We start from the raw sequence: 57,671 nt of genomic DNA on the forward strand, positions 1-57,671 counted from the left end.
AACATCGCGGTCTGGACTGGCGAGGTAGGGGATGCTGCTGGGGCGCTGCGGCTGTTCGAGCAGCTGCTGCCCGACCTGGTGCGGGTGCTCGGCCCCGACCACCCAGCCGTGCTGGGGACCCGCGACAACACCGCGCTGTACACCGGGCGGTCAGGTGACGAGCGCCAGGGCAACAGCTTCCACGGCCCTCGGGCAGCCGTGCCGCCGTCGTAGCCCGTGGTCATATCTGACGGCCGGCGTCTGCGTTGAAGCGGCCGGTGCGCGGGTTGACCCGCGGCTGCCGTCGCTCTCGGCGTAGGCCAGCGCCAGTCGAGTTGCCGGCGAGGGACCGATGCCGACGTAGAGCAGGGTGGCGTCGAGCCGGGCCCGCCCTGCGGCCAACGGGGTGCGGGCCAGCAGGGCGTTCTGCTCGGTGCCGGTGACCAGCGGCAGGGTGACCTCGTCGACGTACTGCTGCACCGGCTGGACGGCTAGCCGCTCGCTGCCGGCCTTGGTGGCTGCACGGCCAGATGCGCGGGCAGTGCTTCGCGCAGCGCGTCGACGTACGTCGAGGGCCAGCAGCTTGGCCGCGTCGGTGACGGGCACGGTGGCCAGCAGCCGCTCGACCCGCTGGGCGGCGCGGCTGGTGCGGGTCGATCCCGGCACCGACACGCACAACTGCCGTTGCAGTACTAGTGCTCCGTCGCGGTAGTCCTTGATGTGATCCGCGGGTCGAGTGACCATTTGTCATGGCCGCGCACGTGCGGGTGGTGGAGGTGCCTGACGCCGATCGGCGGGAGCTGCAGCGGCGGGTCCGGGACAAGGGGGCGCTCGCCCGGGTGGTTGAACGCGCCCGGATCGTGCTGCTGGCGGCCGAGCGCGTGCCGGGCAAGCAGATAGCCGCGATGGTCGGCTGCGCCGAGCCGACGGTGGTGACCTGGCGCGGCCGCTACGCCGAACGCGGCCTGGCCGGCCTGGAGGACCTGCCCCGGCCGGGCAAGCCGGCGCAGCTACCCGAGGAGCTGCGCGATCGGGTGCTGGAGCTGACGCTGACCGAGCCGCCGGAGCGATACGGCGCCACGCACTGGTCCTCGCGGCTGCTGGCCACGGCGCTGGCCGGTGAGGGCACACCGATCTCGCACGCCACCATCGCCCGGATCTGGCACCGCTTCGGCGTGCAGCCGTGGCGGGCGCAGACGTTCAAGTTCTCCACCGACCCCCCGCCTTCTCCGGCGGATGCAGCTGGAAGCCAAATTCGCGACATCGTCGGGCTGTGTGGTGCTCTGCGTCGATGAGAAACCGCAGATCCAGAGAGCGCACCGCTCCCACGCTGCCGGTGCGCCCCGGACATCCCGCAGCGGCGAGCTTTGACTACGTCCGGCACGGCACCACCACGCTGTTCGCGCACTCGAGGTGGCCACCGGCAAGGTCACCGAGGCCTGCACCGAGCGGCACCGGCACCAGGAGTTCCTGGCCTTCTTCAAGCAGGTCGCCGCCGCCTATCCGCACCGGCAGCTGCACGTCGTGGTCGACAACCTCTCCACGCACAAGCATCCGGCGGTGCGCGCCTGGCTCGAGCGCCATCCCCGGGTCCAATTGCACTTCACGCCGACCTCGGGGTCCTGGCTGAACCTGGTCGAGGCGTTCTTCTTAATCATCACCCGCCAGGCGCTGCGTCGCGGCAACTTCCCCACCGTAGCCGACCTCATCACCGCGATCGAGCGCTTCATCGCCGCCTGGAACGACCGCTGCCGGCCGTTCACCTGGACCAAGGACCCCGACACCGTCATCGCCAAGGCCACCGACCCGCGGCGCCGCAAGACACAAACAACGTCAAATACGGAGCACTAGTTGGCTCCTGCGTGGTCTCCTGGCCCGCACATAGGCCGAGAGGGCGAGGACACCGCCCGCCATTAAGCGTCTGGGCCGAAGCCCGGCATCGACCGGGCATGGACGCGAACTGAGCGTGCGAGGTCCATAGGCAGACTGCAATCTGCGCATGGCCATGGAACTGTGCGGGCTCGGGTGGATAAAATGCGGATTAGTTTGTGTCCCGCCACTTCCACATCAATGCGCGGCGGCTGGGCTGGCGCGTCAGGCCGCGGATGTTCGGTTTGGTGACAAGGACGCTGTTCAAGTTGCCCCCACGGGAGCTCCATGCACTAGTGTCTGGGTGCAGCGCCAGCTTGCCGAGGTCGAAGAGCCGGTGGTGGTTGCGGCACAGCGGCAGGCCGTTCCACCACTCATCGGCGGCGTAGCCCTCGTCGACGATGTGCGCGGCCTCGAGGACGTCTTCGTCGGCCACGGCGCAGGCGCTGCACGCGATCAGCCCACGGGCGTCGCGCTGGGCATGGAAGACCCTTGCCCGAAACATCGCGTTGCTTCCTCGTGTCTGCCGAAGACTGGTCCGCCGAGGACGTCGGGTGTCGTCGATGTCGAACACCTCGGGAGCTGGCTGGAAGCGTCCGCTAGGCGGTGCACCAAGCAGCGCCTCCAGCACGGCCTCGGCCGGCCCGAGGTCGTCGAGGAACTTCCCCCGGTAGTTGAAGCCCGGCTCGAATTGAGGGTCGAACTGACGCATCGCGTCGAGGTAAGGCCGAGGGGTGATCTCGTCGAAGGGCTCGAAGACCACGCTATGGCGAAAGCCGCCCGGCGGATTCTCGATCCACGGGCGGCCGTTGATGGCATAGGCGATCTTCGGGTCATCGGGGAAGACGGCCAGCACCCGGTAGAGCCGCCGAAGCACGGCGCCGGGTTCCACGCGCAGCGCCACGTCCCCTGGTCGCGGCTGGGACCTGCCGGTGAAGACGGTGCGGTCCTTGAAACCCCACACGTGCCCTCTGGCGTCGACCAGTTCCGCCGGCACGCGTTCCGCGAGAAGGCGATCGGCAACTGGCTCCAGCGAACGGCGGGCGTCGAGCGCGAACCGAGCGTTCTCGGTGGCCTCAGGCCCCTGGGTTGACATCTGGAACAAGCGCACCGGTCAGCCTCGCAATCTGTCGTGCTTCTCGGCCCTGCCCCGACTCAGCGTCTCCGGGTACCGCTCGGCGTTCCGGGCCAGCTTCCGGCGGACGGCAGACGCAAGGTCGACGTCCGTGACATCGGCAAGGCGCAGCGTGTAGATGACGACGTCGGCCAGCTCGTCCTCGAAGGCGGCCCGCCGGTCGCCGGCTGCGAGATGCGCATCGACGTCGGAGTCGGGGACCCACTGCAACTCGGCCGCGAGCTCACCCACTTCACCGACAAGGGCAAGAACCAGGTTGCGCGGCTGGTGGAACTGCTCCCAGTCCCGGGCTGCGCTGAAGTCGCGCGCTTCGTCGGCCAGTGTGCGGAGACTGTCATTGTGGTCCACGTGGTCTGTATAGGGCACGCCAGAGTCAGGTTCGTGTCGGCGCGACGCCTCGACCGTCACCACGGAAAGCACCTTGCGACTCCTGCCCGCCTATTTGCTCAGGCGTCTTCTCGGATGCTGCACCGCGCGCGGCAGTCGAAGCGGGTGGCGAATATTGCGCTCAGAGAGCAGTCGGGAGGCAAAGGTGTCGTCGTGATCGAGGAGGAACAGTAGTGCAGTCTTCGCGAAGGTTGTCCACGCGGGATCTGCCCAGAGGGCTCGAATGGCAGAGTGGCGCTCCCGGGCCACCTTATTCTTGTCGCCGTCGACCACGATTCCTCGGTACACGTCAAGCTTCAGATCAGTGCGTCGGGGTTGCCGACCTCCTGCACGGCCTGCACGTCGGGCTGGATGGTCGTGATGGTCGCGGCCAGGGCAGCGAGCTTGGCCTCGTAGCTGTGCTGGTTGCTGGTGCGGGACTACACCGCCTGGTATCGGCACATCACCCTGGCGATGCTCGCCCACGCCTACCTCAGTGCCACCCACGCCACCGCGGAAAAGGGGGCTCCGCAGCCGGAACCGAGCAGCTCATCGCGCTGACCGTGCCCGAACTCCGGCGCCTGCTCAACACCCTCATCCGCACACCATTACCCGACCTCGACCACACCGCGGACTGGTCCTGGTGGCGCCGACGACGCCAGACCCAGGCCCGCGCCGCCCACTACCGAGCCCGCGGACACGCACCGCCATAACTGCCGTTGCAGTACTAAGAGAGATGGCCGGTCATGGAAACGTCTGGTGGAGTAAACGAACGACCGGCGAGGGAGAAACGAAGACGAACACAATTCGCTAAACCTATCGCAAAGATCAGGCATGAACGCAAACATGCTGCAAGCACCTAGTTTCGGTTTTGGGTTCCGCCAGAGCGGCGCCGGCCCTGCTCACACTTCAACGAGGCAGCATCTCACGGATAATACGACTAGTGGGGTCGAAAGACCTTCACAAGCGCCACGAAAAGTACCACTGCCAGAGCAAGGACTACCGCCCCGCCGGCGAGGAGTGCGAGCCCCTTCGCAGACGTCACCTTTGCCTCATCCCCGCCCGCGGTGATGTACTCGAAGCCGGCTAGAGCAATGAAGGGTACGCCTGAGAAAGTAACACTAATGGCCGCGGCCACGGTGACCCCAATTACGGCGGAGGACCTACTCTCCACAAAGCCGACCGCAACCCCCGCTAGCCAAATTATGGAGGCCGCCACAAGGTTCGCTAGAACAGTTGTCCAAACGTCTGCAAGAAACCGTTTTTGATCCCGACGGCTCATCGAGAAGCTCCTTCTCTGCCCGGAGACAGGCCTCGGCGCCGGTGCTAGCTGACGTACTCTCGCCGCTTCTCATGTCGAGCGTTGTATCGCTCGACCAGGTCGCGGGTCTGGTCCTCGCCGTCATGGCCGTTGCGGTAGTCGTAGCAGGGGTTGCAGCGCCCGGCGATACCACGACCTGACGGGCCGGGGTTGGTCAGCGGTACACCGCAGTTTCGATTGACGCACACGGGCGTCTCGTTGATGCGGATGCCCTTGGACTCCTCAGGAAACATGACCTGGCCGCGGAGGGTATCAGCGCGATGCACCTCAGCGCTGACGCTGGCGATGACCTCGAAGAACTGGCGAATCTTGTCGCCGGTTGGGTCGAAGGCTGGGGGAGCGGTGGCCGTCCGCTCGGTCGGCCGGCTGATGTCTGAGCCGCCGCCGGAGCCACCCATGGAGCTGGAGGGATAGCCGTCGCGGGCGCGGTGCCTCGACTTGCGGAGCATCTGGCCTGCGTCTCTGCGCAGACGGGGGACGGCGTCCTCGATTCGATCGAGCTGCAGACCGACCTCTTCGGGGCGGGGGCGTGGCATCAGTCGGTAAAGGGATCCACCGTGAACTCGGCGGTGAAGAACTTGTCGCCGTCTTCGAGGTTTAACACATCTGTGTCCCGCCCAGCAACAAAGTGAATTTCGTCGTCCGCCATCTCGCCCATCTGCTGCTGCAGGACTACCAACTTCTTCATTTCCCAGTCCCCCTGCTTCGCCATCGGTCAGAGCGTAGCCTGCGAGAAAGATTGTTGCCGCCAAAAACGAGCCTGGGAAATGCCGCGGACGCGCGAGAGCTGGGCCGGTCTCTCCAAGCATGACTGGCTCAACTCTTGACCCTCTACCGCGTGGCACCTCGCTCGTCGCCGTGCCGACACGCTCAGTATTCAGTGCGTGGCGCACTGCAGTACCACGCCCGTCGGGCGTCTCGGCCTGTGCATCATGGCTTACAGAGGCGAACCAAGGCGTCAAACTGATCTGTGGCCATTGAGCCAGTCATCTGGGTCCTCATTGGACTCGTACTGATCACCGGGATTGTCCTGTTGGCGCCGGTGCCAGAGCGACTGAGCAGGCTCTTTGCTGGCGACAAGGTGAAGCAGCACTTGAGAACACTGAAAGACCGACATCGTGTGCTTCGCATCTATCTGTGGGTCGTCGCCGGCTTCGCTCTCGTGGCTGTCATAGTGCAGCTCGCGTCACCCCTAGGGCGTCTCATCGCCGACCTCACGACTCTCATGACCAATCGAAGCGAGGACTTCTACAGGGACGCACTATGGCCTGGCGTAGTTCTCATTCTGCTACTCGTCTTTGGCAAAGCCATGATACGGGTCCTGCGAGATGCGACTGTGGAGTCCATCACTGTCGGCACTTCTGGCGTCTCGATGAAGTTCGGCAGGGACGACTTGAGGCTCACACTCGATGAACTAACGAAGGAGCTTACGGACCCCGCCAACGGGCTGGACGAACCAGCAAAAAAGCTCTTCAAGGACATATATGCGTCAAACGGCAGGGATACGGTCGGGGTCCTCATTCCAGGCTTCAAACGGGAGAGCGAGGCGCACGAGCGCCTAAGGCATCTCCGCAGGTTGAACCTAATCATTCCGGCTGAGGGTAGGTCATGGGATAAGGACAAGCACCCTGTGGTTACTGGCTTCGGGCGCGCTGTTTACCCCCATATCGACCGCCTGCCAAGTGTGCCCCGTACAGAAGGGAAGTAGTGGGCGCAGGTCTGGAGGCTCACGGACTGAGCCATGGCGGTACCCCGCCCCTCAGCCGCTCGCTTGAGGGTGGCTCTTGTTGGTACTCGCGAAGCTTGTCCTCGATGACTCGGTCGATCTGTTCGTCGATCTGTTCGACAGTCGGCCGCGGCGCCGGTTGATAGACGTTCACTTCGACTTGTGTCGGCGCTGCGTCGGACCCCTGTTGCGCCACCCACCACGTTCCCAGAACACTGAGCAATGCACCGAGCACGCCCACCAGCACTACGAATAGTGCAGGGTTGTCTCGCTTCCATGCTTCCAACCCCGGGACCCACTGGGCGGCAGGGACCTCCTCGATTGGGGTCCCTCGACTGACGGCCTCCCGTAAGGACGCTATGAAGTCGGCCAGCTGCTCCGGCGCGAGGCCCGCCGCCAGGACCAGGTCAACGCCTTGGCGTACGGCTGTGTGGACGCTGTCGCTAATCCCGATCGGGTCATTGATCTCGCGGCGGATGTGCTTGCCCCCAGCGCTGTCGTTGCCCTCGGTGCCCATGGGGCACATGGTTCCGCATCGACATGAGCTAGCTGTACCCGGCCATCAGGTTGGTGCCAGGCGGCTGATCGGAGGGCGTCCACCGAGTGCGCTGTGGCGGCGTTGAGTGTTGTAGTGCTCGATCCACGGAGCAAGGGCGGCGGCGCGCTGGTCGTTGCTGCTGAAGGCCTGGCGATAGGCCCATTCGGTGGCCAGGGTGCGGTTGAGGCGTTCGACTTTGCCGTTCTGCGACGGGCAATGCGGTCGGATGAACTTCTGCCGGGCGCCGAGTGCGGTGATGACCCCGCGGAGTGACCAGCGATAGGCCCAGGCGTTGTCGGTCATGACCCGCTCGATGCGGTCGATGCCGTGGCCGGTGAAGTAGGCGGCGGCGCGGTCGAGGAAGGCTGCGCAGGTGGCGCCTTTCTCATCGGAGTGGATCTCGGAGTAGGCCAGCCGGGAGTGGTCATCGACGACGGAGTGGACGTAGTCGTAGCCCACCACGGTGTCGCGGCGGCGGCTGGTGCTGCCGGCGGCGCGGCCGTGTGCCCGCCAGCCACCGCCGTCGGGAATGCGGGCCAGCTTCTTGACGTCCATGTGCACCAGCTCGCCGGGCCGGGACCGCTCGTAGCGGACCGCGGTGTGCTTCGAGGCGCGGATCAGCTGCCCGGTCATCGGGTCCAGCGCGGCCAGCCGGGGGCTGCCCGCGGCGCACCAGCACCCGCGAGACGGTGCGGGCCGGCCCGCGGAGCTCGGCGCCGATGAAGAACGCGTCATGCAAGAACTCGACGCCATGATGGTCGATCTAGCCCGCGCACGCGAGGACGGGAACGTCGCTGAGGTGACTCGGTTGAAAGCCGAATATGAGACCTTGCGGTCGACCCAACCGAGTCGAACTCGAGTTGACGCGCTCCTAGGCGGTAAGGCCAGCCTGAAGCTGGCAGCACCCCTATTTCCGGGCGATGTGGCCGCAATATCCGAAGTTGACCAGCTCATCGACAGTCTCGATGACCGCCCGACTCGGGCCTGGGAGTTGCGTCCGAACAAGCCGGGTGACTACAAAATATCGCTGGTGTTGAGAATTCTGGACGCATCGACCGGGGAGCTGCTGATTCAGAACGAGCGCGTAGAAATCGCGGTACATGTTGAGGGCACATTTGAATTCTGGGCAGGCCGGGTCTGGACTAACATGCTGACCTTCCTATCGTCCCTCGAGGGACTCCTGGCCAGTGTCGTCGCGTTGGGTGGCAGTATCATCGGTATCCGTCAACTAGCTAAGCGATGTGGTAAGGACGAGCAGGTCAACACTCAATCGACTCAGGCGAAGTCGGCGAGCGACTCAGGGGCGGGACAAGAAGAGACCGGGAGCTGACTCCCGGTCTCGGCTAGTTGTACTGCCCGGAGGTCGGTCAAGCGGGTGATGGGTGGGCGATTTCCGATCGCGGTGTGGGCCGGTGATGGTTGTACTCGTGAATCCAGGCCGGGAGGGCCTTTCGGCGGGCTGATTTCGCCGTTCAGCTGACGTTGGCGCCGGGCACAGTCAGCTGGACAGGTGTCCGCCGGCATCCGGGTCTCTGTGGGGCGCTGACCGTCTCCTGCCCCCGGACCACCGGACAAGATCCCCACGATTGCGCCAATCGCGCTACCAGCTAACCCAGAGATTAAGTGGGGGATCTCGGTTCCATCTATCGTTAGCCACACGATGAGGTTGCCGCCCTTGGTCGGAGTGTGGATGCCGATGCCCGCGCCGTCGTACCCCTTGTCGGCCAGGGCGGTAGGCCCAGCAGGGCGGGCGCGGCGTGCAGGGCACCGAGGAAGCCGGTGGCCCGGGCGGCGGTGAGGTCGTGGGTCGAGTCGGGCTGTACGTCGGAGACGGCCACGGGAAAGGCGGCACGGACCCGGCCGTCGCTGACCGGGCGGCGAGCACGCCGCCGGGAGGGGTTCGCTACCACCGTCCGGCCTACGTCCCGACCGGTTTGAGCGCAAGGTCAGACGCCCGGACCGCCGTGACGCTCTGGTGACGGTCGGCGCCTAGCGTCTTCGTCGCCTTGCGCCGCCATCCGGCGCGACCGGTCGGGTGCGCGACCGCGGGGGACACGCAGGCAGGGGGCGAGGGTGCTGGAACCGCCGAGCGAACCCACGCCGACTGAGGACCGCGACCACCCCTCTGCCGGCTTCCGCGGCGCGGCGGCGGGTGGCGGCACCGCATCCGGGGCCGCAGCGGAGCCGGTACGGCGACGGCGACGGCGCAACCCGAGCACCGCAGCCGGTGAGGACGCGCCTGTTCCGGCCCGACGCGGCCCCAGATCGGAGGGCCGCCGCAGCGGAGCAGAGGTGCTCGGGCCGATCCTCGGAAAGCCGAAAGGAAGGCACACGGTCATGCGCTGTCACATGTGCTGTCGGGGCGTGCCCCGGACGCCGATGGGGCTGTGCGCCGTCGGCGAACCGCTGGGAACCTGCGCCAACTGCTCCGCGTTCGCGTGCGGCCACCACGGCGCCCGCCTCGTGCGCGGAACCTTCCTGTGCATCTTCTGCGAGCCACAGATCCAGGCGGCCGCCGCCGGAGCCCAGGGCCTGACCTTCCGGGAGTGGGTGGCCCAGCAGAAAGCCGCCCCCGGCGGCCTCGGCGATCCGGCGGTCACCGGCGTGGCCGTGCAACTGGTGCGGCTCGCCGAGCCCGACTTCGCCACCGTGGCGGGCCGGGCCGCGGGCGGAGCCGCAGCACCTCACCTGCCGATGACCCTGACAGAATGGGTTCGGGACCATCCCGACTACGGGCCGGCCTTCAAGACGTGGCTGGAGGCGCGGGCGGACAACCTGCACAAGCAAGTCGACGCGCGCGCGAAGGATCCCGCTGCGAGAGCGCATCCCGAGCACGGGCCCTACCTGAAGTTCTGGACCGCCGTGGGTCCCGAGGCTCAGCGTCTCCTCGCCGCTGCCCTCGCGCTGCTCGTGGGCACCGAGACGCCGGCGGAGGAGCTGCCCGACGTGCTGGGGGCGGTCGCCCGGGCGTACGGCGTGGCGCTCGCCACGTCGCGGCACGCCGGTGATGGCGACCCAGCAAGTCTTCGCGTGATCACATCCGCGTCCGGCGGTGCGGGATGAGCACGCCACCGACGACGTCCGCGACGCCTCCGCCGCCGGGGCAATCGTCACCACCACCGCCGCCCGTGGGGGAGAGATGGATGCCCGACGTCAACTGGAAGGCAAGAAGCAGCGACGAGGTGCACCCGCTGCTGCTGCAGATTTCCGGAGCGACGCGGGCTGAGAACAGCACGGGCCGACCGCCGTACGTGCGGGCGGTCGTAGCCGATCGTCGTGCCCCCCTTGTCGGGCGGCCCGTGGACACCAACCCGGGCGACAACGAGCATGAGGTCACCGTCGCGACGGAGCACCGCGTGGAACACGACGCTTCCGTGCAGCTCTTCGTCGCCTCCCGCGGGGAGTTCCTCCGGTGGCGGGCGCTGCACCACCGGGACGGCCGGTTGGAGCTGGCTGCGGGGCTGTGCAGCCTGGTGGCCGCGCTGCTGGCTGGGTCCCTGACCATCGGCCGGTACGCGGTGCTCATCCCGATGTCCGGCGATGCGCTGGCCGGCGTGCAGGCCGCTGCCGTGCTCTTCGCCGCCGCTGCGGCGGTGCTGCTGCTGGTCAAGTCGATGGGGGCGTCACCGCCCGGCAGCTGAGCGGAGGAACCCTGCGCCCGGCAGCGGCCGGCGGGGTCGCGTGCCAGGTCGGCGACGTCGTGCAGCGGGCTCCGGTCGGTGCGCGGGCGCCGCGGGCACCGACGCCCGCGCCCGCTTCATCGGTTCGTCATCTGGTCGCTGCTGAAACTGCGGCAGGAGGCTGTGCGACCGGCGGGTCCTCCCCGACCAGGCCGTCTACCGACTCGCGGATCAGGTCGGCGTGGCCGACGTGGCGCGCGTACTCCTCGATCAGGTCGATGAGCAGACGGCGCAGGCTGGCGACCTGACCATCGGGCCAGCCCGAGCCCAGCCGGTCCAGATCGCCGTCGGCCAGCGCCTCCGCGGCCACAGCCCGAGAGCGAGCTACCGCGTCCTGCCACAGCGCACGAAGTTGTTGGGGCGAGTCCTCAGCGGCTGTGTGCCAGACCCAGTCCGGGTCGGCGTCCCAGTCGGCGGTGTCCCAGGGAGCGCCCGGACTGCGGCCGAGGAACTTGGTGGAGAACGTCAGGGCCTCGACGAACGCCAGGTGCTTCAGCAGCCCGCCCAGGGTGAGCGACGACGCGCCGACCGTGGCGCGCAGGCCCGCCTAATCCAGGCCCCCGGTCTTCCATGCCAGCGTGGCGCGCTGGCGCTCCAGGGAGCCGAGCAGCGTCGCGGCCTCGTCGCCTGCCAGCGGGGGGCCCGCCTGTCCCTGCACGTCCGTGTCCGTCACGGCGGTGACAGTAAGCGGCACGGACGACAGGCAAGCCCCGCTCGGCGAGGATCGGCCTCCTGGGGGTGAAGCGGGTATCGGCCGGCTACGCCACGGTGCTGATCGTGCGTGGCGCGGGTGAACCGCCCCGGGATTGATGGAGGCACTGAACCCACGGAAGGGTGGAGCAGTGCCAGCACCGAAGAAGTACCCCGACGAGCTGCGTGAGCGGGCCGTGCGAATGGTGTTCGAGGTCCGCGAGGAGACCGGGCAGCGCAAGGGCGCACTCGTCCGGGTCGCCCAGCAACTGGGGATCAATCCCGAGACGCTGCGCAACTGGGTCAACCAGGCCGAGATCGACAGCGGGGTGCGGCCGGGGACCTCGACCGATGACCGGCAGCGGATCGCCGAGCTGGAACGGGAGAACAGGGAGCTGCGCCGGGCGAACGAGATCCTCAAGTCCGCGTCGGCTTTCTTCGCGGCGGAGCTCGACCGCCCACATCGGCGCTGATCGCATACATCGACCAGCACAGGGAGCAGTTCGGGGTCGAGCCGATCTGCCGCGCGCTCACTGCCGCCGGCGCGAAGATCGCCTTCGAGCACCTACTACGCCTCCCACGCTCGGCCGCCCTCGGCGCGGGCCGTCGGCGACGAGCGGCTCAAGGCCGAGATCACCCGGGTGCACGAGGCCAACCTGGGCGTCTACGGCGTCCGCAAGGTCTGGCATCAGCTGAACCGGGAAGGCATCCCGGTCGCCCGCTGCCGGGTCGAGCGGCTCATGCGCCAGCTGGGTCTGGCCGGGGCGGTGCGCGGGAAGGTCAAGCGCACCACGGTGCCGGCCGAGGTCGCCGCCCGCCCCGGTGATCTGGTCGACCGGAACTTCACCGCGCCCGCGCCCGATCGGCTGTGGGTGGCCGACCTGACCTACGTCGCCACCTGGTCGGGGTTCGTCTACGTCGCCTTCGTGATGGACAGGTTCTCCCGGCGGATCGTCGGCTGGCAGGCCTCCACCTCGCTGCGGGCGGACTTGGCCCTCGACGCCCTCGACGCCCTCGAGCAGGGCCTGTGGACCCGAGCCCGGGACGAGCGGGACGTCCGTGGCCTGGTGCACCACTCCTACCGCGGCGTGCAGGGCGGACTCGATCAGCCGTCGCAACACCGGACTGTTGCAGCGACATTAGGTGCTCGTGAGGGCTTCGGCGGGGGTCTTCCAGCTGAGGGTCTTGCGGGGCCGGTTGTTGAGCGCGGTGGCGACCGCGGTGAGATGGGTCAGCGGGTGGCCTCGAAGTACCAGCTCAACTGATCAAGCAGGGGGATAAGCACCGCCAGCACCATGACGATCTAGACGACTATGCCTAGGTCGGCAAGGATCCTTCGCCCCATCGAGGCTAATCGTCCAAGCAACTGACTGCTCGGGACGTAGACCGTCCTGCGCCGGACGGCGGGAAGGTGCTTGAGTGTCAGCCGACCGCTGCGAGGCTGGCGAACACGATGACGTTGGCCTGGTAGTCCCCCGCGTCTTCGTCGAAGGCTCCACCGCAGGTGATCAGCCGCAGCCCGGCGTGGTCGATGTCGCCGTAGACCTCCTCGGTCGGGAAGTCGTCCTTGGCGTGCTCCTCGACGCGGTCGACGCGGAAGGTCGCGACGGTGCCATCGGCGCGGTCGACGACGACGGTGTCCCCGGGGCGCAGCTCCCGGAGCCCGTAGAAGGCTCCCGGCTCGCCCTCCCAGTCGACATGGCCGGCGAGCACGGCGGGCCCGAGCTGGCCGGGTGTGGGGCTGCCGTCGTACCAACCCACCGGGTATGCGCCCGGCGGAACCTCCATCGAACCGTCCCGCTCCAAGCCAAGCTCCATGATCCGGGAAGTGGCTCCAAGGGCCGGTATCTGGACCCGAGTGGGAGTACTGGCCGGCAGTTGCCGTGCGCTGGCCGCCGGACTGACTGATTCGGCAGGAGGCGCGGACGGGGGCACAGTCGTAGTGACCGGCGGTGCTACCACGGCGAGGGGAACGTCGAGCCGGACAGCTCCACTCGTGTCCTGGGGCAGGACGACGACCGCGGCGATCCCCGCGGCGGCGAGCACCGCCGAGGTGCCCGCCCAGATTCGGGCGGCGGGTGGCCGGGCGCGCCGGACAGCGCGTCGACTGGGCTGTCCGTAGCGGGTGACCCGGGGCGGCCGGGTGAGCAGGGCCTCGAGCTCGGCGTCGGTGTCTGTCGCCCACGCTGAAGGGAGCGGCGGGGGGTACGCCCCGACGATGCGCACCGCGCCACCCGCCCCGGTCCCTGATGGGCCGGGCCGGGTGGTGCGTGCGCGGTGGTGCACGTCTGGACGGTTAGACGGTCGCGCGGGAGCTGCGCCGGGCAGCAATCGCAGCCCCACCGGCCGCGGTCAGGGCGACGCCGCCCAGGACGTAGGGAAGCGCGCTGGCCTCGTCGCTGGACGAGCTTCCGTCCCCAGCTGCAACCGCGCCGGCGGGTCGAGTCCCCACCTGGGGCGTGGACGTCGTGTCCGTGGTGGACGAGGCCGGCGCGTACGCGTAGTCCTCACACGCCAAGCCGTCATCGTCGCCATCAAGGCGCTCCGGGTCGCCAGGAACTGCGTCGTAGGCAGCCTGAGCCGCGGCCTGGCTGGGGAAGTCGGGGCAGTCCCGATCGGCGGCCTGGGCCGTGCCGGAGAAGCCGAAGGACAGGGCTGCGGTGAACAGGACACCAACAGCGGCGGTGGTACGACGACGCATGATTCGGACTCCAGAAATCTGTGGGTGAGGCGGCCCTCACCCTCACACAACGAAGCCGTTCCGATACAGATTGTATGGTGATCGATCATGCCGATCCTCAGACCAGCCATGGGCAACCTTCGCCTGTCGTCCTCACTTGGGTCCCATGCGTCCCGGGGACCGCAACACCACCCATCGGGCGACCGGAGCATCGCGCATACGGCACTCCGTACGCAGGCCCCGGCGGCCTCCGCTTTCGCGCTCGACGGCTGCGACTGCCGGAGGAGAATCCCTGAGCGGGCCGCTTGGAAGCACCGGCGGTGGTCGCGACAAACGACTGCAGGCGGGTGCCTAGCCCCCACACCAGCAATCCCTCGAGAAGTTGATCTAGCGGTTCTCAGAAGGGTCGCTGCGCCGTGGGGGAGGTTGGGCTCCGCCGCACCTCCACGGTCGCCGTCCACTCGTACCAGGTGGCCCCGTGCACCCCGGTCACCTCGACGGGACCCTCGACGGTCCTCGTTGACCAGTCCAGTGTCGCGTCCTCGGCGACGGCCATGAGCCAGCGCGCGGACCCGCCGCTGCCGCCAGTCGACGGTCGCGACGGTGTCATTCGAGCGGGTGGCCAGCACATACGGCAGGCCGCGCTGCTCGCACCAGACCCGCAGCCGCTTGTCCTAGCCGTAGATCTCATCGGCGGTCAGCCAGCCGGCCGGTACCCCGGCGTCGAGGGCGCGGGTGAGGATGCGGCAGGCCAGCTCCGGCTTGGTCGCGAACTCCACCTCGTCGCCGATGCCGGCGGCGCGGGCCCGCTCGCGGTCATCCGTCCAGGCCCGCGGCAGGTAAAGCTCGCGGTCGATCAGCTAGCACCTGGCTAGCCGACGGTCTCCGGGGCCAACGGCTCAATCGTCCTCGCGGGGGTCCTGGCTCCGCTGCGCCGACGGGCGGCCGACCGCCGTCTGCAGGCGCTCGTCGCGGTGGTCGCGCTCGTCGGCTTCGTGGTGCTCGCCCGCCCACGGCGAGCGTCGTCCAGGCCGCTGCGATGGAGCCCCAGGTGACCCCGGCCTATTCGCTCGCGAGCGGCTGGCACTGCACAGCCTCGAACTGCCGCCGGTCCTCGTTGAGGCAAAGGAAAAGGCTCCAACCCGGGGTCCTGAGTGGTGGGCGAGACGGGTACAGGCCCACAGTCAGCCACCGGGGAGGTACCGGACGCCTCCCGAGCGGTCTCCCGCCTGTCGAGGGTGACGGGGACACCCGGGTGGGTGCTCGGTGAGGCGGCGGCCGGAGCCAGTGGTGGTGGACGCACCGTTGCGTCTGCAGCGATTCGTGCCCGGCGAGTGGCGGTCGGTGTCCGAGTGGATCGAGGCGCGCCGCATGTGGTCGGCCGTGCACGGCGATGTGCTCGGCAATCCTCTTGAGCGGTTGCGAGTGGAGCGTGAGACGCGGCGCGCATGGTGTGAGGCGTCCCATTCGGGCATCGACAGCTTGATTTAGCAGCCCGCACTGGCTTCGGGGCCACCGCCTAGGCTCGCCGACGCAGACGGAGCAAATGCGCCCGGCCGAGTAGGCCAGTGCCGCCGTCGGGGCGCCGAAGCGACGGTGCTGAGGTTCCGGTTGGGACCGAAGGGACAACGGTTCCCACGGACGCCCCAAGGTCCGACTTGTCAGGCTCCCTTGTGCTTAGCCTCCACGGACCTAAGCCCCACGTGGGGCTTCAAACGGGGAGGCTTCATGCTCGTCGCACTGGTCGTCATAGCGGTCGTTGCTGTAGGGATGGGCGCTTTCTTTTGGGCACGCAGTCGCTCCGCCGATCCGGCGGTCTCTCTTGCTCGTAAGGAAGTGAGCAGGCAGAAGAAGGCGCTTAAGGAAGCCACGAAGGCCCATACGCAGGCGCTCGCGAACGTAACGCGGGATCTCGAGCGCGCCACTAGGGCGCACTCGATTGATGTTGCACAGCGTGAGAGCCACCTCAGGCAACTGAGGGACCCCAAGGGTCGCGCCCTTGGGTCTTACCAAGGCATCCGCCTGTATGAGCGTTGGATCGAGACTCCGCACGGCTCGGGTCACGTTGGCGGCACGGTGGCTTCCGTCGACGCGCAGGTCTCCAGCCGCATCACCGCCACCCGGCTGGTCACTATCGGAGTCTTTGCCCTGGCTGCGAAGAAGAAGACGGGTGCGGTCTACCTCAGCATCGAGAACCCCGACGTCGCGTCGGTGATCGAATGCTCTCAGGAAGACAACACTAAGGCTCGCGAGTTCGCGGTGAAGATCACGAACGCGGGGAAGGCTGCCGCTGCCATCGAGGCCAGACTGCCGGACCTCATCCTGAGTGCCGAGCAGGCGGTGACGACCGCTGTTAGCGACACCGCAGCCATCGACGCGGCCCAGGCGGAGCTCAGCCGAGTTGAGGCGGACCCTCTCCTCGTGGGTCCCATCGAGACGGCACAGGTCGCTTTGACCGCGGCCGAGAGCAAGCTGAAGGACCTGACCGCAGCAGCCGCATAGCGCTAGGGGGTCAAGGGCAGCGGGCAGTCGGCAGGTAGTCGCTGAGCGCCTGCGTAATCCGTGGTCCCTCGTACCAGCGCCCCCGGGGAGTTCGTCGATTCGACTCCCAGGGGGCGCTGTGCGTACTGAGGACGTCAGGATCCGTTCCGTCGCGCTTCGCCCGTTGCGGTCCACTCGTACCAGGTGGCGCCGTGCAGCCCGGTCACCTCAACCGGGCCCTCGATGGTCATCGTCGACCAGTCCGGTGTTGCGCTGTCGGCGATGGCCATGAGACGCAACTGCCCGCGCGAGCCGGCCACGGCCCGCTCACGGTCGTCGTACGGCGCAGTCGCCGTCACCCGATAGGTCTCATACCGAGCCTGATCGGTAAGGCGGACTAAGGGCATGGCTCGGTCACTGATGTCCTTCCCGCGGGTTGCGAAGCGAGGCGCACGGGTGTCGCTAGCCTCACCACGCCAGGCGACCGCGCATCCCGCGATTCCTTCGGGACCGCTGGCCGGCACCTAGGTCTTGCTGCTGGGTGTTAATGAGGACGTCCACATGCTCCCAGAGTTCGTGGTACTTGTCTGGGAAGGGGCGCTCTTTGCCTCCCTCTCGCTCGTCGCTCTCTTTCGTGGCGGCGACGAGAAGAACTCGTGCGTCACTCTCCGTCCGCGTAGCGCGGTTACTAATGTTCTGCGGAGCGAGCAGGCGCAGGGCCCTAACGCTCGCGGCGAGTCGCTTCGACAGATCCCTTACCTCTGCCATGTCTGAGTCGTCAATGTGCTTCAAACGGACGCGTCGATACAGCACTTCCCACTCAGCCATGACGGCGAGGAATTCCGTGTATGCCTGCAAGCGCTTGTCTAGCAGCCATCGGCGGTGCTCGTGGCGGCGACTGAGGTAGCCGCTGTACAGCGTGCCCAGGAGGGTGAGGAAGGCGCCGGCGGCAGCACCACCGATCAGCGGAAGCCAACTTCCCATGAGAGCGCCTTGCACAACAGCAGGATAGGTGCGTACTGGTCCCCACCAGTCGGAGGTTGCGCCACACCGGGGTGTCCCTCCGGACGCCGTACAGGTTAAGAGATCGTTTCAAGATGAGCTCGGCGTGCCTGCCGCGGCAATCTGCCCGACCTGTCGAGGCTGTGGTGGGTGATCGAGGAGCTCGTGCCTGACGGGCTGTGGAAGCAGATCGCGCCACTGCTCCCGCCGCCCAAGCCCCGCCGCTACCGCCATCCGGGCCGGCGACCGATCGATGACCGGGCCGCACTGGCCGGCATCGTGTTCGTGCTCAAGACCGGCATCACCTGGAACCAGCTGCCCACCTCGCTGGTCGGCTGCTCCGGGGTGACCTGCTGGCGGCGGCTGCGGGACTGGACCGAGGCCGGCGTCTGGCCGGCGCTGCACCAGCTGCTGCTGGCCCAGCTGCGTGCGCTCGGTGACCTGGATCTGGACCGCTGCGCGGTCGACGGCTGCCACGTGCGAGCGCTCAAAGGGGGGACCACGTCGGCCCCTCGCCGGTCGATCGTGGCCGCCCCGGCTCCAAGCACCACCTGATTCGCGATGCCGGTGGCATCCCGCTTGCGGTCACGCTCACCGGCGGCAACCGCAACGACGTCACCCAGCTCATTCCGCTGGTCGATGCCATCCCGCCGATCCGCGGCCGGCGCGGCCGGCGCCGCCGGCGACCGCGGGAGCTGTTCGCCGATCGCGGCTACGACCACGACAAGTACCGCCGCCAGCTTCGCCAGCGCGGCATCACACCGCGTATTGCTCGCCGCGGCGTCGCCCACGGCTCCGGCCTGGGCAAGCAGCGCTGGGTGGTCGAGCGCGGCTTCGCCTGGCTGCACGCCTTCAAACGGCTTCGCACCCGCTACGAGCGCCGCGCCGACATCCACCTCGGCCTACTCCAGCTGGCCTGCGCCCTCATCTGCTACCGACAACTACCGGTCGTTCTGAAATGAGTTCTTAAGGCCACGACGATCCTGTTCTGGGTTTCGAACTCCATTGGCGACAACCGGCGGGGTGCCCACATCGAGATCCATCTGGCGACCACACCCACCTGGCGACCGCGACCTCCCCGGTTGTCCGCGTCGCTGCGGCGCGCGATTTCCACCGGCACCTTCACGACGTCGGGGAGCAGGGGCCACGACCGGACATCAGCCCAGTGGATCGTCGATCGGCGCCTCCACCGGGCGCCAGCGGCTTGCTTCTCCGGACTCGGCTCGGGTCACCATCGGAGGCGTCGCCCGTTGGTGGTGATTCGCCGACGTCAGCCACTGCAGCCAGCGCTTCGGCGCCGCCTTCCGCGCGTCGCCGCGCGACTGGTCTGAGGGGTGCTGATCGCCGGTCGCTGACCGTCCCAGCCGCCCGGGACGGTGCAGCCGCGGCCACGACCACGGCCACGGCGCTGCTCGGTCGGAGGTGTGGCGGGAGGCCGGGCGAGGTTCCGGTGGCCCCTACGGGCCGCTGGCGTGTCACGGGGCCACTGCAGCACGGATGGCGGCAGCATAGATGGCGGCGCATGGATGGCGCGGGCACGGGGCCTGGGGGATGCATGGGTGCAACTTGTGACGACGCGTGCGGGAGCTGAGCCGACGGGCGCTGCTGGGCTGGGCGGGGGCGTCCACGCTCGCCGCCGCCGGCTGCGGCGTCGGTGGCCGCTCGTTCACGGCGACGGTGTCGACCACGCCCGCGTCCACCACCTCCTCGGCTCCATCGTCTCTTCCGGTCCCGACGCCGCAGGTGCGGCTGATCGGCGACGGATCGACCGCCGACACCGGCCCACAGCCTCACCAGCCGGTTCCGCGGCGTCTGCGGCCCGGCGAGCGCCCGCCCCAATTCGTGGTCTTTTCCTGGGACGGCGCGGCCAATCTGTCCACCGGCCAGTTCCCCCGGTTCCGGACGCTGGCGCAGGAGCTGGGCGCGTCGATGACTTTCTTCCTGAGCGGTGTGTACGCGCTGCCGGCCGAGCAGCGGATGCGCTACGCCCCGCCGCGGCATCCGGTCGGCTCCTCCGACATCGGCTTCCTGTCGACCCAGGAGGTGCTGGACACGATGGCCGAGGTCCGCCTGGCCTGGCTCGACGGGGACGAGATCGGCACCCACTTCAACGGTCACTTCTGCGGCGAGCACGGGGTCCGGCTGTGGTCCCCGGAGGACTGGGCCAGCGAGATCTCCCAGGCGAAGCGGTTCGTGCAGACGTGGAAGACCACCACCGGCTGCAGCGACCTGCCGCCGCTGCCCTTCGACTACGACGTCGAGCTGATCGGCGGCCGCACCCCGTGCCTCGAGGGCCAGGACGGCCTGCTGCCCGCCGCCGCCGCGCTGGGGTGGCGGTACGACGCCAGCTCACCGGGCGGCCGGCAGGTCTGGCCCGGGAAGAAGCTCGACCTGTGGGACTTTCCGCTGCCGTCGGTGCCTTTCCCGACGACCGACCCCGGCGTCGGCGCCAGCGTGCTCGCCATGGACTACAACCTCATGTACCGGCAGACCCGAGGGGACGTGGCCGGTGACCCGGCGATGTACGGCACCTGGCGACAACAGGCCACCGACGCCTATCTGGCCGGGTTCGAGCGGGCCTACACCACCAACCGTGCTCCGTTCTTCGTCGGCAACCACTTCGAGCAGTGGAACGGCGGGATCTACATGGACGCCGTGGAGGACGCGCTGCGGGCCATCGCCGGCCGGCCCGAGGTGCACCTGGTGTCCTTTCGTCAGCTGGTGGCCTGGTTGGACGTGCAGGACCCCGCCGTTCTCGACCGGCTCCGCACCCTGCCGGTGGGCACGCCCCCGGCCGCCGGCTGGGAGTCCTTCCTGGCCTGATCCCGTCCGGGCTCGTCCCCCAGCTCGCTCCAGGAGTTCGAGCTGAGTCCGGGCAGTGCCGTTCTGGCAGGGCCCCGCGCCACCACCGTCGACGCCCTGGTGATCACCGACCCGGCCGGGCGGCTGCTGTGCTGCGGACAGACCCGCTCCGGCTCTATTCATGATCTGACCCAGGTGCGCCAGGCCGGCCTGGTCGAACGGCTGGCCCTCATCCCCGGCGTCACCCTGCTGGCTGACGCCGGGTATCAGGGGCTGAGCACCCAGACCGCCGGCGCGGTCGTCACGCCGCGGCCGGCCCGGCGCAAGGACCCAATTCCGGTCTTTCCCGCCGTCGCCGCGGCGCACGAGGCCGAACGGCGGGCTCATGCGTCCAAGCGGATCCGCGTCGAGCACGGCATCGGCCACCTCAAGAACTGGCAAGCCCTGTCCCGACACCTCGGCCGACGCGACCACCTGGACACAATCCTGCCCGCGGTCGCCGGACTGGTTTCCAGCCAGGAATGGGCCCTACGACCCGAACTGGTTCACCACCCGCCAAGAGCTCTCCCGGCCGGCACCGCCGCGTGATCGACCTGGTCCTGGACAGATCGACGACGGCCCGCCGCTAACCATGCACGAGGTCGTTGGACCCGCTGACTGTCCGTCGGGCTCACCGTCCTGTCGCCACCGCGCGGACACGGAACCTTGCCGGACGGGTCGCGAGGCCCATACGCGTATCGGTGACGCAGCGGTGACGGGCGGCGACTACGACTGCACGTACGACCGTCGACAGTGGCTGCCACCAGCGCCGACGGGCATCGGTCGATCACGCTGGAGGGGAGTCCGGGCGCCCCGATCATCGGGATCGATGGCTTCGTTGCCGCCGCGTTGAACGCCGTCTCGACCCAACGCATCTACAGGAGAAGGGCATGCCTGGTATCCACCCGTTCCGGCGCCTGTTCGGTCGGAAGCTCAAGCTCGCTGAACCGTCACGTGTCCGGCTCATCGAGGAGCAACCCCTCCTCCATGGCGCTCGACCACCCGCGCCGGAGTGGGACCCGGTCAGGAAGCTGCCCATCATCTATGTCCGGGGGTACGCCGGCGGGACATCGGGGATCGATCGAGCGGTCGACGACCCGCTGTACGGCTTCAACGAGGGCTCGGTGCATGTCCGGGTGGGGAACAGCACGGATCCCGTCTTCTACCAGTTCGAGAGCCCGCTGCTACGGCTGATCGGAGATGACGGGTACCGGCTCATCGTCGAGGGCAGCCAGCAGGTCTACCTCGCCGCACAGCCGGACGGGAAGGTGCCGCAGGCCACCATCTGGGTGCATCGATTCTATGACGTGTCCGCGTCGACCCTAGGCCGCAACCCCGAGGACTTCTTGATCGAGAAGGCCGCCGAGGACCTCTACGAGCTGGTGCAGCTGATCCGGCGCAAGACCGGCGCGCCGCGGGTCCATCTGGTCGCGCACTCGATGGGCGGGCTGGTCTGCCGGTCGCTGATCCAGCGGGTTATCCCTGATCGCGGGGAACGCGCCGAGGATCTCGTGGCGTGCCTGTTCACCTATGGCACCCCGCACGGCGGCATCGAGTTCGCCGTTGGCGGTGGCCTTGTGGAGGGACTGCGCGACTTCTTCGACGTCAACGGAGCCGGCATCTTCGGCCCCGAGCGGATGTACCAGTACCTCACCCCTCGCTCGGCGCGGCGGTCCGACGAGCCGCCGGCAGGCTGGCGGCCTGCCGAGATCCCGGACGGGGTGTTCCCGCTTGACCGCGTCTTCTGCCTCGTGGGGACCAACCCCGAGGACTACGACGTCGCCCGGGGGTTGTCTGCCAAGGCCGTGGGCGCACGCAGCGACGGCCTGGTCCAGATCGACAACGCCTACGTCCCCGGGGCCCGCCGGGCCTTCGTGTACCGCAGCCACAGCGGGCGGTACGGGATGGTCAACTCCGAGGAGGGCTATCAAAACCTGCGGCGCTTTCTATTCGGCGACCTGGAGGTGATCGCGGAGCTCGGCGGGCTGCGGGTCCGCGGCGAGAAGGACGACGAGCTCATCTGGCAACTGGAGACGCAGATGTCCATCCGCGGGCTGCCGATCCTCATGCACGAGCAGACCGCGGCCCATCACTGCCCGGTCCAGGTCGAGTGGCGCCGGGATAAGGACACCGCGGATACCCCGGTGCCGCTGGTGACCACCTTCCTGAGCAGCGCCGCACCGCGGCCTGTCGAGCAGGGAACTGCGATCGAGGTGCCGCGGTTGCGCCATGCGCTGCGCCTGCGGCTCATCTCGATCAGGGAGCAGGGCGGCGTCTTCGGCTTTCTCGAGCACTTGGAGCAGACGGCGGACTGGGAGGACACCCTGGTCGTCGACATCGCGCCGGGTGACGGGGCGGCGGCGCCGCGGGCGTGGGTCATGTGGAACTCGGTCATCCCCGGTGCTCTCCGGGACTGGCAGCCGGACGGTCCGCCGCTGGCCGACCTCGACCCCACGCCGGGGCGCTGGCATGGGCGCATCCCGGTACCGGACACGGCCCAGCCGATCCTCGGTCCGGACGCCGCGGTCGTCCTCACCGTCACCGGCCGGTCCTGAGTACTCACGACCCTGCGTCGCGGTTTCCCGGGAGCAACCGAGTCCCATGGGCGCCGGTCAGCTCTGAGGGCTTGCCCAGCGGGCTGCAGCACCCGGCGTCCCTGCTGTTCGCGCAGCAGCCGCGGCGGAGTTGACAGTCGCTCGGACCGACCCTGACGGTCGGGGGGTTCTCCGCGCGCTGCCGGGTCGGCGTGCCGGTGGCCCGAACGAGTTCCCCGAGGTTGCGGGTTAGTGGAGGCGGCTGCAGGGAAACCGGCTCGATCGGATGTGCTCACGAAGGCTTCCGCGTGCTCAGTGCGCCGCCGCACTTTCTCCCCGCGTCACCAGGATGCTTCACATCTCGCGTTGCTGGGCCGCACGGATGGTGGCTGTTCAGGCCTTTCGTGACATGTCGTGGTCGGGTGATTTCCAAGCACCGCCGGCGGCAGGCCGTACGCACTGTCGCGTGATCTGTGTCGGGTCCGGCTCCGGTCACGTCGGCGTCGACTTCAGCGGGCCGGATGCTTGCCTGAGCGGTGTCCCGTCAGCGGGCATCGCACGGGGGCGCGGCTGCTCACGAGCCAGTGACGCCACGGTGACGCCTTGGGATCAGGCTTCCTGTCGGCGCGCACAGAAGCAGTCGCCATGCTCGCCCTCCACCACGAGCCTCGACCACTCGAAGGACCTGAGATGTCTCACGGTTTCAGCACAGGCGAGGTCTGCCGTGCGGCCGCAGGACTGTCGGTAGCTGCCGCCAGGCGCGTCGGCCTGGCGGCACTGCGACCCGTTGGGCAAACCGACCGGAGGCAGCCGATCATCACCGGGGACTGCCGATTCCAGCGGTCGAACGACGGCTTCGGCCGGTACACGCCGCGACCGCAGAGCTCCGGCCGGCCCCGTCGCCCGAGGGCGTTCACCAGTGCCGCCTGGCACGCGTCGCCGGCGAACCACGCACAGTTCGCGCGTCGGCGGACAGCTGATGCTCGTCGTGCTCGATGACGCCGGGTGAAGGCGGAGTGAGGGTGCAACATGATTGCGTTCGATGCCTTGACTCGGCGACCGCGGCCCAAGCCGGTCCTCCGAGCAGAGGAGCTGCGCGAGAGGTGTGTCGACGGTCAGGATCTGACTGCGACTGATCGCCGCATCGTCGGTCGACTCGATCTCTCCGGAGTCCACATCCGGCACGCGCTGCGGTTCGTCAACTGCGATTTCGAGGATCGCATCGATCTGAGTGACGCGCGTGCCGGGGAGTTGATCGAGTGGCATGGCGGGAGGATCGCGGGAATCGTGGCGGACCGGTTCCAGAGCAGGGCCAGCGTCACCGTCTCGGATGTGGATGTGCGCGGAACAATCTCCCTGCGCTGGGCGCACCTGCAGGGTGACCTCCGCCTCACCAATAGTTCACTCCAGGTCCCGGAGGGGGTTGCCCTGCAGGCGAGCGACCTCCGTCTGGAGGGCAGCCTGTTCCTCGACGGCGATGGGCGGTCGGGTCGCCCTGATGCGGGTGTACGCGCGCGGGGTGAGGTGCGTCTGGCGTCGGCGTACGTCGGGGGATCGATCGACTGCCGGCGCGGCACATTCGTCAACCCTTCCGCCTGCACGATCAACGGGTACGAGATGACGGTGGAAGCAGACCTGCTGTGCTGTGACGGCTTCCGCGCCAACGGTGAGGTCTACCTGGAACGCGCCACGGTCAACCGGTTCCGGGCCGATGGTGGGACCTTCCGCAGCGGAGCGAACGGATACGCGCTGCGCTGCGATGCGCTACGCGCACGGTCCGGGGTCTTCCTCGACCGTGGATTCGCTGCGTTCGGCAAGGTCCGCCTCGTCGGCGCTGACATCACCGGCCAGTTGAGCTGCACGCACGGCAGATTCTCCAATCCCGGAGACGAGGCGCTCGAGGCGTGGCGCCTGCATGCAGAGGAGGTCTATCTCGACCACGCGTTCCGAGCAGAGGGTGCAGTGCGGTTGGACGGCGCGCACCTGACCCGCCAACTCAACTGCACCAACGGCATGTTCTTCAACGAGAAGGGCTACGCGCTCGACGCCGACGGCATGCAGTGCGACGGTTCCGTGTTCCTGGACAGGGGCTTCAACGCCAAGGGGGAGGTGAGGCTCGTCGGTGCTCGGATTAATACCGAGCTGAACTGCACCGCGGGTCGCTTCGACAACCCGGGGGGCCGGGCACTCAACGCCGATGGGCTCGACACGCCAGGCAGCGTCTTCTTGAACAGCGAGTCGGAGCACGAGTTCCACGCGCTGGGTGAGGTTCGGCTTGCGAGAGCGACCGTCGGGCGTCAGTTGATGCTCTCCGGCGCAACCCTCGTGAACGGCCAGACGAGGACCCTGGACCTGACCGGGCTGGTCGGTCACGGTGATGTGTTGCTCGACCATGGATTCCACAGCAGCGGTCCGGTGCAGATCCGCGGAGCGAGGATCGACCGCGACCTGACCTTCTCCGGCGCCCGGCTGGACGGGGGAGTGGACGCGCAGGGAGTTCGTATCGGAGGAACGCTCACCTGGGAGGTGTCCGAGCGGTCCCGCGGCGAGGTGAACCTGTCGTTCGCCACTGTGGAGACACTCCAGGACACGCTGATCAACTGGCCGGAGAAGCAGCTCGCGCTGGCCGGCTTCTCCTGTCGAGCTCCCGCTGAGACGGGACTGGACGTCGAGCAGTGGATCACGTGGCTGGGAAGGACGAAGGCCCACTACTCCGACGCCTACCACCAGCTGGGCCAGGCATATCAGCGCAACGGCAACGAGGCCGCCGCGAAGCAAATCGCCATAGCCCGACAACGGGACCTGCGCAAGCCCGGGCGCGGGGACCTCGGGCGGCCCGCCCGGGTGTGGAACTGGCTACTTGATGTCACGACCCGCTTCGGGTACGAGCTACACCGGCCGCTGATACTTCTCCTGGTCATGGCCGTGATCGGCTCCTTCGTATTCCTCTTCGCGGCGCGAGCAGGTCTGATGGTCGCCGAGGATCCACAGCGGCCGTGGTTCCAGCCGTTCGTCTACTCCGTCCAACTCTTGGTGCCTGGCGTGGATCTCCGGCTGACGTCGCGCTGGCTTCCAGACACCGACCTGGCATGGGGCAAGGCAGTGATGGTCTACATCTGGCTCGCCGTCGTAATCGGATGGCTGGCGAGTGGCGCGCTCATCGCCGGCATCGGGCGGTTCTTCCGCCAGGGGAGCTGACACGGGCCTCGTACGTCCGCTTCGGCAGCCGGTGCACCAGTGAGGGTGACGTGCGACGACGCGCGAGCGAGTCCCTGTCCGGGCCGGCCGTAGCGGGTCGGCGACGCGCAGCCAGTCGGCCCGGGTCTCGGGAACGGAGGTGATCAGCTGCGGCGCCGTCGGCTACGAGTTCGACTCCAAGTGGTTCGCCTGCGGGGGTAGGGACCATTCCGAGCCTCGATCCCTGCGTCCTGCAGGCGGATCGCTGGGCGCGGGGTTGCACGAGCTCCTTCCCGGCGACCGCGGATTCCTGTTCGGGTGGGCCGCCGCGGAGTACCCTCGACGCTGCCATCGCTGATATCGACAGCCACCTCGAACTCCAACATCGCCACCCACCTGGATATCGAACCTGCAGCGGTGTACGACTGTGCTTTGCCGGGAGTAGCACGCGGCCTGAGGAGTCGTGGGATGCGCTATCAGGTACAGGCTATGAGGAGGACTCAATGAGGTTTTCTCACCAGAATTTGTCCTCCGCGAACGCGTCAGAGCGGCATCTCTGCAGGTCAGCGCCGCGAGTCGGCCGAGCGTCAAGTGCCTCCTGAGGATGCCTGTTCCGAGGAGTCGCGCTGGAAGTCCCTGACGACTCGCTGCAGGCCTGGCCAGCGGCGTCGACCGCAACCTTCAACGGGTGCGGATTCCTGGTGAGAAACCTCATGGCTGTCAATGGCGGCGCGGCAGATCAATTGTCGCCGAGGGCTACTCCGTTGCGGCAGTTGACGTCCTGGCGGGAGGGGCTGGTATGACCGAGTTGGGTGGCGACGGTGTGGGGACTGTGTCGCTCCCGGATTTCCTCAGCACCTACCAAGTCGGAACGCTCTCGGGCGACGATCGGCGGCTGATCGTCCAGCAGGCGCTGGTCGTGTTGGAGCAGAGCTACTCGCTGCTGCCGTTCAAGGTTGCGCGCTACGGGATCAATCCTCTGCAGCGGTTGCGCCTCCTGCAGACGCAGCTGGGCCGACCCGGTCCGCTTGGTGCGGAGTGGTTTTTCCACAGGGAGTTGGTCGACATCTTCAACTCGCTGCGGGACCTGCACACCCGCTATCGCCTCCCCCGACCCTTCGGTGCTGCGGTCGCCATGTTGCCGTTCCTGTTGAAGGAGTTCGCCGAGGAAGGCCGGCTGCGGTATCTGGTCGGGCGGAGCGCGGCCGAGCAGGAGGACTTGGGGGAGAGCTTCCGCTTCGGTGTCGAGATCACTCATTGGAACGGCGTTCCCATCGATCGAGCGATCGAGCGCTTCGCTGAGCGCATGCCGGGGGCGAATCCCGCAGCCCGCCACGCCCGCGCCGTCGAGCTCTTCACATTCCGCTCGCTGCAATTCGGACCGCCGCCGGACGACGACTGGGTCACGGTCCAGTACATCGACCACGCGGGGGAGGTCCAGCGCATCGAGCTGACCTGGCTCGTGCGTGGCGTGGCGGCGCCCGCTGAGGCCCAGGCGCCGGCGACCGATCCCGATGTGGCGTTGGCGTTTGACGTTGAGCGCACCCAGGTCGCCCGATTGCGCACGCGGCTGTTCGCCCCGGAGTTCATCGCGGCCGAGGCCTCGGGAGAGCCCGTGGCCGCCGGGCCCGATGACGTCACCGTCAGCCCCGCATGGTCCACCGTGTTCCAGGCGCGAAGGGCACAGGTAGGCGGAAGCGTGCTCGGCTACCTACGCATCCGAACATTCCTGCCACCTATACCCAGCACCGCGAGCGTCATCGGATTTGTCCAGGAGTTCATCCGGTTGCTCGGCGAGCTGCCTCAGAATGGCCTCGTGCTGGACGTGCGGGGCAACGGCGGCGGTGCGGTGCTGGCCTCCGAGTTGTGCCTGCAAGCGCTCACGGCCCGACCCCTCGAACCGGAGCCCGCGCAGTTCGCCGCCACGATGCTGAACCTGCGCACGTGCCGGACGAACCGGACCCTCGCCGCCTGGCTACCGTCCATGGAGCAGGCGGTGGAGTCCGGCGCTGCCTACTCGGCGGGCATCCCCTTCACTACCCGGCAGCTGCTCGCTGAGGTCCCCCAGTCCTACTTCGGGCCCGTGGTCCTGGTCACCGACGCCCGCTGCTACTCGGCGACCGATATATTCGCTGCCGGTTTCCAGGACCACGGCATCGGCCTGGTGCTTGGCACCGACGGCAGCACGGGCGCCGGTGGCGCGAACGTCTGGCGGATGTCGGACCTGCTCGGGTCCCTCCCGGCATCCGACAACTCGCCGTTCCGGCCCCTGCCTGGCGGCGCCGATGTGACCGTTGCCATCCGGCGCCTGTTACGTGTCGGCCCGAACGCCGGCACTCCGCTGGAGGATTACGGCGTCGTCCCCGACGAGTCACACATCACCACGCGCCGTGACATCACCGACAACGAGGTCGACCTTATGGCCACCGCCGCCGAGCTACTCGCCCGATCGAAGCCGCTGCGGTTGGACGTCGAGCTCAACGAAGCCGGAGGAGAGCTGACCGTCATGTTCGCAACAGTCGGGATCGACCACGCCGACGTGGTTGTCGACGGCCGACCTCGCCTCACCATCGACCTGGGCGGCAACCTCGGCCCCGTCGTCGTGCCCGGCGCCGGGACGCCCCAGGAGGTTCGCGTCATCGGCTACGGCGACAGCGCCCCCGTCGCCGCCCGCACCTTCACCCGCAACGGACCGACCCTCGACCTCCGAACCACCTTCACCCCCTAACGACCTCGTCGTGGTTAGCGGCAAGGCTTGCTCGTGAGGGACGGGGCAGGGTCACGGTGTGTCCAGGACGCTGGCCCGTGCCGCCGTTGTTGCCGATCGCCGGGTGACGGGGCTGTCCCCGCAGGTCCTCGCTGACTTGATCGTCGAGCTGGGGCCGCGCTGTCAGGCGCGCCAGGACGCACGGCTGGCCGATCGGCCGCGTCAACGAGCGGTTGGCGCTGGCGCCCGGTACCGGCTGGTGTTCAGCGACCGGTTGCTGGCCACCCTGGTCCATCTGTGCCACGGGGTTACCCACGACGTGCTGGCCTGCTGGTCGGGGGTGTCCCGTTCCACGATCACCCGGGCGGTCGGGGAGGTCCGCCCGCTGCTGGCCGAGCGCGGCTGCACCGTCCAGGGCGGCATCCGGCTGCGCACCCTGGCCGACGTCATCGCCCACCTGGGCGCCAGCGGGCAGCTGGGCCTGCTCGATGCCACTGAGGTCCGGGTGCGCCGCCCGGCCGCCGGTCGGGCCGGTCGGGCCGGTCGGCGCAAGTTCGTCTCGGGTCAGGCCCGCGCCAACACCGTCAAGGCGCTGGTGATCACCGACGCCGCCGGGCTGCTGTTGCTCTGCGGACAGCCCGCCCGGGCTCCATCCACGACCTGACCCAGGTCCGCCAGGCCGGCTTGGTCGAGCTGCTGGCCCTCATCCCCGGCGTCACCCTGCTCGCCGACGCCGGCTACCAGGGCCTGAGCACCCAGACCGCCGGTGCGGTGCTCACTCCGCGGCCGGCCCGGCGGAAGAACCAGATCCCGGTCTCCCCGCCGTCGCCGCGGCACACGAGGCCGAACGCAGAGCGCACGCGGCCACGCGGATCCGCGTCGAGCACGGCATCAGCCACCCGCAGAACTGGCGAGCCCTGTCCCGGCACTTCGGCCGACGCGAGCACCTCGACACCATCCGGCCCGCGGTCGCCGGGCTGGTCTCCAGCCAGGAACGAGCACCACGACCTGACCAGCTTCGCCACCTGCCGAGAGCGCTACCGGCCGGCACTGCCGCGTGATCGAACTGGCCCTGAACAGGTCGACGACGGCCCGCGGCTAACTTTGCACGAGGTCGTAAGCAGAACGGGTCGTAATGAACGGTTGGCACCGCTTCGTGAGAGCTCGTCGTCACGTGGGGCGGGCTGAACTGCATAGCGTCCGCTCGTGGGGAACCGACTCGGCTGGGCGCCTGGAGGCTGCAGCGACGGGCGCAGAGCAAGGGCGCGTCGGCCCGGGTGATGAGCGGGCGTGGATCGCACTGCGGTTATGTCGCGTGTTCAGTCATGGAGAAGGGGTCACGCTGCAGGTGCCGGAGCCGAGCAACAGGTTCAAGGGCCGACTGTTGCGAACGCGTGACGGACAGCCTGCAGAGATTGAGGACCTGAGCAGTCGCATCTCCAGCCCCGATTGTGGCATGGGAGAGGACCAAGTTGCCCTCGATGTATCCGTCGGTCAGGGATAGCGGCCACCGGGGGAGCGCCATCCTGCGACTCTGGCGATCACCCCTGCCGCTGGAGCTCGTGCGTACTCGGCCGCTGAGCCCCCGTGACCAATCTGAGCGCCTGAGACTTCCACCGGCGGTATCGGCGGCGCGCCAGGCTCACTAAACTGGCGTCGGATACGGCGGCCTCCAGCGCGGTAAGGCGATCGTTCTGCTGGTCGAGCCGCTCGGCCTGCCGCTCCAGTAGCTCGGCCGCGCGCCGCAGTAGGTGCACCGCTTCCTCCTCGCGATGCCGGTTCTCGGTGAGGCGGACGATCAGCCTGTCGATTTCCCGCTGAAAGTAGGCGGTCGTGTACAGCAGGCCGCCCAGCCCATGACGCTGGCCGTAAGCTCGTAGCGCCTCGTCGCGGAGGAGTAGATCGACGTCGCGGTGGTCGGTCGAGCCTGTGACGACACTGTTGGCCGCTGGACCGGTCGCCGTCGGCCGCTGATGCCAAAAGGCCAAAGGCTCGCCGTCGAGGAAGCCTAAGCGCAGATCGGTCAAGGTCAGGCGGAGAAAGAATTCCCAGTCCCCGACGACCGGGAGGTCCTCTCGGAACCAGCCGACCGTGTCATGAACCGCGCGCCGGTAGAGAACCGAGATCGGCACCGTCCGATTCGTGCGGAGCATTTCGAACAGCGTGAAGGCATGCACCTGCGGGGCGAATATCTCGCGCTCTATCTCGACGATTGACTCCCCCTGAATTCTCTCCCGGACGATCTCGGTGCGCACGGCCACCGCGGCTTGACTCGTGCCGTCCAGGTGCGCGACGGTCCGAGCGAGGAACGATGGGTGCCACGTGTCGTCGTCGTCGTGGATTGCCACGTAGGTGGACTTCTGAGCAGCGATGCCTCGGTTGGACGCGGCTTCCATACCCCGTTGGGCCTCGTTGTTCAAGAGGGTCAGTCGGCCGGTCGGCATGGGATGGTGCCGCAGCACGGCGTCGACGTCCGCGGCGAGCCCGCCGTCGTTAACCACTACTAGGTGCCAGTCCGAGAACGTTTGGCGACAGACGTCCGCGACAGCGCGCTTGAGTAATAGCGGACGGTTCCTGGTCCGCATAACGACGGCCACCGATGGACGCTCGTCTGTCATCCGCGAAGGGTCGCAGACAGCCTTCGCCGACAGGGGGGATTGCCGCCTCGTGGCCCGATCCGCCCAGCTACTTACGCGCTGCCGCTGACTCGTCCGGGCTCGGACGCCTGCGACGGTCCCGGTTCCTCTCCGCCGCGCACCTGGCGGCCTGAGCCGGCCTGGGGTGGACGAGTCGGCCGGCGAGCGCCAGCGGCCCGAGCAGCAGCATGTCAACAACGTGGCTCACCGCGATGCCGGTCGAGGCCGCCGGCTCAATCGGCCGGATGAAGGGCGCCAGCTTCCTCGCCGCTCGGCACGCCCGGCCTACCAGCCGCCGCGGCAGAGCCCCCGCCCAGGTCCCGGTCGCCCACTCGACGCTCAAGAACGACGAGCCCTACCGGGACCGTAGACCCGACTGGGTCGCCCGCCGCAACGACGAGGCGCAGACCTGCTGCATGGTTACTCAACTCGAGCGACTCGGCCACACCGGTCGTTGTCATTGCCCAACCATGACTGACGAGTCCGTGACGCGACGGTGACGCAACGGTGACGGAGTCCCTGCACTGTTGTGGCTGTCCTGGCGACACAGCACCGCAGTGGGAACTGGTAGTGCCAGTGACTCGGTCCCGCACGGAGGTCGGAATGGAAGACCTGTTTCGGTTGATGCTCCTGCGGCCCGCCGTAACGCAGGATCCCGAGAGTCCCAGCATCGACCTCACCCAGGATTCCGATTACCAGAACGCCCTACGCGAAGCCGTCGCCGGCGGACGCGAGCGCGCCGAGGAGGTGAGCCGCGCGTATGTCCAGGGCGACGAGTTTCTGGGCGATCCCGCGCGCAACGAGTTTGCCGCCGAGCTCGCTGAACTCGCCGCCCGGCTCGATGGACTGGAGGACGAGCCCGCCGTCCGGCGTCCGCCTCAGGATGAGGGCGTTGGTGGGGACCAGGACCAGGACGATGACGGCGATCAGCAGGGTTCCGTCGCCCGGGCGGTCCGGACAGCGTTCGGCCGCCCGGCGTCCGAGGTTGTGGACGACGAGGTGTTCCAGCGGATGCTGCGGCGCCTCCGCGACAGCCTCACGGCGATCAAGGTGCTGCAGGAGGAGCACAGCAGGCCGGTGGAGGAGCTGACCCGACAGCTGCGCACCGCCGAGGTCGTCCGGAGGGCAGCAGTCGAGGACCGGTTCGACGGCGGCCCGGCATTGCACCGCTATCGCCGGCGGTCGCTTCGGCTGCCTGTGGTTCCGGGTTGGGGGTCGCGTCTGTCGACTCGGGACGCCGAGGAGCAGCTGCGCCAGCGTCGGGCGGAAGCCATCGCGGAGCGCGAGGCGCAAGTGGGCGATCTGCTCGGCCGGCACGAAGCGCTGCGAGGCGCGATTGCCGAACTCGGTTCGCTAGAAGGGCGCCACTTCCGGGTCTCGCCCGTGGAAGCAAGCGACGCCATCGCCCCCCCCGAGGAGCTGCGGCTGACGAGCGCCATGGTCGCGGAGAGCGTTTTCACGAAGGACTTGCGAGCGGTGAGTCTTCGCCGGCTGGGGGGAACGATCGACGATGGCCCGGTCATCGGGGAGGCGGGCGAAGAGGCCGGCGACGCGGCGACCGGATCGACGACGGTCCCTGATGGCCTGGCGAACCTGGCGGCCACCTTGGCGAGCACCACCTCCGTCGCCGCCACGGGCAGAGTCGAGTTCACTCCTCCGGACCTGACGGAGGTCGGTTTCATCCTGCGGCCGGAGGCCACCGAGGCGTTGACGGACCGAACCCGCACGCTGCTTGCCGACCGCGGCGTCGACCTCGGCGCCGTCCCGCTCGACCGGATCACCCAGGGCCTCGGTGCCGAGCTGGCCACGACCGTGGAGCGTCTGGAGCAGGTCGCCGGCCACCCGGTGAAGCAGTCCTTCACCCGCGTCGGGGACGCGCTGATCTCCGTGCAGACACCGATCGTTACCGGTTGGGGCAGCCTCGGGACCGGTGGCCTGATGCCTGTCCCGGTGTTCCCGATGGACGGCCGGATCCCGCACACCCGGGGTGCCGTCGCACCTGCTGGTGTGGCGGACCTGCTCGTCGTCCGGCAGCAACTAATTGGATACGAGGGCGCCGACGTCGCGCACATCGAGAATGTGTTGCGGGGCGAGCGGAAGCTGCGCGAGCACACCCGGCGAGAGGAGTCGGAGGTCATCACGCTGTCCGAGAGCGAGGTCAGTACCAGCGAGGAGCGCGAGCTGGAGACCGCGGACCGGTTCGAGATGACCCGTGAGACGAGTACGACGATCAAGGAGGACGCCGCGCTCAAGGCAGGCCTCAGCGTCTCCGGCAGCTACGGCCCGACCGTGGAGTTTGCGGTCAGCGCCGAGGGTTCGATGTCACGGTCCAAGGAGGAGGCGACGAAGGCCGCCTCGTCGTTCTCCCAGGACGTCACCGAGCGCAGCTCGCGGAAGATCGCCGAGCGCATCCTCGAGCGGACCACGACCCGCCTTACCACGGAGACCATCGAGAAGAACACCCACGAGCTGAACAACGTCAAGGGGGCTGGCCACGTATCCGGGGTCTACCAGTGGGTGAACAAGGTCTATCAGGCGCAGATGTACAACTATGGCCTGCGCGCTACCTTCGATTTTATGGTGCCCGAGCCAGCGGCGTTCATCGTGGCCGCTATGAACCGAGCGCATGCTGGAACGGTCACCCTCACCAAGCCGCCCACGTTCAGCCTCCTGCCAGCTCAAATCAACGAGAGCAACTACGGCTACTGGGTGCAGGTCTATCAAGCGAAGGACGTCACGCCGCCGCCGGAGCTCTACCGCACGAAGTCCGCTGACTTCAAGTCCGGCGGCGGGGACAAGAACACCAACTACAACCACTCCGGCCAGATCGCCCTCGACGACGGCTATCGCGCGGTCTTCGGCAGCGTCGCAAGCGTCGGGAACGCCTGGGAGGCCGATCACACACTAGACGTCGTCCTCGGACGCCGCACCAAGCGGATCGCGTCAGGAACCTGGTTGTGGACCACCACGCTGGATGACGAGCGCGACAGCCTGCCTTTCGCCCTCGATACCCGGCACCTCGCCCAGGTCGCGGTCGCGATCGAGGTGAAGACCCAAAGGACCGACCGCGCGATGGAAAAGTGGCGGCTGGAGACGCACGCCAAGCTGGCCACCGCGCACGCCGCTCTCGTCGCGGACTACGAGGAGAAACTCGCGGCGCTGCAACTGCAGGCCGGCGTTGCGATCCGCGGCCGCAACCCGGGGGCCAACCAGCTCACCATCCGGGCGGAGTTGAAGAAGAACTGCATCAGCATCCTGACCGATCAGCACTTCGACCTGTTCGACGCGATCGACGCCTCACCCACCACGGGGCTGCCGCAGCTGGACGTTTTCGAGACCGCAGGTGAGGGTCCGTACGTGCGCTTCTTCGAGCAGGCGTTCGAGTGGGAGCAGATGACCTGGGTGACCTATCCGTACTTCTGGGGTCGCAAGGACCAGTGGGACGAGCGGATCGCCTACGATGACCCCGATCCGGCCTTCAACGAGTTTCTGCAGGCCGGATACGCGCGTGTGTCGGTGCCGGCCCGCCCTGGGTTCGAAGGTGCGATCGACCACTTCCTGACCTTCGGCGAGGCCTGGAACGGTGGACCCCTACCCCCGATCACCAGCCCGCTCTACCTGCCCATCGCCGACGAGATCGCCGAGCGCCTCGACCGTCCCGGCGCCGAAGTGCCGCAGGGTACGGCGTGGACCGTGCGGGTACCCACGAACCTCGTGCACCTGCGGGCCGACGACCGCCTGCCGCGCTGGGAACAGAACCAACAGGGCGAATGGGTCGAGGTCGGCGAGACGACATCGGATGGACCGTCGTCGAGGCAGTGGAGCGGGACCGCGCGCCAGGAAGTCCCGTCGACGCTGGCAACCGACCAGACGACCTGGATCCAGTGGCCCTCCGCGGCCGTCTGGCAGGTGCCAATACCGGACTGGGCCGCCGACGTCGACTTCAACTTTTCCCTTTCTCCGGGAGTAATAGGTGGCGACGTGTGGGGCGAACTCCGACTCGACTTCGGCGGGAGCTTCACCGATCCCTCTCGGTTCGACGTCAACTACGAGGCCGACCAGACGGAGGGGCCGGAGCAGGCCCTGATGCTGGTGGGTGGCACCCATCGCATCCCGGAAGAGATTCGTGGTAAGTCGGTCACCGTGAGGATGGAGGGCCAGATGCTGGACCCAGCCAACCACCCGGGCCGTTTAGAGGCTTACTACGGCAGCGACCTCGCTCCTCCCTATGGCACTCGGATCAACGGCCTGCTCAGCTTCAGAAGGCGGCCAACGACGTGACCCACGCCCGGGCGGACGACCGCCTACCGCGCTACGGGCAGAATTAGAAGGCCGAATGGGTCGGGTCAAGGTGGTGGAGTGATCCGGGCATAGGCCGCGACGAGCGAGGACCCGAGCCGTGTCGGTCAACATTCAGGCGTACCGAAACGCGGTCACCGCAGCCGAAGCGGCCTTCCGGCTTGCCCTCGCTGGCGGCAAGGAGAGCGCGTTCGGCGTCGCCCTGACGCGGGTGACCTGGGAAATCATGCTCCACGAATTGACTGCGGCGCCGAACTCGGTATTGGTGTGGGAGCGGATGCCGCCACAACCTCCCTTCGGCCTCACCGGCGCCGACGCGTGGACCGTCGCCTCCCAGAAGAAGGCGAGCGAGAAGATTCGCCCGGAGTACGGCTCGCCCAATCAGCAGGTCCGCAAGTACGAGGAGTACTTGAACCTGGCGCTCGAGATACTGAAGTGGGGGCAGGTGCGCCAGGAACTGATCGTCGACAAGCAACGCGGCAAGCAATACCTGATCCTCGGGGCCAACCCGCTTGTCGTGGAAGTCATGCAGGCCGTGTCGGCCGAGCTGATGAATTGGTACCGGGTGCAGCCCAACACGCGGGAGCTCATCGACCAGCCGGCGCGCGTCGGGCTCGCGCGGATGTTCAGCGAGCGGCCGGACATCGTGGCGCTAATCCGGATGGCGGAGAAGCTCCCCCTCGACGTCGAGATCAGCAATGTGCCGATCGACCGGCCGGCATTCGTCGAGGCGGTCGAGTTGGCAATCGGGTTGATACCTGTCGTGGGGAACGCCGTCGCGGCGTACGAGGCGTGGAGCGGTGAAGACTTGTTCGGCTACCACCTCAGCGATGTCGAGCGCGGCGTGCTGGCGGCGTCCGTGCTGCTGCCGGTGGCCGGACGCCTCGTGAAGGGCGGACGCGCTCTCTACACCGAGGCGCGGCTGGTCTCGATGTACGGGCGGGACGCCGCGGCTTGGTCGCGCGTCTTGGGAGCCGGCGCCCGCGGGAGTGCCCAACGACAAGCCCTGGCCACCGTCGGGAAGGCCGACCGGCTGCTCCGCGTCGAGCGCAAGCTCTCCGGGTCGATCGTGAAGGAGGCAGTGGACGCCGTCCCCCGACTCGCCAAGGGCGGCGCCGCCAAGCTGACGACCACGGTCGACTCCGCCGTCGTGACCGTGTTCCGCGAGCTGACCCAGGCGCACCCGACGCTGAAGGTTTTGGACGAGCACGCGATCGGGCGGGTGCTGGCCAGGGGGCCGAACGCCGACCACCTCAAGGGGCAGGTTCTGGAAGAGCTGATCGAGTCGCGAATCGTGCCATGGCTCAGCTCCCGGGAAGGCGGGTTCGCCTTAGGGATCACCGTGCCTGCGGGCAAGAAGTTGGAGTTCGTTCCGGGACACCTCGTGCGCGACAGCGCCGGGCACCAGATCAGTGACGGCCTCCTGGCATACCGGGACGGCGAGAAGCTCGTGATCGCAGCCGTCTTCGAGGCCAAAGCGGGTAAGAATGCAGCCCGCGAGCTGAGCCTCAAGAAGGGCGGCATGTCCTCACTGACGAAGGCCGAGCGCCAGGAATTGCGGGCGAACGCAAAGGACGTCTGGCGCGAGCAGCGCGACGAGGCGTTGGCCGCCGGCGTGCCGTTCAAGAAGACCCTGGACGAGGTGGAGAAGGAGTACGCGCTCTCCGAGCTCGGCGGGCAGGTCCGGCGCGACGTGGAACGGCTCGCGGACGGCGCACGGATCCGGATCGGTACGGAGATGTTCGCGGTGACCGTCTCTCCGACACGCACCAAATTCTTCGGCGTCCTCCCGCGCGACGTGCGCGCGGCTGCTATCGAAAAGCAGTTGAAGGAGTCCGGGTTCAGTTTCGAGATCATCGGCGCCGATATCAAGTCCAAGGACCTTGCCGCCATCGGCGAGAAGCTCAAGCCCCTTGCGGAAAAGCTCGCTGATGCCGCTCCCTGAAACGCCCAAGAGACTCAGCGTCACGGCTGGCCGGCGATCCGGGGGCATCACTCGACGATTACCGTACCGTCGCGACGGTCAAGATAGCGCGAGCGTTCGGTCGTGAGGATCTCCAGCGTTCACCGGCGAGACCGATGCGAGGGCTGCTCCGATCTCTCCATAGTAGAAGAAGGCACACCTGCCCGATGGCCGCTACCAGCGGTCCAGGTCTTCGTGACCGGCGGAGGAGAGGCCGCGGAGGCCGGGAGCGACCCGAAGGACGGCTCAGCCCTATGCGATCGCGCAGTACACCGCGAAGGGCGTGCCCATGCTCTGGCAGGGCCAGGAGTTCGCGGAGAACTGGAACCTCCCCGGCGGCACCGACCCCCGCCGCATCATCTGCAGCCACCCGCTGCACTGGGAGTAAGACCCTGCGACTCACCGCCCGCAGGGACATCGGGTTCATGGAACTGCACTGGCCGGAGATCCCGGCACCAATCGTCAAGGAGGCCCATCGGCTGGAGTACCGGCTGGAACAGGGCTGGCGCCCGCCGGAGCAGTTCGGCGTCAGGATCGAATCCGCAGAAGCGGGCATCGTCCATTCACCGGCGGTAAGCCTCGTCATGGACATCTATCCCGCTATCCGCGTCATCTACGCCCCGGAAGATGAACGGATCGGCCGGAAGCTCATGCTTCATCTCGACAGGCACGGCCGAGACGTGCCTCGTCCTCGGGAGTTTGATCCGCGCCTGCTCGAGGAGGCGGCCCTCCCGCCGAGGTCCCCGGGACAGCCGGCCACCGAGAGACGCTGAGCAGCAAGGAACCCCCGACGCCCCGACCCGCAGGGGTAGGCGTCAGCGGCGGCCCCCGCGGCCGTGCCCGTCCCCAACTGTGCGCCGCGCCTGCGAGCACGACACCACCGCGCCTCGGTCGCGGCCTGATGACCTGTCCGTCCTCGGCGAGTCCCCCGAGGCGGCCGCAGTGCATCCAACGTCTGGTAGCCGCGCTGGGGTCGGTCCAGCACGCTCGCGGCCAAATAGGGGCCAAAAGCGTCCCGCGCTCCCGTCCGGGCCCGGCGCCCCACGGGGATCGATCATCGCCTTCCGTGAGGGATTCGCCGATCCGAAAGCCGCTGCGGCCCAGCAGGAGATCCTGGAGTTGGCCCGCACGGACCCGAAGCAGGCCGGCAGGCTCTATGAGGGACTCGTCGCGGGCGACTTCCAAGGTGGTCACGCCGTACGGAACGCGTATAGCCGCCCAGGTCGACGGATGGACATCGGCACCGAACACGAGGCAACGATCGAAGGGAGAACTGGTGCCTTCAGTGCACGTAAGCTGGACCAGCTTTGGGACGACCTGGTCGACAAGGGCAACGCCACGGTCACTGTGCCCTAACTGTCGCCCGCAGCCCGCGACCAGTTGGAGCGGATGACTGCCCAGGCCAAGCAGCTCATTAGGCGCTCCACGGTGATTGTGGTGCGCGAGACACTGCCGTAGTAGCGGAATTACCCGCGCCGTACTGTCTACACTCACCTCAACCGCGTCGACGTCGGGGCGACTGCGGACGGTGGAATCACGGACTGGAGGGAACCCGCAGGGCTGACTCTTCAACCGCACGGAGATTCATATGTGCTCACTACAGAGGTCCATCGTATTTCTGAGCGGCCTGTTGCTCGTCTGGTTCGCCGGCGTGGATGTGGCGGCTGGGCAGCCGTCGCTCGTCCTGGACCCAGAGTCAGGGAATCCTGGGACGACCGTGACGGTGACTGGATCGTTCCTCGACCCCTGTGAATCCACCGATGCGGAGTGGGACGGTAGCTCCATCGAGTCAGTACCTGACTCGGGTGGTCTGCAAATCACAATTCCAAGTGACGCCTCGACGGGTAGCCACACCTCACCATTTACTGCTATGGACTGCCCGATCCGGATGCCGGCCAAGGCCCGGATGCCGGCTACAACCTGATCGGCACCGCCAGCGAAAATTTCACCGTCGTGGCACCGGAGCTGCGGCTATCCAGGTCCGAGGCTAGACCCGACGAAGTGGTCACGGCCTTCATGACCGGATTTCCGGCTGGATGTACCCCTGTGCTCACGGTCGCTGGTGCGACCGTGAGCACTGATGAGGGTGACACTGGGGCCGACGAACGACGGGTGACGTTCACGGTACCGACCAGCTCTCAACCCGGTGGTGCTCGCGTAGCGGTTCAGTGCGACGGCGAAACCGCGTCTGCTCCACTCGAAATCCTGCTTCCCATAGAGCCCGACCCGGACCCGGACCCGGACCCGGACCCGGACCCGGACCCGGACGAGGATCCCGATCCCGACCCTGACCCGGATCCCGACCCCGACCCGGATCCCGATCCCGATCCCGATCCTGAGCCCGACCCGGACCCGGACCCGGATCCGGGTCCGAGTTCAGAAGCGTCGGCCTTGTTGCGCCCGGACTTCCCGCAGGCACTCCCCACGCCCCAGGAGGTGTCGTGGAGCCCCCGCGCTCTGCTCGTCAGCGCGGCGCTCTTCGCGCTCTTGTTCGTCGTCGTCGGGTTCCCAGCCGAATTATTCAACAAGACGCTCGAGGAAAACCGGCACCGGCTGCCAGCCTGGTGGCGGCGCGACCCGCCGAAGAATGTGGGAGCCCGTTCCCGGTGGCTCGACGGCGCAGTATTCGTTCTCGGTAGTGCGGTTCTGTTGAGTCTCGTCGAGTCAGGAGCCACTTTTGACTCGCAGACCCTGATCCTCGGTCTGGCTTTCACAATCTCCGTCCCACTCACAACGCTGGCTTATGCTGGCACCGTCGAACTGACCCTGCGCGTTGCTGACCCGGCGCCAGCCCGGCTACAGGTACTACCTGTGGCCATTGCGGTCGCGCTGCGTAGTGGTGTCTCGACTGGCACGGTTCGAGCCGGGCTATGCCTATGGATTATTCGCCTACTTTTCCGTTGGCGCCGCGGCGGCGCCCCGCAGAAACCGCGGACAGGGCCCCGCAGTATTGCTCGGTGGTGTCGCCCTGCTCGCGCTGGGGGCGCTCGCGTGGCTACTGTGGTCGTCCGTAGACGCGGCCGCCGCCGAGCCGGATGCTGGTCCGATCGTGCTGTTGGCGGATTCCGCCCTCGCCACGACCGTCGTTCTTGCTTGGCAGGGCTCCGTCTTCGGTCTCATACCCATCTAGTACCTCGACGGGCGCAGGCTAGCTCGGTGGAGCTGGACAGCATGGGCGATTGTATGGGGCGTGTCCGTGGTCCTGCTTGTGCACATTCTGTTCTGGAAATTCCTGCAAGAGGTCGAGAGCCTTTGGCAGCTCTCTCTCGCGCTGATTCCGTTCGTACTTTTTGGGCTGCTGTCGGTGGGTCTATGGGGGTACCTTCGTGCCACCGAACAGGCAATCCCATCCGCCTGACTTACGGAGCGCTCAGGCCTCGGCTCGCTTTGGCAGCTCGGCGGCAACTGCGGGCGGCTGAAGCCGCGTAGCGGTGAGCCTTCTTGTCACGAGTGCCGCAATTGGTCGCAGCGTGGCCGGTCGGTGCTAGAGATCCTCAAGGGCGGCGATCTGCGCCTGCGTCCAGCCTGCGGCATACTAGTCGACGATCGATTTGCGGCCGTGCACGGTGGTGCGGGCATTACCGTGGGACGCGAGAACCTCCGAGCAGGTGTTGGGCCTTCGACAAGCCACACCCCACTCGGAGGTTCTCCTGCGTACAAGCCCGCCCTGCTGACACCAACGTCAAGGCCAAGTACAGCTGATAGCCGTTGACCTCGTTCCCGCGGGAACGTCCTGACGACGTTTCCGCAGTGGACGGGAGGTTGTCGTGGGCTTGCTGCAGGAGGCGCTTCCGGCGTCGACGTTGGTGGTCGCGATCGATCCGGGGAAGGTCATCAACCGGGTCTGGCTGCGTACCGGTGCGGCCGGTGAACTGGTGCCGCCGCTGTCTCTGCCGGTGCTGCGCCCGGGGCTGGAGCAGCTGCACCGGTTGGTCGTCGACCACGCCGGGCCTGCCCGTCCGGTCTTCGCCATCGAGGCGACCGGAGGCCTGCACCAGGCCTGGATGCGGGAGCTCAACCAGCGGTTTCCCGGATCGGTACGACTGTTCGCTCCCTCGGAGACCACCGCCGCACGGGCCCAGCTGGGCTCACGGCGGTTCAAGACCGACGACCGTGATTGTGCGCCGCGCTGACCTATCTGGCACGCCAGGGCCAGGGCCGGCGGGTGCCCGATCAGGTGCAGGACTCCCTGGCCGCCGCGGTCCGGCACCGCCGCGGCCTGATCGCCGAGCACAAGGTGGCCCAGCAGCGCCTGCACGACCAGCTGCACGCGCTCTGCCCCGGCCTGGCCGCCCCCGACGGGCACGGCCGGGCGCTGAAGGTCGACAGCGTCATCGGGCAGGCAGTGCTGGACTGCGCCGCCGCCTTCGCCGGCCGGGCACCCGCACCGCGGTCACTGCGAGCTCGATCCCACGGCCGGATCCGCGATCGCGAGGCGGAGTGCTGGATCGACCGGTGGCGGACCTGTCTGCCGCCGCCGGCCGACGCTTCGGCGCGGGCCGCCCGACTGGGCCGCAGCATGACCCGCTGGCGCGCGCTGACCGCCGACATCGCCGCGGTCGATGGCGAGATCGCCGCGCTGCTGGCCGGCAGTGACGGGCAGGTGCTGACCACGTTGCCCGGAGTGGCCACCGCTCGAGCGGCGGCTTTCGCCGCTTTCAGCCTGCCCGTCGACCGGTTTCCCGACGCCGAGCACCTCTACTCGGCCACCGGCCTGGCCCCGGGCAGCTACCAGTCGGCGACGATCAACCGGCGCACCCCCATCTCCCGTCAGGGGCTGCCCGAACACCGCGATGCGCTGATGAACCTGGCCTGGGGCCTCCCAGCACTGCGGGCCGTTCATCGACCGCCACCGCGAGCTGCGCGCCCGGGGCCTGCGGCCCATTCCGGCGCGCATCGCCCTGGCCCGCCACGCCTGCCGCCTGGCCTACACCCTGCTCAACACCCAACAACCCTTCGACGAACAGCGCTACCGTCGAGCCCGGCACCAGAGCGAGCGGTGACGGCTGCGATAGCTCTGCCGCACGACGGCGCAACCTAGCTTGCCGCCCGCTCGCCCTGGGGCCGCCCACGGCGCACACGAAAGCCTGCCGCTCGACGGCGTCTCATCAGCCTGCCGACCAGGCCCCCACCGCCGGACCGACCACCGCGCTGCCGCCCGAGGCCGGACACCGAAGTGCCCGGTCCGCTCAGGCACGCCCGCACGAGACCGGGACTGCCCCCGGTTCCGTTGACTCTTGACCTCAAGGGCGAAAGCTAGACGCTCTGGCCCGGTCGCTGTCCGGCCACGCTGTCCGGGTCCACGCCGTGTCCTGGGCAACGAGCTAGCGCAGGTGCCGCAGGGTTCCCGTCCTGCTCACATGTCGCAGACGTTCGGTCGGCGCTAGCCTGCGGTGTGGACCACGCACGCGAACTTCTGCGGCGCTACGCAGCGACGTCTCCGCGACGGCCCCTCCTGCGTGTTGTCCTGCTTTACTCTCGCTTGTTTGTTGGATTGCGGCGGACTCTGCTGGCTGCGGAGAGGCTTGAGCCGCGACTCGGGCTTGAGCTAGTCCTGGAGCGGATGCCCGCCCCTGCGTGGAAGTATGGGTTCGTCAGCGTTCTCTCATGGGTTGCCTTGGCCTCATCGGTACCTATCCCCAGGACCTGAACCAACTCAGTGTCGCGGCGTCCCTTGCCATGATTGTCATCGCGGGCATCTTTCTGTGGTCCATAATCCGCGCCATCAGCTCTTCTGTGTATTCGGTAGTGGTGAGACGTGCGGCGTTAAGGCTTGCCGAGGCGTTGGCGCAAGAGGTGGCCGCGAAGCCGAACGCTGTTGCGGACGAGGATCTCGAGTTGCTGCACGAGGCAGCGAGCATATTGGCCGTTAGGTATCTGGATTACGACGGCGCCAACCGTGTGGCACAAGAAGCAGCGCTCTTCGAACGACATGTCATACACGTAGGTCGCGCCGAAGGGGCCACCCCAGTCCGTCGGCGCTGATGGCTACTAAGCCGAGACGCCGAAAGCAGGACCGTGGTCCGCTATATGGGGCGGCTGCCACATTTGTCGCGGCTGTCGTCGCCCTGTGGTCTCCGGTCGTTCAAGACTTCGTTCAAGACCCTTCTTGCTCGATCGAGCTGAAGAACTACGCCGAGGTCTACAACGCTAATCCGGAGGCAATACCTCCGGTGGAGGCCGAAGTAGATGAGCAATGCCAAGTGACTGAGTACCTTGAAAGACTTACTGACCAGGATGAGGAGAATGCGCAGGGTGACTCAGCCGGCGGCTCTAGTGGGTCCTACGGCCCTCCTGCCTAACCCTCTGCCATTACCCCAGCCGGGGCCATGCTCCTCCCATGACCATCCTCAGCGCTTACGACGCTGGCTCATGGGATCAGGTGGACGTGCTGCTGCTGACCGTCCAGGGAGCCACCTACACGGTCGAGGTCGGCTCGTCCGTGCCCGGCCAGGGCGTGCCCTTCCGGGTGCTCCAGTTCGATCCCGAGCCTGCCTGGCCCGTGGCTCCCGCTGCGGACCTGCCCTCCCCGCCGTGGGAGGACGGCTCGGGCTGCACCGACCAGCCGGATACCCCCACCCCCTGACTCCCTTGGAGTAGCAGAGTGATTGCCACCGTCCTGCCCGCCCGTCGCCTGGCCCTTACCGGGGCCTGTGCTCTGGCTCTGCTCGGCGGGGCCATCGCCACCGCGACCCCGGCAGCTGCCGCTGACCCGTTCACGGCCTGCAAGTCCGGCGGGTTCGTCAACTACACCGACCCGCTGACCGGGGAGCCGTTCGCCAACCAGGGCCGGTGCGTGTCTACCCTCGCCCGGGGTGGCGCGATCGTCCCGGTCGCCCCGCCGGTCACGCTGGACATGGACGTGGTGGCCGTCAACCCCTATGTCGCCTCGGTCACTCTGACGATCACGGGGCCGGACGGGGACTACCCGGTCACGGTCACCATTCGCGGGCACACGACCCCGTACACCGTCGCCGTGACCGGCGGCACCGGGTCCCTGACGTTTCCCGCGCCGTTGGGGTCCCCCGTCGTGATCACGGTCGAGGGCCAGACGCTCACCGTGACTGCGACCCCGGACGGATGGTGACGCGACCCCCTCTGCGCGGGGCTCCCTTCACGATTGCGACCGGGTGCGGAGCCGCCGGCGGCGCGTCCGTGGGCCTGGCCTTTTGATGATCGCCGGCTGCGGCCAGATCGTCAGTGCCATGCCAGGCCTCTTGTCCCGTGCGAGCGAGACATGCTCTATCCGGGGACGTCGGGCGGTGCCACCGCACGGGCCCGTGTCCTCAAGCCTGGTCCCTCAGGGGCAGGGAAGAATACGGAGCTGCCGTCACGGGCGCGTCACCGCGGTTCCACCCCATGGCGAGGCAGGAGCCGGCAACCTCGGCCGAGTGGTCGCTTCTCGGAGACCCCCGCGCCCGGTGAGGTGGCGCCGGGCCTGATGGGCTCACGCCTTCCGGCTCGCGGGCGAGTCCACGGGGGTCCTCGATGGGGCGCCGCGCACATAGACGTGTCCTAACCGTCACTTTGACCTCGCCCTGGCCGCCGCCGTGCTGGCCGCCGCGGGCACGCTGCCGGCCGACGCCCCCGACGGCCTGGTCCTGCTCGGCGAGCTCGGGCTCGACGGCTCCGTGCGCCCGGTCCGCGGCATCCTGCCGGCGGTGCTGGCCGCGGTCCGCGCCGGTCACCGCACCGTCGTCGTCCCGGCGGGCAACGCCGACGAGGCAGCGCTCGTCGCCGGGGTGGACGTGCTCGCCGCGGGCACGCTCGGCGACCTGGTGGACCACCTGTCCGGCCGCGCTCGTCTGGTGCCGCACGTCCGCGGGCCGCTGCCCGCGCCGGATCCCGTCCCCGACCTCGGCGACGTCGTCGGCCAGTCGGCGGGGCGGCGCGCGGTCGAGGTGGCCGCCGCGGGCGGGCACCACCTGTTCCTCACCGGACCGCCGGGCGCGGGCAAGACGATGCTGGCCGAGCGCCTGCCCGGGCTGCTGCCCGTGCTCGACGAGCAGGCCGCGCTCGAGGTCACCGCGATCCACTCGGTGGCCGGCACCCTGCCGCCCGGGGCGCCGCTGGTGAGTCGCCCACCGTTCGAGGCGCCGCACCACTCGGCGACCATGGCCGCGCTGGTGGGTGGCGGGTCCGGGGCGATCCGCCCCGGCGCGCTGTGCCGCGCCCACCGCGGGGTGCTCTTCCTCGACGAGGCCCCCGAGTTCCCCCGAGCGACGCTGGACACCCTGCGCCAGCCGCTCGAGCGCGGCACCGTGACGATCAGCCGGGCCGCCGGGTCGGCGACCTTCCCGTGCCGGGCGCAGCTGGTGCTGGCGGCCAACCCCTGTCCGTGCGCGAGCGCGGCGGGCGACGCCGCCTGCACCTGCAGCCCGCTGGAGCGCCGCCGGTACCAGTCGCGGCTGTCGGGGCCGCTGCTGGACCGCATCGACCTGCGGGTGGAGCTCCCGCCGGTCACCCGGGCCGCCTGGCTGGCGTCCGACGCGGCGCCGGAGTCCACGGCGGCGGTCGCCGCCCGCGTGGCCGTCGCGCGGCAGGCGGCGGCTGATCGGCTGCGGGGGACCGGGCTGTCCCTCACCAGCCAGGTCCCCGGGCGGCTGCTGCGCGAGCGCTGGCCGGTGCCCCGGACGGCGCTGGCGCTGGCCGAGCGGGCGCTGGACCGCGGGCTGCTGTCGGTGCGGGGCCTCGACCGGGTGCTGCGGGTGTCCTGGACGCTCGCCGACCTCGACGGGCGGACGGTGCCCTGCGGCGACGACGTCGCCGAGGCGCTGGGCATGCGGCTGCAGCGGGTCGCGGCGTGAGCGCGACCGACCTCGACGAGACCTGGCGGCCGCGCTGGCCGAGCCCGGGTCGGCCTCCGGTGCCGCGGGTCTGCGGCGGGCACGGGCGTGGCTGACGCGGGCGGCGGAGCCGGGGTCGCTGCCCCTCTGGCGCTTCGTCGAGGACGCCGGCCCGGTGGCGGCGGTGCAGGCGCTGCGGAGGGGGACCGCGCCGGAGGCGGTGCGGGCTCTGGTCGGCGTCCGGGCGGCCGAGGACGCCAGCCTCGCCGACCTGCGCCGGGCCGAGCGCTGCGGCGCACGCCTGGTGGTGCCCGAGGACGAGGAGTGGCCGGCGCTGCCCCTGCACCCGCTGACGCTGGCCGCGTACGCCGGAGGAGGCAGCGAGCGCCTCCCCGACCGCACCACCGCCCTGGTGCCGCCGGTCGCGCTGTGGGTGCGCGGCGACGCCGCGCTCGACGCGACGGTCGACCGCTCGGTCGCCGTCGTGGGAGCGCGGGCGTCGACGTCCTACGGCGAGCACGTGGCCGCCGACCTCGGCGCGCAGCTCGGCGAGCGGGGCTGGACGGTGGTCTCCGGTGGCGCCTACGGCATCGACGTCGCCGCACACCGGGGCGCGCTGGCCGCCGGGGCGCCCACGGTCGCGGTGCTCGCCTGCGGCGTCGACCGCGCCTACCCGGCCGCGCACTCGGCGGTGTTCGAGCGCATCGTCGACGGCGGCGGGCTGCTGGTCAGCGAGTGGCCCCCGGGTGCGGCGCCGTACCGACACCGGTTCCTCGTCCGCAACCGGATCATCGCCGGACTGACCCGCGGCACCGTCGTCGTGGAGGCCGCGGCCCGCTCCGGCGCCCAGGCCACCGCGCGCCGGGCCGCCGGCCTGGGCAAGCAGGTGCTGGTCGTGCCGGGCCCGGTGACCAGCGCGATGTCGGTCGGCTGTCACGAGCTGCTGCGGGAGGAGGACACCGGGGCCCGGCTGGTGACCAGCGCCGCGCAGGTCGTCGAGGCCGTCGGCGACCTGGGCACCGACCTCGCCGACCCGGCCGAGCGCCCGGCCTCCCCGCGGGACGGGCTGGGCGACTTCGCCCGGCGCGTCCTCGACGCGTGCCCGGTCCGCGTCGGGGTCAGCGCCGAGCGGCTGGCCGCGGTGGCCGGGTGCGACCCGCTGGAGGCCATGCGGGTGCTGCCCGCCCTGGAGGTCGCCGAGCTGGTGCAGTGGACCGGCACCGGCTGGCGCCTGGCGCCGCCGCCGGGGACGCGGCGGCGCGCGCCCTGAGGAGGGTGGTGCGACGGTTGCGTGGTGGGCAACCGACCGGCGCGGCGCCTTGACCGGGGAACGACGCCGTCGGACGGTCGCACCGTGACCGCCCGCACCGCCGACGCGCGCGCCGCGCTGCCCCCGGCGCTCGCGGCCGCGCTGGAGGGCTACGAGGCGTTCCTCACCGGCGAGCGGGAGCTGTCGGCGCACACCGTCCGCGGGTACGTCACCGACGTCGCCTGGCTGCTGGACCACCTCGCGCGGCGCGGCGGCTCCCGCGTCGACGAGCTCGACCTGGCCGTGCTGCGCAGCTGGCTGGCGCAGGGGCGGACCCGGGGTGCCGGCCGGGCGACCACCGCCCGCCGTGCGGCCGCCGCCCGGTCGTTCACCGCGTGGCTGCGCCGCTCCGGCCTCGCGCCCGAGGACGCCGGCCAGCGCCTGGTGAGCCCGAAGGCCCACCGCACGCTGCCCGACGTGCTCGCGCCCGACCAGGCGCGGGCGGTCGTCGAGTCCACCGGTGGCGCCGAGGACCCGGTGGGCCTGCGCGACGCCGTCGTCCTCGAGCTGCTGTACGCCAGCGGGATCCGGGTGAGCGAGCTCGTCGGCCTCGACGTCGACGACGTCGACCGCGGCCGGCGGCTGCTGCGCGTCCTGGGCAAGGGGCGCAAGGAGCGCAGCGTGCCCTACGGCGCCCCGGCCGAGCGCGCGCTGGACGCCTGGCTGGTCCGCGGGCGCGCCGCGCTGGTCACCGCCGACTCCGGCCCTGCCCTGCTGCTGGGGCTGCGCGGGCGCCGCCTGGACCCCCGCGAGGCCCGCCGGACGGTGCACGCCGCCGTCGCCCGCACCCCCGGTGCCCCGGACGTCGGGCCACACGGGTTGCGGCACTCCGCGGCCACGCACGTCCTCGAGGGCGGCGCCGACCTGCGCTCGGTCCAGGAGCTGCTCGGCCACGCTAGCCTCGCCACGACGCAGATCTACACGCACGTGACGGTCGAACGGCTTCGAGCAGTGCACGCCCAGGCGCACCCGAGGGCCTGACCGGCGTCCGTGACCGACTCCACCCAGTCCAGCGTGCCTCCGCACCACCGCGGGGACCCGAGCCCACCACGAAGCGGGGAGTGCTGACGTTGCCCGAGGCGACCATCCACCGGATCGGCGGCGGTTCCGACGAGGACGCCGACGCCACCCTCGGCGACCTGTGGGCGCAGTACGTCGCCGACCGCGCGCCGGCGCTGCGCGACCGGCTGATCCTGCACTACGCGCCGCTGGTCAAGTACGTCGCCGGCCGCGTCGGCAGCGGCCTGCCCGCGCACGTCGAGCAGGCCGACCTGGTCTCCTACGGGACCTTCGGGCTCATCGACGCCATCACCCGCTACGAGCCCTCGCGCGAGGTCAAGTTCGAGAGCTACGCGATGGCCCGCATCCGCGGCGCGATCATCGACGAGCTCCGCAGCACCGACTGGATCCCGCGGTCGGTCCGCATGCGTGCCCGCCAGTTCGAGCGCACCGTCGCGGCGCTGGAGAGCACGCTGCGGCGCAGCCCCACCGACGAGGAGGTCGCGGCGGCCATGGAGATGGACGTCGAGGAGGTGCGCAAGTTCCTCGGCCAGCTGTCCCTGGTCAACGTCGTCGCGCTCGACGAGCTGCTCACCGACGACGACGGCGGCGCACCCCGCCTGGTCGACACGCTGCAGGACGCCAACGCCCTCGATCCGCAGGCCGTCGCCGAGCACGGTGAGGCCCGGCAGCTGCTGGCCCGCGCCGTCGAGCAGCTGCCCGAGCGGGAGAAGGTCGTCGTCAGCCTCTACTACTTCGAGGGCCTGACCCTGGCCGACATCGGCCGCGTCCTCGGCGTCACCGAGAGCCGGATCTGCCAGCTGCACACCAAGGCGGTCCTGCACCTGCGCACCAAGCTCGCCGACATCGCCTGAGAGCCGACATCGCCTGAGAGCCGAGATCGCCCGAGAGCCGGCATCGCCTGAGCCGGCATCGCCCGACCGGTCAGGGGCTGAGCGGCAGCAGGCGCACCCGGGGCGGGCGCAGCAGCGACAGCGGGTCGAGGTAGGTCTCGCCGCGGCGCAGTCCCCAGTGCAGGCACGCCGCGGCGGGGCAGCCCTCGTGGCCGGCGGCCAGCGTCCCGAGGGCGTCGCCGCGCCGGACCTCCTGTCCGGCCGCGACGGCGGGTGCGACCGGCTCGTAGGTGGTCCGCAGCCCGCCGGCGTGGTCGACGCTGACCACCGGCCGCCCGGCCACCATCCCCGCGAAGACGACGATGCCGTCCCCGGCTGCGCGGACCACGGCGCCCGGCGCCCCGCCGAGGTCGGCACCGCGGTGCCCCGGGCCGTACGGCGAGGGCGGGGGAGCGAAGGGCCGGGTCACCACGGGCGGGTCGCCGAGCGGGGACCCCCAGGCCGGCGTCGGGGTCGGGGCCGGTGGCGCCGGACCGGCACCCGCCGGCACGGGTGCCAGGGCGGCCGCGGTCGCGACCAGGAAGGCGAGGAGCAGGCGTGCGGCCACGTGCCCGAGGCTCGCCGACCGCGGGCCGGTCAGGGGTCCGGCGCCCGGACCTGTGGACGGACCCGACGGCGGGGGAGGAGCCCGGGGCACGCCGCGTATGCTGTCGGGTGCGACCCGTCTGCACGGGTCGACTCCGCGCGTCCTCTCCCCGCCTCGACGGCGGGGGCAGCCCACCTCGGTCCCGGTCCTCCGGGTCGGTGGCGCCGCAGGACGCCAGGGCGGGCCGTCACCCGGCGCCCGCGTCAACCGAGGAGCGTGGCCGCCCGGCGGCCGCGCGTGAGCACGAGAGGCTGCGCCTCCATGGCAGTCGTCAGCATGAAGCAGCTGCTCGACAGCGGCGTCCACTTCGGGCACCAGACCCGTCGCTGGAACCCGAAGATGAAGCGCTTCATCTTCACCGAGCGCAACGGCATCTACATCATCGACCTGCAGCAGACGCTCGGGTACATCGACAACGCCTACGAGTTCGTCAAGCAGACGGTCTCGCACGGCGGCTCGATCATGTTCGTCGGGACCAAGCGCCAGGCACAGGAGGTCGTGGCGGAGCAGGCGCAGCGCGTGGGCATGCCCTACGTCAACCAGCGCTGGCTGGGCGGCATGCTCACCAACTTCCAGACGGTGCACAAGAGGCTCCAGCGGCTCAAGGAGCTCGAGGACATGGAGCAGACCGGCGTGCTGGTCAGCCTGTCCAAGAAGGAGCAGCTGGTCCTCAGTCGCGAGAAGGCCAAGCTCGAGCGCAGCCTCGGCGGCATCCGAGACATGTCGAAGGTCCCCAGCGCCATCTGGATCATCGACACCAAGAAGGAGCACATCGCCGTCGGCGAGGCCCGCAAGCTGGGCATCCCGGTCGTCGCGATCCTCGACACCAACTGCGACCCCGACGAGGTCGACTACAAGATCCCGGGCAACGACGACGCGATCCGCAGCATCGCCGTGCTGACCCGCGTCGTCGCCGACGCCGTCGCGGAAGGCCTCATGGCCCGCTCGGCCGCCCAGGCCAACGCCGGCCGCGAGGACGGCGCCGAGCCGGCCATCGGCGAGGCCGAGCCGCTGCCGGACTGGGAGCGCGAGCTGCTGACCGGCGGTGCCGACGACCAGGCCGACGGTGCCGCCCCGCTGCCCGAGACCCCGGTCGCCCCGCCTGCCGTGACCGCCGAGGAGATCGCGCCGGTCGAGGGCGTGCCCGCCACCGGCGACACCGCCACCGGAACCCAGGGCGCCCAGAACGGCTGACCCGACGGCGCCGCCGTCCGCCCCTCCCGGGCGGGCGGCGGCGCCGCGGCACGTCCGCACCACCCATCCAGACCCGTGAGGAAGTGACATGCCCGCCTTCACCGCTGCCGACGTCAAGCGCCTCCGCGACGCCACCGGCGCCGGCATGATGGACGCCAAGAAGGCCCTGACCGAGGCCGACGGCGAGTACGACAAGGCCATCGAGCTGCTGCGCATCAAGGGTGCCAAGGACGTCGGCAAGCGCCTCGAGCGCTCCACGACCAACGGCATCGTCGTCAGCAAGCACGGCGCGCTGCTCGAGCTCGACTGCGAGACCGACTTCGTCGCCAAGAACGCCGACTTCGTCGCCCTCGCCGAGCGCCTCATCGAGATCGTGCTCGAGCAGTCGCCGCAGAGCCTCGACGCGCTCATGGCCACCGAGGTCGACGGCCAGACCGTCGCCCAGCTCATCGAGTCCGAGTCCGCCCGCATCGGCGAGAAGCTCGTCCTCTCCCGCTTCGCCACGTTCGAGGGCCCGACCGCGGTCTACCTGCACAAGCGGGCCACCGACCTGCCGCCGGCCATCGGCGTCGCGGTGCAGTACCAGGGTGGCGACGAGGAGGCCGCGCGCTCGCTGGCGATGCACATCGCCGCCGCCCGCCCGCGCTACCTCTCGCGCGAGGAGGTCCCGGCCGAGGCGGTCGAGACCGAGCGCCGCGTGGCCGAGCAGACCGCCAAGGAGGAGGGCAAGCCCGAGCAGGCGATCGTCAAGATCGTCGAGGGCCGGGTCAACGCCTACTACAAGGACTTCGTCCTGCTCGAGCAGCCGTCGATCACCGAGCCCAAGCGCACGGTGAAGCAGATCATCGACGAGGCCGGCCTGACCGTGCAGCGGTTCGCCCGCTTCGAGGTCGGCCAGGCGTAGCCGTCCCGCACGTGGCCACCGGCCCCGTCCCGATCCCGGGACGGGGCCGGTGGCGTCCCCGGGCCCGGCTGGCACCCTCACGGCGATGAGGCAGGATCAGGGGAATGCCGCCGAGCGAGGGATGAGCAGTTGACCGACACCGCCGCGCCGAGCACCTACACCCCGACCTCCGCCCCGACCGCCTTCCAGCCCGCCGACGGTGCGGGGTACAAGCGCGTCCTCCTCAAGCTGTCCGGTGAGGCGTTCGGCGGCGGCAACGTCGGCGTCGACTCCGGCATCGTGCAGAGCATCGCCGGGCAGCTGGCCGCCGTCGTCCGCGGCGGCACGCAGGTCGCCGTCGTCGTCGGCGGGGGCAACTTCTTCCGCGGCGCGGAGCTCGCCGAGGCCGGGATGGACCGCCGGCACGCCGACTACATGGGCATGCTCGGCACGGTCATGAACGCCCTGGCCCTGCAGGCGTTCTGCGAGCAGGTCGGCCTGCAGACGCGGGTGCAGACCGCGATCGAGATGGGTCAGGTCGCCGAGCCCTACATCCCCCGCAAGGCGGTCCGGCACATGGAGAAGGGCCGGCTGGTCATCTTCGGCGCCGGCGCCGGCATGCCGTACTTCTCCACCGACACCGTCGCCGCCCAGCGGGCCCTGGAGATCGGCTGCCAGGTGCTGCTCATGGCCAAGAACGGCGTCGACGGCGTGTACGACGCCGACCCGCGCACCACCCCGTCGGCGACGATGTACACCGACCTCGACTACGCCCAGGTCCTCGCCGACCAGCTCAAGGTCGCCGACGCGACCGCGATCAGCCTCTGCATGGACAACCGGATGCCGATCGTGGTGTTCAACCTGCTCCGCGACGGCAACATCGCCGCGGCGGTCGCGGGTGAGAGGATCGGGACGCTGATCAGCTGAGCGGGCGCCGCCCGCGCACGCCGCACCGCAGAGGACGGCGGGCACCGACCCGCCGCAGGAGGAGAGACCCGTGATCGACGACACCCTGCTCGACGCCGAGGAGCGGATGGACAAGGCCCTGTCGGTCGCTCGGGAGGACCTCGGCTCGGTGCGGACGGGCCGCGCCGCGCCGTCGATGTTCAACAAGATCCTCGTCGACTACTACGGCGCGCCGACCCCGGTGCCGCAGATGTCGTCGATCACCGTGCCCGAGGCGCGGATGGCGGTCATCAAGCCCTACGACAACAGTCAGCTGTCGGCCATCGAGAAGGCCATCCGCGACAGCGACCTGGGCGTCAACCCCACCAACGACGGGCAGATCATCCGCGTCGTCTTCCCGCAGCTGACCGAGGAGCGCCGCCGCGACCTGGTGAAGGTGGCGCGCAGCAAGGGCGAGGACGCCAAGGTCGCCATCCGCAACGTGCGCCGCCGCGCCAAGGAGGAGCTCGACCGCATCGCGAAGGACGGCGAGGCCGGCGAGGACGACGTGCGCCGCGCGGAGAAGGAGCTCGACGACCTCACCGCCCAGCACGTGTCGAGCATCGACGACGCCGTGAAGAACAAGGAGGGTGAGCTGCTCGAGGTCTGAGCCGCTGCCCCCGCCTCCCTCCGCCTCCCTCCGATGACCTCCCGTCCCGACGCACCGGGGGCCGGTCCGGCCGGCGACGCGGCCGACACCGGGCCGATCCCGCTCGTCCGGCGCGTCCCGGCGCCACCACCGGTCGCGCCTGCGCGCGCCCCCGCCACCGGCCCGATCGCCGGGAGCCCGCCGGAGACGCCGGGCACGCGGGAGATCCCCGTCCCCACGGGGGCCGCCGCGCTGCCCGGCTTCGGGCCGGACGGTGTCCTGGACGCCGGGCCGGTGCCCGGATCGGACCCCGAGCCGGACCTCGTCCCACCGAAGAGCAGCCGCGCCGGCCGCAACCTCGTCGCGGCCATCGGCGTCGGGCTCGCCCTGGGCGCGGTGATCCTCGCGTCGCTGCTGGTCTACCCGCCGGCGTTCCTGCTGGTCCTCGGGGTGGCGATCCTGATCGGCGTCGTCGAGCTGGTCCGCGCGCTGGAGGCCGGCGGCGCGCGCGCACCGCTCGCGCCGCTGCTCGTCGGCACGGTCGCCATGCTGGCGCTGGCCTGGCTCCGCGGTGCCGACGGGCTGGTGGTCGCCTTCCTCCTCACCGTCGTCGCCGTCCTGTTCTGGCGCCTGGGCGACGGGCCCGAGGGCTACCTGCGTGACGCCACGACCGGCGTCTTCGTCGCCCTCTACGTCCCGCTGCTCGCCGGGTTCTGCGTGCTGCTGCTCGTGCCCGACGACGGCGCCGTGCGCGTGCTGGCCTTCATCGCCACCGTCGTCGGCAACGACGTCGGGGGCTACACCGCGGGCGTGCTGTTCGGCCGGCACCCGATGGCGCCGTCGGTCAGCCCGAAGAAGTCGTGGGAGGGCATGGCCGGGTCGATCGTGGCCTGCATCGCGGTCGCCACCCCGATCGTCACCCTGGGCCTCGGGGGTCCGTGGTGGGGCGGGGTGCTGCTCGGCGCCGCGCTCGCGGTCACCGCGACGGTGGGCGACCTCGGCGAGTCGCTGATCAAGCGGGACCTGGGCATCAAGGACATGGGCACCCTGCTGCCGGGCCACGGCGGGATCATGGACCGCCTCGACAGCCTGCTGCCCTCGGCCGCGGTGGCCTACCTGCTGCTGTCCTGGGTGACCCCTCCGCCCGTCTGAGGCGGCCCCGTCGGTGCGGTCACCTCCCAGGTCGACCCCGCGACGGTGAAGCCTCGCCGTGCGTACCAGTGCCGCGGCCAGTCCGCGGCGAACGCCTCGAGCACGACCAGGTCGCAGCCGGCCGCCGCGGCCAGCTCCAGGCACCGCGCCAGCACGGCGTCCCCGTGTCCCCGTCCGCGCGCGGCCGGCTCGGTCATCACCGACTCGACCGCGGCGGTCGCGCCGTCCACCCGCAGCTGGCCCGCGGCCACCACCCGGCCCTCTTCGTGCACCGCGACGTCGTGCACCGCGACGACCCGGTCGGTGTACTGCTCGCGGCCGACGAGCTGGGCGACGACGGCGTCGAGGTCGGGGAGCCCGGCCAGGTCACGGCGCCACGACGTCTCCCACAGAGGGTGCACCGCGCGCTGGTCGACCACCTCGGCCCGCTCGGCCCCGGGCAGCCCGGGCGCGGCGGCGCGGGTCATCCCCAGCAGCTCCTCGGCCTCCCAGCCGCGCCGGGCCAGCCCCCGGGCGACGTCGTCCGCGCCGGGCCCGCTCAGCGTCGCGACCGGGTGCGGCAGGCCCACGTCGACGGCGGCCCGCTCGACCGTCGCGGCGTCGACCGGCCCGTCCAGCAGCAGCCGGTTGTGGTCCCGGCTGTGCGGGAACCGCGGGTCGAGGACCGCCACCCCGCCGGGCACGTCGAGCACCTGCGCCGCGCGCCGGACCCGCACCGACAGCGACAGGGTCAGCGCCCGGCCCGGGGTGTCGCCGGGGGAGGGGAGCACCGGTGTGACCGGCGGCCGGTACGGGACGACGGCGACCACCGCGGACACCGGCAGCGGGCCGTACAGGTGCGGGAAGCGCATGCCGTCCGGGTCGCCGGGTACGCCGGGCTCCTCGACCACCGGGCCGGGCAGCCGCGCCGGGTCGACGACGAGGAGCACAAGGTCGCGCCGCCCGGGGAACAGCCGCTGCGCCGGCAGGTGGACCTGCTCCGGCCACGACAGGTGCACGAACGGCCCCTCCGGTCGCAACGCGCCGTCGTCGAGCGCGGCGCGCCAGGCGGCCGGTGTACCGAGGTGGACCAGGACGGTCACGCCGCCGGGGCGTCGGGGTCGATCCCGCGGGCGGCCAGGGCCGCCTCGATCGCCTCGCACACGGTCCGGACGACGGTGACCCGCGCGGTCCGCTTGTCGTCGGCCGGCACGATCGTCCACCGCCCGCCCTCGTGGTCGGTGCGCGTGAGCATCTCCTCGACGGCGGCCTCGTAGGCGGGCCGCTTCTCGCGGTTGCGCCAGTCCTCGTCGGTGAGCTTCCAGGCGCGGTAGCGGTCCTGGGCACGCGACTCGAAGCGGCTCAGCTGTTCCTCGGGCGAGACGTGCATCCAGAACTTCACGAGGATCGTGCCCTCGGCGGCCAGCGTCGTCTCGAGGTCGACGATCTCGCCGTAGGCCCGCTGCCACGCCTGCGCCGACGCGAAGCCCTCGACCCGCTCCACCAGCACGCGGCCGTACCAGGTGCGGTCGAGCACGGCCATCCCGCCCCAGCCGGGCAGCACCGGCCAGAACCGCCACAGGAAGTGGTGCCGCTTCTCCGTGGGCGTGGGGGCGGCGAACTGGGCCACGCGGACGTGCCGCGGGTCGAGCTCGTCGACCAGCCGCTTGATCGCCCCGCCCTTGCCGGAGGCGTCCCACCCCTCGAACAGCACGCACACCGGTGGCCCGATCGGCCCGCCGAGCTGGCCGCCGAGGAACAGTCGCAGGTGCACCAGGCGCTTCTGGGCCGCGGCGAGCTGTTCCTTGGCGTCCTTCTTGGACAGGTGTGCGGACAGGTCGACGTCGTCAAGTCGGCTCACCTCGCTGAGCCTGGCGCACCGGGGCGTGGTCGGCACCTGGTGCGGTCCTCAGGGGAGCGGCGCGTGCTGCCGGACCCAGGCGTGCATGGCGATGCCCGCCGCGACGCCGGCGTTGATCGAGCGGGTCGAGCCGAACTGGGCGATCGACAGCACGTCGTCGGCCAGCGCCCGCGCCTCTGCCGACAGGCCCGTGCCCTCCTGGCCGAACAGCAGCACGCACGCGCGCGGCAGCTCCGCGGTCTCCAGGGGCCGCGCGCCGGGCAGGTTGTCGACGGCGAGCACCGGGAGCCCGGCGTCGCCGGCCCACGAGCCCAGTGCCGCGGCGTCGGGGTGGTGGCGGACGTGCAGGTACCGGTCGGTGACCATCGCCCCGCGCCGGTTCCAGCGCTTGCGGCCGACCACGTGGACCTCGGCGGCGAGGAAGGCGTTGGCGGTGCGCACCACCGTCCCGATGTTGAGGTCGTGCCGCCAGTTCTCGATGGCGACGTGGAAGGCGTGCCGGCGCGGGTCGAGGTCGGCGACGATCGCCTCGACCGTCCAGTAGCGGTACCGGTCGACCACGTTGCGCCGGTCACCGGTGGCCAGCAGCTCGGGGTCGTAGCGGGGGTCCTGGGGCCACGGGCCCTCCCAGGGGCCGACTCCCACGCCGTCGAGCGGGACGGGCGCCTCCTCCGCCTGGCTCACCCCGTCGACGCTAGCCGGTCGCGCCTCCGGCACCCGGCGCGGTCCGTCGGGCACGATGGCGACAACGGGTGAGGGACATGTGACCAACCGTGACTGCGAGGTGGGATGACGGCACGACAGGACGGCGAGGTGCCGGTCGAGGGCGCGTGGGTCGAGGGCGCGTCGG

Annotated in this window: 51 protein-coding genes, 9 pseudogenes and 1 other annotated feature (1 of these 61 running past the window's edge); of the genes and pseudogenes, 36 read left to right on the forward strand and 24 right to left on the reverse strand. The window is 69.6% G+C overall.

Annotation, left to right across the window (positions count from 1 at the left end):
- Positions 1-213 (forward strand): tetratricopeptide repeat protein (locus BM165_RS25280; RefSeq protein ID WP_208976835.1); only part of this gene is annotated, 213 nt, incomplete at its 5' end.
- Here BM165_RS25280 and BM165_RS22090 read toward each other — a convergent pair.
- Positions 151-651, reverse strand: a complete 501-nt coding sequence (locus tag BM165_RS22090; RefSeq protein WP_075015715.1) for a hypothetical protein — start codon at positions 649-651, stop codon at positions 151-153. The genes BM165_RS25280 and BM165_RS22090 overlap by 63 nt on opposite strands.
- Before the next feature lie 77 nt (positions 652-728).
- On the opposite strand from BM165_RS22090, the pseudogene BM165_RS26365 reads away from it, so the two are divergent.
- Positions 729-1,830: pseudogene (locus BM165_RS26365) on the forward strand (IS630 family transposase).
- A 190-nt stretch (positions 1,831-2,020) separates the two neighbouring features.
- Here BM165_RS26365 and BM165_RS22100 read toward each other — a convergent pair.
- Genes BM165_RS22100 through BM165_RS24475 form a run of 3 tightly spaced genes read right to left on the reverse strand, consistent with a single transcriptional unit; the run spans position 2,021 to position 3,643 of the window.
- Positions 2,021-2,959 carry an HNH endonuclease signature motif containing protein gene (locus BM165_RS22100; RefSeq protein ID WP_075015716.1) on the reverse strand — a complete coding sequence of 313 codons (939 nt, stop codon included), beginning with the start codon at positions 2,957-2,959 and terminating at the stop codon, positions 2,021-2,023.
- A gap of 3 nt (positions 2,960-2,962) precedes the next feature.
- The gene (locus BM165_RS22105) at positions 2,963-3,403 is read right to left on the reverse strand and encodes a nucleotide pyrophosphohydrolase (protein ID WP_208976838.1); all 441 of its coding nucleotides are present in this window, start codon (positions 3,401-3,403) and stop codon (positions 2,963-2,965) included.
- A gap of 18 nt (positions 3,404-3,421) precedes the next feature.
- Positions 3,422-3,643 carry a hypothetical protein gene (locus BM165_RS24475; RefSeq protein WP_143108281.1) on the reverse strand — a complete coding sequence of 74 codons (222 nt, stop codon included), beginning with the start codon at positions 3,641-3,643 and terminating at the stop codon, positions 3,422-3,424.
- 138 nt (positions 3,644-3,781) lie between these two features.
- Between BM165_RS24475 and BM165_RS26370 the strand changes: the two are divergent.
- Positions 3,782-3,910, forward strand: a pseudogene (locus BM165_RS26370) (IS701 family transposase); the annotation flags it as partial.
- A 379-nt stretch (positions 3,911-4,289) separates the two neighbouring features.
- Here the strand turns inward: BM165_RS26370 and BM165_RS22115 are convergent.
- From BM165_RS22115 to BM165_RS25000, 3 genes are all read right to left on the reverse strand, one after another.
- Positions 4,290-4,631 (reverse strand): hypothetical protein, encoded by a 342-nt coding sequence (locus BM165_RS22115; protein WP_143108282.1) that lies wholly within the window; start codon positions 4,629-4,631, stop codon positions 4,290-4,292.
- Positions 4,632-4,675: 44 nt separating this feature from the next.
- Positions 4,676-5,068, reverse strand: a complete 393-nt coding sequence (locus BM165_RS22120; RefSeq protein WP_177225283.1) for a hypothetical protein — start codon at positions 5,066-5,068, stop codon at positions 4,676-4,678.
- A gap of 137 nt (positions 5,069-5,205) precedes the next feature.
- On the reverse strand, positions 5,206-5,382 hold the full coding sequence (locus BM165_RS25000; RefSeq protein WP_177225284.1) for a hypothetical protein: 177 nt from the start codon (positions 5,380-5,382) through the stop codon (positions 5,206-5,208).
- A 258-nt stretch (positions 5,383-5,640) separates the two neighbouring features.
- Here BM165_RS25000 and BM165_RS22125 point away from each other — a divergent pair, with 258 nt between their 5' ends.
- Complete coding sequence (locus BM165_RS22125) at positions 5,641-6,378, forward strand: hypothetical protein (RefSeq protein WP_075015719.1); 738 nt, start codon at positions 5,641-5,643, stop codon at positions 6,376-6,378.
- Positions 6,379-6,397: 19 nt separating this feature from the next.
- Here BM165_RS22125 and BM165_RS22130 read toward each other — a convergent pair whose 3' ends face one another.
- Together BM165_RS22130 and BM165_RS22135 are read right to left on the reverse strand one after the other, a co-directional pair.
- Complete coding sequence (locus tag BM165_RS22130; RefSeq protein ID WP_075015720.1) at positions 6,398-6,913, reverse strand: hypothetical protein; 516 nt, start codon at positions 6,911-6,913, stop codon at positions 6,398-6,400.
- 45 nt (positions 6,914-6,958) lie between these two features.
- Positions 6,959-7,643 (reverse strand): annotated as a pseudogene (locus BM165_RS22135) (integrase core domain-containing protein); the annotation flags it as partial.
- 24 nt (positions 7,644-7,667) lie between these two features.
- Between BM165_RS22135 and BM165_RS24490 the strand changes: the two are divergent.
- Positions 7,668-8,264, forward strand: coding sequence for a hypothetical protein (locus BM165_RS24490; protein WP_143108284.1), 597 nt, complete (start codon positions 7,668-7,670; stop codon positions 8,262-8,264).
- Positions 8,265-8,278: 14 nt separating this feature from the next.
- On the opposite strand, the pseudogene BM165_RS24495 reads toward BM165_RS24490, so the two are convergent.
- Both BM165_RS24495 and BM165_RS22140 read right to left on the reverse strand, forming a co-directional pair.
- Positions 8,279-8,406: pseudogene (locus BM165_RS24495) on the reverse strand (integrase core domain-containing protein); the annotation flags it as partial.
- A 190-nt stretch (positions 8,407-8,596) separates the two neighbouring features.
- Positions 8,597-8,775, reverse strand: a pseudogene (locus BM165_RS22140) (IS5/IS1182 family transposase); the annotation flags it as partial.
- A gap of 523 nt (positions 8,776-9,298) precedes the next feature.
- On the opposite strand from BM165_RS22140, the gene BM165_RS22145 reads away from it, so the two are divergent.
- Together BM165_RS22145 and BM165_RS22150 are read left to right on the forward strand one after the other, a co-directional pair.
- The gene (locus BM165_RS22145; RefSeq protein WP_143108285.1) at positions 9,299-9,997 is read left to right on the forward strand and encodes a hypothetical protein; all 699 of its coding nucleotides are present in this window, start codon (positions 9,299-9,301) and stop codon (positions 9,995-9,997) included.
- A gap of 80 nt (positions 9,998-10,077) precedes the next feature.
- Positions 10,078-10,575, forward strand: coding sequence for a hypothetical protein (locus BM165_RS22150; RefSeq protein WP_143108286.1), 498 nt, complete (start codon positions 10,078-10,080; stop codon positions 10,573-10,575).
- Positions 10,576-10,702: 127 nt separating this feature from the next.
- Here the strand turns inward: BM165_RS22150 and BM165_RS22155 are convergent, their stop codons facing one another.
- Entirely contained in the window at positions 10,703-11,155 is a 453-nt protein-coding gene (locus BM165_RS22155; protein ID WP_208976840.1) for a mycothiol transferase, read from the reverse strand.
- A 6-nt stretch (positions 11,156-11,161) separates the two neighbouring features.
- Entirely contained in the window at positions 11,162-11,287 is a 126-nt protein-coding gene (locus BM165_RS26170) for a hypothetical protein (protein WP_280140747.1), read from the reverse strand.
- Between the two features lie 136 nt (positions 11,288-11,423).
- On the opposite strand from BM165_RS26170, the pseudogene BM165_RS25855 reads away from it, so the two are divergent.
- Positions 11,424-12,398 (forward strand): annotated as a pseudogene (locus tag BM165_RS25855) (IS3 family transposase); the annotation flags it as partial.
- Positions 11,735-11,846, forward strand: a sequence feature (AL1L pseudoknot). It overlaps the preceding pseudogene by 112 nt.
- Positions 12,399-12,414: 16 nt before the next feature.
- Here BM165_RS25855 and BM165_RS25860 read toward each other — a convergent pair.
- The 3 genes and pseudogenes from BM165_RS25860 to BM165_RS22180 all read right to left on the reverse strand — a co-directional run.
- Positions 12,415-12,530 (reverse strand): annotated as a pseudogene (locus BM165_RS25860) (IS30 family transposase); the annotation flags it as partial.
- Between the two features lie 196 nt (positions 12,531-12,726).
- Complete coding sequence (locus BM165_RS26240; RefSeq protein ID WP_348271798.1) at positions 12,727-13,647, reverse strand: class F sortase; 921 nt, start codon at positions 13,645-13,647, stop codon at positions 12,727-12,729.
- Between the two features lie 909 nt (positions 13,648-14,556).
- Positions 14,557-14,844, reverse strand: a pseudogene (locus BM165_RS22180) (transposase); the annotation flags it as partial.
- Positions 14,845-15,712: 868 nt separating this feature from the next.
- On the opposite strand from BM165_RS22180, the gene BM165_RS22190 reads away from it, so the two are divergent.
- A complete protein-coding gene (locus BM165_RS22190; RefSeq protein ID WP_143108288.1) occupies positions 15,713-16,486 on the forward strand; it encodes a hypothetical protein in 774 nt (257 codons plus the stop codon).
- Between the two features lie 134 nt (positions 16,487-16,620).
- On the opposite strand, the gene BM165_RS22195 is transcribed toward BM165_RS22190, so the two are convergent.
- The gene (locus BM165_RS22195) at positions 16,621-16,872 is read right to left on the reverse strand and encodes a hypothetical protein (protein WP_075015728.1); all 252 of its coding nucleotides are present in this window, start codon (positions 16,870-16,872) and stop codon (positions 16,621-16,623) included.
- A gap of 61 nt (positions 16,873-16,933) precedes the next feature.
- Positions 16,934-17,464 (reverse strand): hypothetical protein, encoded by a 531-nt coding sequence (locus tag BM165_RS22200; RefSeq protein ID WP_075015729.1) that lies wholly within the window; start codon positions 17,462-17,464, stop codon positions 16,934-16,936.
- A gap of 153 nt (positions 17,465-17,617) precedes the next feature.
- On the opposite strand from BM165_RS22200, the gene BM165_RS23980 reads away from it, so the two are divergent.
- The 7 genes from BM165_RS23980 to BM165_RS25870 all read left to right on the forward strand — a co-directional run bounded on the left by BM165_RS23980 (position 17,618) and on the right by BM165_RS25870 (position 29,390).
- A protein-coding gene (locus BM165_RS23980) for an IS5 family transposase (RefSeq protein ID WP_432276825.1) occupies positions 17,618-18,429 on the forward strand; the annotation gives its coding sequence in 2 pieces (ribosomal slippage) (positions 17,618-17,966 and positions 17,966-18,429; 813 coding nt in all).
- A 616-nt stretch (positions 18,430-19,045) separates the two neighbouring features.
- Entirely contained in the window at positions 19,046-20,290 is a 1,245-nt protein-coding gene (locus BM165_RS22215) for a polysaccharide deacetylase family protein (RefSeq protein ID WP_075015732.1), read from the forward strand.
- A gap of 63 nt (positions 20,291-20,353) precedes the next feature.
- Positions 20,354-20,857 carry a transposase family protein gene (locus BM165_RS22220; RefSeq protein ID WP_280140750.1) on the forward strand — a complete coding sequence of 168 codons (504 nt, stop codon included), beginning with the start codon at positions 20,354-20,356 and terminating at the stop codon, positions 20,855-20,857.
- Positions 20,858-21,198: 341 nt separating this feature from the next.
- Positions 21,199-22,863, forward strand: a complete 1,665-nt coding sequence (locus BM165_RS22225) for an esterase/lipase family protein (RefSeq protein ID WP_143108290.1) — start codon at positions 21,199-21,201, stop codon at positions 22,861-22,863.
- A gap of 1,008 nt (positions 22,864-23,871) precedes the next feature.
- Positions 23,872-26,040 (forward strand): hypothetical protein, encoded by a 2,169-nt coding sequence (locus BM165_RS22230; RefSeq protein ID WP_075015733.1) that lies wholly within the window; start codon positions 23,872-23,874, stop codon positions 26,038-26,040.
- Between the two features lie 778 nt (positions 26,041-26,818).
- A complete protein-coding gene (locus tag BM165_RS22235) occupies positions 26,819-28,747 on the forward strand; it encodes a S41 family peptidase (RefSeq protein ID WP_075015734.1) in 1,929 nt (642 codons plus the stop codon).
- A 238-nt stretch (positions 28,748-28,985) separates the two neighbouring features.
- Positions 28,986-29,390 carry a helix-turn-helix domain-containing protein gene (locus tag BM165_RS25870; RefSeq protein WP_244274399.1) on the forward strand — a complete coding sequence of 135 codons (405 nt, stop codon included), beginning with the start codon at positions 28,986-28,988 and terminating at the stop codon, positions 29,388-29,390.
- Between the two features lie 73 nt (positions 29,391-29,463).
- Here the strand turns inward: BM165_RS25870 and BM165_RS25875 are convergent, their stop codons facing one another.
- Together BM165_RS25875 and BM165_RS22245 are read right to left on the reverse strand one after the other, a co-directional pair.
- Positions 29,464-29,751, reverse strand: coding sequence for a hypothetical protein (locus BM165_RS25875; protein ID WP_244274400.1), 288 nt, complete (start codon positions 29,749-29,751; stop codon positions 29,464-29,466).
- Between the two features lie 516 nt (positions 29,752-30,267).
- Positions 30,268-31,344, reverse strand: a complete 1,077-nt coding sequence (locus BM165_RS22245; RefSeq protein WP_083427617.1) for a glycosyltransferase family 2 protein — start codon at positions 31,342-31,344, stop codon at positions 30,268-30,270.
- Between the two features lie 621 nt (positions 31,345-31,965).
- Between BM165_RS22245 and BM165_RS22250 the strand changes: the two genes are divergently transcribed.
- The 14 genes and pseudogenes from BM165_RS22250 (at position 31,966) to whiG (ending at position 49,593) form a co-directional block, all read left to right on the forward strand.
- The gene (locus BM165_RS22250; RefSeq protein WP_075015736.1) at positions 31,966-35,643 is read left to right on the forward strand and encodes a hypothetical protein; all 3,678 of its coding nucleotides are present in this window, start codon (positions 31,966-31,968) and stop codon (positions 35,641-35,643) included.
- A gap of 118 nt (positions 35,644-35,761) precedes the next feature.
- Positions 35,762-37,606: a pre-toxin TG domain-containing protein gene (locus BM165_RS22255; protein WP_075015737.1), complete on the forward strand. Its 1,845-nt coding sequence runs from the start codon at positions 35,762-35,764 to the stop codon at positions 37,604-37,606.
- A gap of 443 nt (positions 37,607-38,049) precedes the next feature.
- Positions 38,050-38,397 carry a hypothetical protein gene (locus BM165_RS22260; protein WP_075015738.1) on the forward strand — a complete coding sequence of 116 codons (348 nt, stop codon included), beginning with the start codon at positions 38,050-38,052 and terminating at the stop codon, positions 38,395-38,397.
- A 2,417-nt stretch (positions 38,398-40,814) separates the two neighbouring features.
- The gene (locus tag BM165_RS25005; protein WP_177225285.1) at positions 40,815-40,982 is read left to right on the forward strand and encodes a hypothetical protein; all 168 of its coding nucleotides are present in this window, start codon (positions 40,815-40,817) and stop codon (positions 40,980-40,982) included.
- 409 nt (positions 40,983-41,391) lie between these two features.
- Positions 41,392-41,757, forward strand: a complete 366-nt coding sequence (locus tag BM165_RS22270; protein WP_075015740.1) for a hypothetical protein — start codon at positions 41,392-41,394, stop codon at positions 41,755-41,757.
- Entirely contained in the window at positions 41,742-42,665 is a 924-nt protein-coding gene (locus BM165_RS22275) for a transposase (protein ID WP_075015741.1), read from the forward strand. The genes BM165_RS22270 and BM165_RS22275 overlap by 16 nt, the downstream gene beginning before the upstream one ends.
- Before the next feature lie 566 nt (positions 42,666-43,231).
- Entirely contained in the window at positions 43,232-43,609 is a 378-nt protein-coding gene (locus BM165_RS22280; protein WP_075015742.1) for a hypothetical protein, read from the forward strand.
- A 355-nt stretch (positions 43,610-43,964) separates the two neighbouring features.
- On the forward strand, positions 43,965-44,210 hold the full coding sequence (locus tag BM165_RS22285) for a hypothetical protein (protein WP_143108291.1): 246 nt from the start codon (positions 43,965-43,967) through the stop codon (positions 44,208-44,210).
- 18 nt (positions 44,211-44,228) lie between these two features.
- Positions 44,229-44,711, forward strand: coding sequence for a hypothetical protein (locus BM165_RS22290; RefSeq protein WP_075015744.1), 483 nt, complete (start codon positions 44,229-44,231; stop codon positions 44,709-44,711).
- Between the two features lie 448 nt (positions 44,712-45,159).
- Positions 45,160-45,336: pseudogene (locus BM165_RS26245) on the forward strand (magnesium chelatase domain-containing protein); the annotation flags it as partial.
- A 96-nt stretch (positions 45,337-45,432) separates the two neighbouring features.
- A complete protein-coding gene (locus tag BM165_RS26250; RefSeq protein WP_348271799.1) occupies positions 45,433-46,431 on the forward strand; it encodes a YifB family Mg chelatase-like AAA ATPase in 999 nt (332 codons plus the stop codon).
- A 154-nt stretch (positions 46,432-46,585) separates the two neighbouring features.
- Positions 46,586-47,680 carry a DNA-processing protein DprA gene (dprA, locus tag BM165_RS22300; RefSeq protein WP_280140749.1) on the forward strand — a complete coding sequence of 365 codons (1,095 nt, stop codon included), beginning with the start codon at positions 46,586-46,588 and terminating at the stop codon, positions 47,678-47,680.
- Positions 47,681-47,764: 84 nt separating this feature from the next.
- The gene (locus BM165_RS22305) at positions 47,765-48,700 is read left to right on the forward strand and encodes a tyrosine recombinase XerC (protein ID WP_075015746.1); all 936 of its coding nucleotides are present in this window, start codon (positions 47,765-47,767) and stop codon (positions 48,698-48,700) included.
- An 80-nt stretch (positions 48,701-48,780) separates the two neighbouring features.
- A complete protein-coding gene (gene whiG, locus BM165_RS22310) occupies positions 48,781-49,593 on the forward strand; it encodes an RNA polymerase sigma factor WhiG (RefSeq protein ID WP_244274402.1) in 813 nt (270 codons plus the stop codon).
- 70 nt (positions 49,594-49,663) lie between these two features.
- Here whiG and BM165_RS22315 read toward each other — a convergent pair whose 3' ends face one another.
- Positions 49,664-50,179, reverse strand: coding sequence for a M23 family metallopeptidase (locus BM165_RS22315; protein WP_244274404.1), 516 nt, complete (start codon positions 50,177-50,179; stop codon positions 49,664-49,666).
- Positions 50,180-50,479: 300 nt separating this feature from the next.
- Between BM165_RS22315 and rpsB the strand changes: the two genes are divergently transcribed.
- The 5 genes from rpsB (at position 50,480) to BM165_RS22340 (ending at position 54,981) form a co-directional block, all read left to right on the forward strand.
- Complete coding sequence (gene rpsB, locus BM165_RS22320; RefSeq protein WP_075015747.1) at positions 50,480-51,412, forward strand: 30S ribosomal protein S2; 933 nt, start codon at positions 50,480-50,482, stop codon at positions 51,410-51,412.
- An 88-nt stretch (positions 51,413-51,500) separates the two neighbouring features.
- A complete protein-coding gene (gene tsf / locus BM165_RS22325) occupies positions 51,501-52,316 on the forward strand; it encodes a translation elongation factor Ts (RefSeq protein ID WP_075015748.1) in 816 nt (271 codons plus the stop codon).
- A 129-nt stretch (positions 52,317-52,445) separates the two neighbouring features.
- Positions 52,446-53,222, forward strand: a complete 777-nt coding sequence (pyrH, locus tag BM165_RS22330) for a UMP kinase (RefSeq protein ID WP_075015749.1) — start codon at positions 52,446-52,448, stop codon at positions 53,220-53,222.
- A gap of 70 nt (positions 53,223-53,292) precedes the next feature.
- Positions 53,293-53,850, forward strand: a complete 558-nt coding sequence (gene frr, locus BM165_RS22335) for a ribosome recycling factor (protein ID WP_075015750.1) — start codon at positions 53,293-53,295, stop codon at positions 53,848-53,850.
- Between the two features lie 33 nt (positions 53,851-53,883).
- Positions 53,884-54,981 carry a phosphatidate cytidylyltransferase gene (locus BM165_RS22340; RefSeq protein ID WP_083427619.1) on the forward strand — a complete coding sequence of 366 codons (1,098 nt, stop codon included), beginning with the start codon at positions 53,884-53,886 and terminating at the stop codon, positions 54,979-54,981.
- Here BM165_RS22340 and BM165_RS22345 read toward each other — a convergent pair.
- The 3 genes from BM165_RS22345 to BM165_RS22355 are packed head-to-tail and all read right to left on the reverse strand — an operon-like array spanning position 54,942 to position 57,505.
- Positions 54,942-56,063: a GNAT family N-acetyltransferase gene (locus tag BM165_RS22345; RefSeq protein ID WP_075015751.1), complete on the reverse strand. Its 1,122-nt coding sequence runs from the start codon at positions 56,061-56,063 to the stop codon at positions 54,942-54,944. The two genes, BM165_RS22340 and BM165_RS22345, sit on opposite strands and share 40 nt — an antisense overlap.
- On the reverse strand, positions 56,060-56,821 hold the full coding sequence (locus BM165_RS22350; RefSeq protein ID WP_075015781.1) for a polyphosphate kinase 2 family protein: 762 nt from the start codon (positions 56,819-56,821) through the stop codon (positions 56,060-56,062). Before BM165_RS22350 ends, BM165_RS22345 begins: the two co-directional genes overlap by 4 nt.
- Before the next feature lie 48 nt (positions 56,822-56,869).
- On the reverse strand, positions 56,870-57,505 hold the full coding sequence (locus BM165_RS22355) for a TrmH family RNA methyltransferase (protein ID WP_075015752.1): 636 nt from the start codon (positions 57,503-57,505) through the stop codon (positions 56,870-56,872).
- A gap of 105 nt (positions 57,506-57,610) precedes the next feature.
- On the opposite strand from BM165_RS22355, the gene BM165_RS22360 reads away from it, so the two are divergent.
- A protein-coding gene (locus tag BM165_RS22360; RefSeq protein WP_143108292.1) for a hypothetical protein crosses the window boundary here: on the forward strand, positions 57,611-57,671 show its 5' portion. The gene runs 1,688 nt beyond the window's last position; only the first 61 of its 1,749 coding nucleotides appear in the window; the start codon lies at positions 57,611-57,613; its stop codon lies off the right edge, out of view.

The organism is Geodermatophilus obscurus, assembly GCF_900115395.1.
In the GTDB taxonomy this organism is placed as follows: domain Bacteria; phylum Actinomycetota; class Actinomycetes; order Mycobacteriales; family Geodermatophilaceae; genus Geodermatophilus; species Geodermatophilus obscurus_B.

Excerpts from the sequence above, each read along its gene's own strand:
- tsf (WP_075015748.1), top strand. The coding sequence starts at position 51,501 with ATGCCCGCCTTCACCGCTGCCGACGTCAAGCGCCTCCGCGACGCCACC.
- BM165_RS22130 (WP_075015720.1), bottom strand. The coding sequence starts at position 6,913 with ATGGGCACCGAGGGCAACGACAGCGCTGGGGGCAAGCACATCCGCCGC.
- BM165_RS22280 (WP_075015742.1), top strand. The coding sequence starts at position 43,232 with ATGGGTTGCCTTGGCCTCATCGGTACCTATCCCCAGGACCTGAACCAA.
- BM165_RS22235 (WP_075015734.1), top strand. The coding sequence starts at position 26,819 with ATGACCGAGTTGGGTGGCGACGGTGTGGGGACTGTGTCGCTCCCGGAT.
- BM165_RS22115 (WP_143108282.1), bottom strand. The coding sequence starts at position 4,631 with ATGAGCCGTCGGGATCAAAAACGGTTTCTTGCAGACGTTTGGACAACT.
- BM165_RS22250 (WP_075015736.1), top strand. The coding sequence starts at position 31,966 with ATGGAAGACCTGTTTCGGTTGATGCTCCTGCGGCCCGCCGTAACGCAG.
- BM165_RS25000 (WP_177225284.1), bottom strand. The coding sequence starts at position 5,382 with ATGGCGAAGCAGGGGGACTGGGAAATGAAGAAGTTGGTAGTCCTGCAG.
- BM165_RS22190 (WP_143108288.1), top strand. The coding sequence starts at position 15,713 with ATGCTCGTCGCACTGGTCGTCATAGCGGTCGTTGCTGTAGGGATGGGC.
- BM165_RS22260 (WP_075015738.1), top strand. The coding sequence starts at position 38,050 with ATGGAACTGCACTGGCCGGAGATCCCGGCACCAATCGTCAAGGAGGCC.
- BM165_RS22120 (WP_177225283.1), bottom strand. The coding sequence starts at position 5,068 with ATGGGTGGCTCCGGCGGCGGCTCAGACATCAGCCGGCCGACCGAGCGG.
- BM165_RS22285 (WP_143108291.1), top strand. The coding sequence starts at position 43,965 with ATGACCATCCTCAGCGCTTACGACGCTGGCTCATGGGATCAGGTGGAC.
- BM165_RS22230 (WP_075015733.1), top strand. The coding sequence starts at position 23,872 with ATGATTGCGTTCGATGCCTTGACTCGGCGACCGCGGCCCAAGCCGGTC.
- BM165_RS24490 (WP_143108284.1), top strand. The coding sequence starts at position 7,668 with ATGCAAGAACTCGACGCCATGATGGTCGATCTAGCCCGCGCACGCGAG.
- BM165_RS22195 (WP_075015728.1), bottom strand. The coding sequence starts at position 16,872 with ATGCCCTTAGTCCGCCTTACCGATCAGGCTCGGTATGAGACCTATCGG.
- BM165_RS22245 (WP_083427617.1), bottom strand. The coding sequence starts at position 31,344 with ATGACAGACGAGCGTCCATCGGTGGCCGTCGTTATGCGGACCAGGAAC.
- BM165_RS22340 (WP_083427619.1), top strand. The coding sequence starts at position 53,884 with ATGACCTCCCGTCCCGACGCACCGGGGGCCGGTCCGGCCGGCGACGCG.
- rpsB (WP_075015747.1), top strand. The coding sequence starts at position 50,480 with ATGGCAGTCGTCAGCATGAAGCAGCTGCTCGACAGCGGCGTCCACTTC.
- BM165_RS22150 (WP_143108286.1), top strand. The coding sequence starts at position 10,078 with ATGCCCGACGTCAACTGGAAGGCAAGAAGCAGCGACGAGGTGCACCCG.
- BM165_RS22225 (WP_143108290.1), top strand. The coding sequence starts at position 21,199 with ATGCCTGGTATCCACCCGTTCCGGCGCCTGTTCGGTCGGAAGCTCAAG.